The sequence below is a fragment of the Paenibacillus sp. Cedars genome (genome assembly GCF_003184205.1).
Taxonomy (GTDB): Bacteria; Bacillota; Bacilli; order Paenibacillales; family Paenibacillaceae; genus Paenibacillus_AQ; species Paenibacillus_AQ glucanolyticus.
The window spans coordinates 2,887,203-2,944,873 of sequence record NZ_CP020866.1; the positions used below are offsets into that span (position 1 = coordinate 2,887,203).

Below are 57,671 nucleotides of genomic sequence, written 5' to 3' on the forward strand. Positions count from 1 at the left end.
GAAAATAACCATGTGCCCCGAAACCGCGGGCATGCACGATCCGCTCCGGAATTCGTTCATGGTCAAAATGCGTCATTTTTTCCCTGAAGTGAAAGTCCTCCATCAATGTCGGACCGCGTTCACCAACTTTAAGCGAATGTTCATCCTCAGAGACGTTCAGTCCCTGATTGGTTGTCAAGTTCTTGCCGTCATTGTCTACCGTGAATTGCTCCAGCTGTTGGTCCTTGCTTGTCTTGTTCTGGTTGTTAGCATTCGGATTGGAATTTGAATTGTCCATTTGTCGGAACCTCCTGGTATGTAGTAGATGAGCATCTGACGAGTGCAGCGATTGGCAACAGATCCGCTCGTGAACCCGAGATTTAATTACCCTGCAAAATGGAATGCGAATCCAGTTTCATCATTCCTTCATAAAATGCTCATGGAATGAACGCCAGCGGTTCCAGCCCCACCGGTATTAACCAAAAAAGCAGCCCACTCCGAAGAGCTGGACTGCTTATAACCTGAGCCGCATGCCTTCCGGCATGAGTAGTTCATACCTCCGATGCTGGCGGCCCATCTCCTTTTTTATATGCGATTTGCACATAACACGAGCTTGGAGCATGTTTTGTACACCATACAGAAGAAAAAATGATCTCAATCCACTCAGTCCGGCTCAGCCGACTCTGCTGCCCTGTCACTTGATGGCAGATGCATTGATTCTGTGTATCTCTTATACCTTCACGCGATCCGCTATCTGAATCAGACGCCTGATACCTTCTTCCAGCTGGATCTCACTGATATACGAATAACTGAGCCTGATCCACGAATCCATCCTATCCAGAGGATCACAAATACGCCCGGGAACAAAGGCTATCGACTCAGCAAGACATTGCCGCAATAACTCATCCACGTTGACGTTGTTCGGGAGCTCTATCCACAGATTCAACCCTCCTCCTGGGCTGGTCCATCGCCAATCCGTAGCCTCCAGCAGCTTCTCCATTCTGGCTTTACGAAGCTCCAGCGCAATTCGAAGCTTAGCCACATGCTCCTGAAGCCTGCTGGAGAAGAAATAGTGCTGAAATATCTTCTGGGTCAGCAGCGGCGTTCCATTGTCCGACAGGGCCTTGATCGGAATAATGGCATTCATCAGCTCCGGACGGGCGGCCAGCACCGATATTCGCAAGCCGGGAGCCACATATTTGCTGAAGCTTCGAATGTGAATGACATATCCTTCGGTATCGTAATAAAAAAAGGGCAGCGGCGGCGGATCTCCGAAATAGATGTCGTGATATACCTCATCCTCCACCAAAATGCATTGATACCGTTCCGCCAATTCAACCAGCGCCTTGCGCTGTCTGACGGGAACCGTATATCCCGTGGGATTCTGAAATGTAGGGTTCATATAGAACAGCTTCGGCTGCTCTGTACGCATAAGAAATTCGATCTGTTCGAGATCATATCCTTGCGGCGCAATCTCGACGGGAAGCAGCTTCACATTCTGCTGCACAAACAAATCAATCGCCGGACTGTATGTCGGCCGTTCAATCAATACGCGATCTCCGTCTTTCACCAAGGAACGTGAAATCAAGTCAATTGCCTGTTGAGAGCCCGTTGTGATCAGCAGCTCTTCCGGATGTACCGTTATGCCTTGTTTCTCCATAAAATACCGGGCCAATTCCGCTCGCAGCTCTATATCTCCGGACACCGAGGAATAAGTGCTCAGCACCTTCGGATACATATCAAACACTTGTTTGACATGATTGGACAGGTAGGCATTGGGCAGCAAACCAGGATCAATCAGGGCTTCGGACATTTGGTAATCCACTTGCTGCCTGTGAATGTCCGATAACCGGCTGCGATGGACATACAGCGATCTGGCCTGATAATCCCATGATCGGCTGTCCCGATGCGATGCTCGCGATGCATCGGCGGCTGCCGATTCCGATGCCGATACGAAATATCCCGATTTGTATTTTACGTGAACAATCCCATCTTCCAGCAGCTGCTGATAAGCCTTCAGCACCGTCAATCGATGAACGTTCATTCTCTCGGCCATCACTCGCACGGAGGGCAGCTTGTCCAGTTCCTTCCACTCACCTTGGGTTATGCCATCCACGATAGCGTCATAGACAGATTGCTGCAGCTTCCGTTTTTCATGTTTAGCTCCCACCGTTGTGATTTCCATAGATGTTTCCCCCAATCTGTACCATTGGCGCATCTGTTCTATCTTCTAGCGATCTGGTCTACTAACTACCCATTATAGTATAGAAAAAGGAGGATGCTGCATGATTATTTTCAACTACTTGCTAATGTGCGCTATTTTCAGCACAACGTTTCTCGCCATCAAGGTTGGCGTTGAAGCCGGACTGCCGCCCTTTTTCTCGGCAGGGCTTCGATTCCTTCTGGCGGGCGCACTCATCTTCCTGTGGATGATATCACGGCGTAAAGTGAAGCTGAACCTGCTCCTGCGCAAGGAGTTCATTCTGATTGGAATGACCAGCACGTTTATGACATTTGCAACACTATACTGGGCTGAGCAGCATATTACTTCAGGAATCGCTGCCATTCTGTCGGCAACAGGTCCAATGATGATTCTGATACTTCAATCGGTTGTGATGAGGAAAAAAGCCCGGCGCAGCGATTATTGGGGATGCGCCGTCGGTTTTGCGGGGGTCTGCGTGCTCATCATGCCAAATCTGGTGCTGGGGAGCAATATGATTTGGATTCTGAGCTGTATTGTCATTCTAATCGGGGAGGTCGGATATAGCGTGGGCTCCCTGGCTACCCGCAAACTGTCATTTGACATGCCCGATATCTCGCCGATCACAATCAATGCGGTCCAGATGATGTATGGCGGAGCTGCGTTATTGCTTCTGTCGGTATTCAGTGAACAAGTTCGGTTGCATGATATTCTGACCCTGCCTGCTATAGGCTCTGTATTGTATTTGATGATCATCGGCTCGATGCTGGGCCATAGCCTGTATGCCTGGCTGCTGAAAGCAACGAATGCGTTTTTCCCTTCCACCTGGCTGTTTGTTTCTCCGATTATAGCACTGGGACTGGGCGTGCTCCTGTATGCTGAAGGCATTTCACTCTATTCAATCCTTGGCAGTCTGTTGATTATTGGCGGGATCGTCGTCATCAATCTTCCCGAACTTCGAGCACACATGAGCGCAAGACGCTTGGCGTCGAACACGCTTTAGAAATAGCACTTGGAGAAAAAAATTAAAACAGCTGCACCTCGTAACCTTCGTTACGAACGCGCAGCTGTTTATGTTTTAATATCCCAGATTATGGTTCAATTGTTAGTCCACTTTCGCACGATAAGATTCAGCAGTCAGCAGCTTCCCGAGAGCTTCCTCCAGCTCACCCTCCACCTCAACCTCAATAATCCATCCGCCATCGTACGGCTCTCCGTTTACAAGCTCCGGCTGGTCTTCCAGTGAATTATTCACTTTGGTAATGGTTCCGGATACAGGGGAATACAGCTCTGATACGGTTTTTACCGATTCAATTGTACCAATGCTATCGCCTGCGGAAACCGCAGCACCTGCCTCAGGCAGCTCAACGAATACGATATCGCCCAGCTGGCATTGCGCATGATCGGAAATGCCGACGCGCACCACGTTTCCTTCTACCTTCAATGCCCATTCATGATCGTCGCTGTACACCAAATTCTCTCTGATTTCACTCATTTACGGATACTCCTCTTTTCTTAAAGAAATGAAATTAAGGTGAATAAATGAAAAAAAAGAACACAAAAAAGGCATTCGCCTTCTCTCTGTCCTCGGTACCTGAGAGTTTGTGATCGACCACGTGTCGCCTTGGTCTTATCTTTCCCCTTGGGTGGCTTGCGCACTCTCCAGAGCTGCGTCAGATGGCGGTACTTTTACCTGAGAGATTACTCGTAAGCCCGGCAGGCACAACGGTTTGCTCCTTCGGTGCCGCCCGGCAGCAATACCCTTTCCGGCGGTCTCTCCCATCCATCGTCATCCGCATATTCGATTGGCTTATTCTCCCACAGAATAAAACAGGGACGAGGCGATGTCAAGATATCTAACAAAAATTTTAGCATTGAAAATATTTAAGTGAAATAAAGGTTGACACTTTATGGAGAAAGACGTTTATAATAATCACAAGAACATAGGAAGATCATTACAACTCAATATATTTTCACGCGGATGATGGTAGCGGGAGAGATTACCAACAGGATTGACAGGTAACGCCGAAGGAGTAAGCCGTAACACGGTGAATCTCTCAGGCAAAAGGACCTTTACCGGACGCACCTCTGGAGAGAATTCTAAATGCAGAATCACCCACGGGGAAACTCACACACGCTTTACACAATACTAACATGACATGTGGGGTAACTCTCAGGTACAAAGGACAGAGCAGAAGGATCATTTAATGAGCGGGCTTTTTTTTCGAGCGCCTCTTGTTATCCTTCTGCCTGTCCTTTTTTTGGTGTTCCCCCCTTTAATCATGCCAATTAGAAGAGGTGAAGAGATGAGTTCATTACAACGTACACCGCTCTACCCGCTTTATTCCGATTTTCCTTCGGCTCGCTGCATCGACTTCGGCGGCTGGGAGCTTCCCGTGCAATTTTCCGGCATTGTTCAAGAGCATGAAGCTGTGCGCAAGCAGGCTGGCCTGTTCGACGTTTCCCATATGGGCGAATTTATCGTCACAGGAGCAGACGCTGAAGCCTTTATCCAGAAGATGACTACGAATGATGTAACCCGATTATCAGCTGGTCAGGCCCAATACACCCTAATGTGTTACGACAACGGTGGTACGGTTGATGATCTGCTTGTCTATAAACTGTCGGCGGATCAATTCATGCTGGTTGTGAATGCCTCCAACATCGACAAGGATCTCCAGTGGCTTCAGGATCATCTTGCGGGTGATGTCATAATCCGGAATGTATCCGCAGAGACAGCGCTGATTGCAATTCAGGGGCCTGACGCTGTAAACATCATGGCGCAGGCTACCTCCGAGACACTAAGCGAGCTCCCTTCCTTCCATTTTATTCAGAACGCTCAAGTATTCGGCGCGACAGCGCTGCTGTCCCGGACCGGTTACACCGGGGAAGATGGCTTCGAAATCTACTGCTCCGCTGCAGATGCACCTGCCATTTGGAGTGGTCTGTTAGCCGCTGGACAATCTCATGGACTCATTCCAACTGGACTCGGTGCCCGTGATACGCTTCGCTTCGAGGCGAAATTGCCATTGTACGGGCAGGAACTTTCAAGCACGATTTCTCCACTTGAAGCCAGCCTGGGTTTCTTCGTGAAGCTGGACAGCGGTGATTTCATCGGTCGGGAAGCGCTTCAGCAGCAGAAAAATGCGGGTGTACCGCGTAAACTTGTCGGCATAGAACTCATCGACCGCGGCATTCCTCGCTCCCATTATCCTGTATTCAACAGTGAAGGTGAACCCATCGGCGAAGTGACAAGCGGTACTCAGTCCCCAACGCTCAAGAGAAATCTAGGCCTGGCCCTGATCGAAACCGCCTATACAAGCCTGGATTCCGAGGTATGGGTGGAAATCCGCGGTAAGAAGTTAAAAGCCAAAGTGGTTAAGACACCATTCTACAAAAGAGGAGCTGCCTTATCATGAAGCATCGTTACTTGCCTATGACCGATCAAGATCAGGCCGACATGCTTGCCGCAGTCGGTGCGGAGACGATCGAGGATCTGTTTGCCGATATCCCGAAAGCTGTCCGTTACAACGGAATCATCCCTATGTCGAAACGACTGGGTGAGCCGGAACTTCTGAAGCATATGCGCAGCCTGTCGGATCGCAACGCCGATTTTGATCGCTATACAAGCTTTCTGGGCGCCGGTTTATATGACCACCATATTCCCGTTGTGCTCAATCATGTCATCTCCCGCTCCGAATTCTATACCGCTTATACGCCTTACCAGCCGGAGATCAGTCAGGGCGAGCTTCAAGCAATCTTTGAATTTCAATCCTATATCTGCGAATTGACCGGCATGAAGGTCGCGAATGCCAGCATGTATGACGGATCTACGGCACTTGCCGAAGCTGCAGCGCTTGCCAGCGGGGCGACTAAACGCAAGAAAATCGTCATTTCCCGCGCTGTTCATCCAGAAGCACGGGAAATCGTTCTCACGTCGGCTCATGGCCTCGACCTGGAAGTCGTTGAAGTCGGCATTGTGAATGGGGTTACCGACCAGAAAGCTCTCGCTGCCGCGATTACAGAAGATACAGCGGCCGTACTTCTGCAATCGCCGAATTTCTTCGGCTGCATTGAAGATGTGAAGTCGATCGAACCGTTGGTGCATGAGAAAAAATCGCTCCTTGTGCTAAGCGTTAATCCGCTCTCCCTTGGTTTGCTGGAATCTCCAGGCGTCCTTGGGGCCGACATTGTGGTCGGCGATGCTCAGCCGCTTGGTATTCCTGCATCTCTTGGTGGACCCACCTGCGGTTTCTTTGCGGTATCCGAGCCGCTGATGCGCCGGATTCCCGGTCGTATTGTGGGTCAAACCGTTGACCAGGACGGCAAACGGGGCTTCGTGCTAACCCTGCAAGCGCGCGAACAGCATATCCGCCGCGAGAAGGCAACTTCGAATATCTGCTCGAACCAGGCCCTGCTCGCTTTGTGTGCGTCCGTTTATATGTCCACCCTGGGCAAAGCGGGCATGCAGGAGGCAGCTCTTCTCAATGTGCGCAAATCCCATTATGCTGCTGAGCGTGCATCCCATGGGTCCCTCTCCCTTCCATTCAGCTCTCCCTTCTTTAACGAATTCGTAGTGAAGCTGCCAGAAGGGACTAACATCAAGGAGCTCAACTCGAAGCTGCTGGGTGCAGGTTATATCGGCGGATATGATCTTGGTGTCTCCTATCCCGAGCTTCAAGGATGCATGCTGATTGCCGTAACCGAGCGGCGAACGAAGGAAGAAATCGACCAATTCATTGGCGAACTGGAGGCGATCATATGAAACCGGAAAAAGCATTGATATTCGAACTCAGCAAGCCGGGGCGTGTCGCCTATTCCCTTCCTGAGTGTGACGTTCCGGAAGTGGACGCTGCATCCCTCATCCCAGAAGATCTGCTTCGCAGCAATCCGGCTGAGCTGCCGGAAGTATACGAAGTAGATGTGATACGGCACTACACCGAGCTGTCGAGACGAAACTTCGGTATCGATAACGGCTTCTACCCGCTCGGTTCATGCACGATGAAATATAATCCGAAGATTAATGAGGATGTTGCCCGCTTTGCCGGGTTTGCCAAGATTCATCCGTACCAGCCTGAAGAAAGCATTCAGGGGGCTCTGGAGATGCTCTATACCCTTCAGAACGATCTGGCGGCACTTACCGGCATGGATCAGGTAACACTGCAGCCTGCTGCGGGTGCCCACGGTGAATGGACGGGTCTTATGCTTATCCGTGCTTACCATGAGAGCCGCGGCGAGAAGCGCACCAAGGTGATTGTTCCCGACTCCTCGCACGGTACGAATCCAGCCAGTGCGACAGTAGCCGGTTACGACACCATCACGATCAAATCCAACGAGCGCGGTATGGTGGATCTGGATGCTCTGCGCGCAGTTGTTGGTGACGACACGGCCGCCCTGATGCTGACGAATCCAAGCACACTGGGTCTGTTCGAGGAGCAGATCGTGGAAATTGCGGAAATCGTGCACGAGGCAGGCGGTCTCCTCTATTATGACGGAGCCAATTCCAATGCGATTATGGGTATTACCCGACCAGGCGACATGGGTTTTGACGTAGTCCATCTCAATCTGCATAAAACAATGAGCACCCCGCACGGCGGCGGCGGTCCGGGTGCTGGTCCTGTCGGTGTGAAGAGTTTGTTGATTCCGTTCCTGCCGAAACCGATTGTATCCAAACGCGAGGACGGCAGCTTCTATTGGGACTACGACAGGCCCCAGTCGATTGGCCGCGTAAAGGCATTCTATGGCAACTTCGGTATCCTGGTTCGTGCCTACACGTATATTCGCACCTACGGTCCAGACGGGCTCCGCCGCGTCTCTGAACTCGCCGTACTGAACGCCAACTATATGATGCATCGTCTGGCTCCATACTACGAGGTCGCTTACCCGGGGCTGTGCAAGCACGAATTCGTCCTGTCCGGCAGAAAGCTGAAAGAATACGGTGTACGTACTCTTGATGTTGCCAAGCGGCTGCTCGACTTTGGCTATCATCCGCCAACCATCTACTTCCCGCTGAACGTGGAAGAATGCATCATGATTGAGCCGACCGAGACAGAAAGCAAGGAAACACTTGACGGCTTCATCGACACGATGATCCAGATCGCCAAGGAAGCTGAAACCACGCCGGAGGTTGTCATCAACGCACCTTATACAACCGTGGTGAAGCGTCTTGACGAAACAACCGCTGCACGCAAACCGGTTCTGAACTGCACTTGCGGTTAATATAGAGTTTGAGCTGTAATACAAGAAAGGGTGTCCCTCGCCAGTTTCTGGCGATTGGGGCACCCTTCTTTTGTGATACGGCATAATATGAACATTTATAATACACTACATTTTCATCCACACAGGCTCTCCGTTCACGGCATCGATAAATTCCAGTATATGCTCTTCCGTTGTTCCTTCCAGCTCTGCTCTCCTCTTGTAGACGGGATCATAGATTAATTTGTAGCATGATGTGTTGTCGTCACCGTCAATGAACCACCTAAGCGATACTTCGAGATGGTCCGCATAACGGGCAAGCGCCTCCTCGGGCGAAACCATGGACTCAAACCGGCAGGCCTCCAGCTCTAGAATTCTCTCCTTCGACACACTGCGGTAGATAAGGACTTCACCTGTAATGGTACTTACGCTGATATGAACACGCTCGGTCCTGACCCTGTATTGATCAACAAATAACGGTAGATGGAAGTTCTCCCGCTTGCGCGGTTCAGCTGCGCCTTGCTCTTCCTCAAGCTCTTGATCCGCTTCCGACTCCTCTTCATCCCACTCCACTTCCAATTGCAAGTATGCCGCATATTCAGGGAAGAACCGCTGCAAGAATCGTTCTGCGACCCTCCAGCATTGCTCACGCGTTAACACCGCTTCACCCTCAGGGCTCCTTTGCTTATAATGCAGCCTTTCCAGATGGCCCGTCGATTTATCAATATGTACCATATAAGCCGCATCAAAGTTTCGAAGTGCGTCTCCCCATCGTCTTTCCATGTATCCGTCAACGGATAACGGGTCCGTTGTGGGACAACTCTCCTGATCCGCGCCAGCTTCATTGTTCGCGAGGTTTTTTTCAAAATAGTACAGAATTAGGTTCTCCTCGTCTCCTCTGGGCCGATCCAGAACGTACCTTGCGGTATCTATCCCAAGCTGTGCCTCCCAGAAGCGAATCAGGCTTGTGTATCCATCCAAGGACATATTCTCCGTTTCGGGGTTTGAATGAGCCATCGCCTCAAGCAATGCTCCTTCAGTCTCTTTGGACGGCTGCTGTATTTCATCATGGGCGGGGGGAATGGGAACCGTAGGCGGCAGCAGATCGTGCTGCAGAGCAAACAAGGGCTCACCCGTCACGGCATCGATCTTGCGACGTCCTTGAGCCGGTTCATAGACCAGACGATGCTGCTCCTCATTCCCTTCCAGTTCGTAAACTGACGGATATAATGTCGTAATGATTAACCCCATATGTATATCCTGAATGATCCGCTCCTTCGCTGCCTCAGGGGTGACGATTTCAGAAGGCCAACCGGGAAGTTCCACCCCCGTGTATTCGTCCGCCTGATATCGGACCACATTTAAATTTTGATCAAGTCTGACTTCACATCCGGTATTAGGCAGAGGCAATCCTCCTACTTCGGCCCTGATTTCGACATCATAGCGGTTTCTCTTAAACTCAGCGTGAAGGGAGGTCAACACTTTATAATCCGGATGAAACTTGCTCATGAACGCTTTCGCGGCCTTCTTCGCCTGTTCAATTGCAACAGCCTCCTCCATCGATTCATGTGACTCCTGTTCGATTTCCAGCCTCATCAGCTGTCCGGTTTTCAAACTTAAAGATACCTCGATTTTATGATCTTTAAGCTGAGGATCCTCCCAAATAAACGTTCTTGCTCTTTCATTAAAACCCTTAGGGGTATTGTCCTCCATAACAAGTCTATAATGCTCAGGTATGAATGTTATTTTTCTAGCTGCCGTCCGAAGGGCGGTCATATCCATCGGCATAATCTCCACTCCGTTTCCTTCTCTATTAGAAAGTTCTGATTTATGATATAAAGTATATAATTATATTTCGCTACGTTCTACCAAGCTGACCAAATACGAAAGTTGCGGTGATGAAATGAATAACAAGGTCAATACCCTGGACATAAACCAGTATCTGGATCGTATTGGATACACCGGCCCAATTGTAAATAGTGCCTATATGCTTGCCAGATTGCAAGAGCAGCATGTGCACACCGTACCCTATGAAAATCTCGATATCCTGGACCGAATTCCCCTTTCCCTAGATATCCCCCATCTTTACGATAAAATCGTGACGAGGCACCGCGGCGGTTACTGCTTCGAGCTGAATGCCCTGTTTGGCTGGCTGCTGCAGGAGCTGGGTTTTGAGGTCACTCATTACTTCGGCCGCTTCTGGCGGGATGAAACCGATACTCCAGCCAAACGCAGGCATCATATTCTGCAGATAAATATCGGGGAGCAGCGCTTTATTGCCGATGTTGGTGTGGGAGGGGCAGGTCCGCGTCAGCCGCTGGAGCTGGTGGATGGCCTGGAACAAACCCAGGGCAATGAAACCTACCGTCTCGTACAAACAGAAGCATACGGCTGGATGCTTGAGGAGTGGAAGAAGGAAGCCTGGGATCCCGTATTCTCCTTTACGGAGGAACCGAATCTCCCCCGAGATTTCATTACGACTTCATTCTGGTGCGAGCATGCTCCCGAATCGCCCTTTAACAAAACCGCCCGAGTATCCATCCGTACGGCAGAAGGCAGAAACACTGTTGACAATGACGAATTCAGAATCTACAAGCCCAGCGGCGTCCATTCCTTTAAGCCAGGCAACGAGCAGGAATATGCGAATGCGCTCAATACTTATTTTGGCATCAAAATTGCCAAGTCATAAACAAACCCGGGCTACCCTTACAGGAAACCCGGGTTCTTCATGTTAATATTCAATTTTGCGCTCGGCTGAGCTCCAGGCTTGAAAGGGCAGCAAATAATCATCGGTCTGAATCTGCTTCATGGGAATCGAACGCTGTTCCATGGGTGTTGCAATCTCGTCATATATAAAATGATCATCAAACCCGATCTCGGCTGCCTCTTTTTTGGTGCTTGCATAATAGACGGCGTCCGGTCTTGACCAATAGATAGCTCCCAGGCACATCGGGCAAGGCTCGCAGCTGGTATAAATCGTACAGCCCTTTAACTGAAAATCCTCCATATGCAGGCATGCTTCTCGTATCGCTTGCACTTCGGCATGAGCTGTAGGGTCATTCAGAGCAGTAACCAGATTCCGGCCTCTGCCTATCACTTTCCCCTCTTTAACGACAATCGCTCCAAAAGGTCCACCCTCCACATTCTGAACGTTTTGATGGGCTTCCTCGATGGCTATCTGCATCCAGTATTCATGATTAGGTTCGGTCATTGCGTTAAGCTCCCCTCTATGGTCTCTACTCTCTACGCTCCCGTGGTCACAATCCCTCTACATTCTCCTCGGGGCGATTATGTATAATCATAGCATATCTTCCCTCTGTCTCCTCGAATTTTCCAATATCCTAAATAAATGGATTGACGAAATTGTATACGAACGTATACAATCAAATTATGAGGTATACATACGTATACAATTAATTTTGAAGGAGGTCGTGCTGCATGCGAAAAGAGGATCAGGATATGCCGGGCCAGAACCGGGAGGAATTCCGCCATCGCGATAGCCACCGTCAGGGCGGGCGTCACGGAAGACGTCTTGAGGAACACCACGGCGGCAGAGAAGGCGGTAAGATGGCGCAGACGTTTCGCAGGGGGCGTGCGCTGTCTTTTTTAGACCATTTATATGTGAAACGGGATACCTTGAGGAAGCAGGTAAATGACCCCGACTTTCAAGCAATTAAAGACGTGGTCAGCGGAGAGCTGAAGGCCGTGGATCAGATCATTCACGAGTACATTCAAGCTTTTGAGCTGTATGATACGAAGCAGCCCAGTGACAGCCGATAATGGCTGTTAGACATTGTTTATTCGAACCCATAACCCTGACAGAGGTATAACTTGGAGTGTGATGATACTTGATCAGAAAGTTTTTTTCGTACTATCGTCCTTATAAGGGATTGTTCATTCTGGATTTTACGTGCGCGGTCATCGCCGGACTCCTTGAGCTTGCTTTTCCGCTGGCCGTTAGCAAATTTATTGATGATCTGCTGCCAAGCCAGGATTGGCCGTTGATCCTTATCGCCTGTATTGTCCTGCTGTCCATCTATGCGCTGAACACCGCGCTGCAATATATTGTGACCTACTGGGGACATATGCTGGGCATTAATATTGAAACGGATATGCGGGAGAACATGTTCTCTCATATTCAGAAGTTATCCTTCCGTTTCTTTGACAACAACAAAACCGGCCACCTCATGGGCCGCATCACGAATGATCTGAACGATGTCGGGGAAGTAGCTCACCATGGGCCGGAGGATGTGTTTATTGCCATCATGACATTGCTCGGATCGTTCTCCCTAATGGCTTACATTAATCTGGAGCTTGCACTGCTAACCTTCATCATCGTGCCATTCATGGCATGGCTGATCATCAAATTCGGCGGGAGGATGACAACAACGTATAGACAATTGTTCGGGAATGTAGGGAATTTCAATGCCCGCATCGAAGACAACGTTGGCGGTATCCGTGTCGTTCAGTCGTTTGCTAATGAAGAACATGAGAAGAAGCTGTTTGCCGAGGAGAATAAGCAGTTCCGTGCCACCAAGCTGCTGGCTTACAAAACCATGGCAAAGAGCATGTCGGTCAGCTATATGCTGATGAGATTAATCACGGTGTTTGTTATGATCTGCGGTGCCTGGTTCTTTATCCAGGGCAAGCTTGAAATGGGTGAGTTCATGGCATTCCTGCTGCTCTCCAACATCTTCTTCCGCCCGATCGAGAAGATCAATGCGGTTATTGAGAGTTATCCCAAAGGCATTGCCGGCTTTAAACGTTACCTGGAGATTATGGAAACCGATCCGGAAATCGCGGATGCCCCTGATGCCGTTTCCCTCTCCTCCGTCCGGGGAGATATCCGCTTTGAAGGGGTAACCTTTGGATATGAGTCGTCAAGAACCATTTTGAATAACATTCACCTGTCGGTTCGTGCCGGGGAAACCGTCGCGTTTGTCGGTCCTTCCGGTGCGGGCAAAACGACGATCTGCAGTCTGCTCCCCCGCTTCTATGAGGTGGAGCAAGGCAGCATTACGGTTGATGGAATCGATATCCGGGATGTCCAATTGCGAAGCCTGCGCAAGCATATCGGCATCGTGCAGCAGGATGTCTTCCTGTTCTCCGGCACGATCCGGGACAATATCGCGTATGGCGATTTACATGCAACCGATCATCAAATCTGGGAAGCCGCTCGGCGCGCATCGCTGGATGACCTGATACGCAGCCTGCCAGACGGCATGGAGACCATCATCGGGGAACGCGGAGTCAAGCTGTCCGGCGGTCAGAAGCAGCGATTATCCATTGCGAGAATGTTCCTTAAGAACCCGCCGATTCTGATCCTGGACGAAGCCACGTCCGCACTGGATACAGAGACGGAGGCCCAAATCCAGAAGTCGCTTGCAGAACTGTCGGTGGGCAGAACAACGCTGGTTATCGCTCACCGCCTGACCACGATTCAGAGTGCGGACCGGATTATCGTCGTGAATTCCGATGGCATTGCCGAACAGGGCACACATCAGGAATTGATTCATTCCGGCGGCGTGTACAGCCGGCTTCATCAAGTTCATTAAGCATATGAAAGAAGGATGGTTCCCGGTTGTAAGGGAGCCATCCTTTTTATGTTGCCAAGCACACTCTTCGCTTGCACCGAAGGCATTACAAAATTTCAGCAGGACTGCACAACAGCATTCGTTCAAATTGTCCATGGATAAAAAAGTTGTTGCGAGGAAACATTAATGGCGTACCGCAATGACTATGGTTATAGGAGGCGCTTTATGTTCTACATCTACAGTATCGGCTTGCTCTTCGGCGGTCTGTCGATCATCAATCTCGTATTTTCATACCAAACCAAGCATATCCAGCATCTGTTCTGGCCTACGCTGCAGTTTCAGTTGTTCATGCTCCCCTTGTTCCTCATTGCCAATATGTGCATAGGATACGGGATCCGCTATGGATACAAAGCTACCGATCAATTAGGCTACACCCTCATCTTCTCTAAATGCTTGGAAATCCTGATTTCATTAGGAGTGGCTTACTTGTTCCTGAAGGAAGTTCCGACTTGGAAGAACTGGGTCGGCATCGGAGTCATTGCGGTTGGCATCTTCCTTGTTAAACAGAAATGAACACACCATGCACCGGTTTCTTTTGCTGGAATCTTAAATTTCGTGTCCTCTTCATCCCTTAAACCGATTGGAGATTGGTATCATCTGCGGCTATACTTACGATCTCTTTCCCATCCAGCCTTGCTCAAAGGCATAGCGGGTAAGCTGAACCCGATTCTCCAAATGCAGCTTTTGCAAAATATTTTTCAGATGATTCTTGACCGTATTCTCGGATATGCACAAGGCGACAGAGATATCGCGATTGGACAAACCTTCGGCCACGCGGCCCAGAATTTCTCTTTCCCGTGCGGTTAGCGGACTGTTGCCTGGATCCGGTTTCTCTTGCTGCGAGAACTCCTTTAGTATTCGAAAAGCGAGTTCACGGCTCATCGGCGCTTCGTCCACGGCTATAGCTTTCAGATATTCATGCCACGATTCAGGATTCAGGTTCTTTAACAGATACCCCTGCGCTCCGCGCTTCAAGGCATCAAACAGATGGGCGATATCATCGGATACCGTGACCATCACGATTTTAACGTAAGGAAACTTGTCCTTGACCTGCTTGGTCGCTTCTAGTCCGCCCATTCCAGGCATCTGAATATCCATCAGGATGATGTCAGGCATCCATTTCTCCGTGAGCTCCAGGGCTTCCTCGCCGCTCTGCCCCTCAGCTACCACCTCAAAGGTAGAATCACTGCTCAAGATGGTGCGGATTCCTTCTCTCGCAAGATCGCTGTCATCGATGATTAATACCCGAAAAGGCTGTTTATTCATTAGGTGATCTCCTTCCGAATGCTAATAATCGTTTTGTTATGCAGTCTTTCCATCATGAATTTCCAGCCCATGGCCTCTGCCCGGTCTCTCATAATTTTGATCCCGTATCGGTTGCTGCTGAGCGGCTTGTTCAACTCAAAGCCCCTTCCATCGTCGCTGACGGAACACTTCCAGCCTGAGTCCGTTTCTACCGCCGTTATGCATACATGCTTCGCTTCGGCGTGTTTGTGGATATTCAATAAGGATTCCCTTATTGAGGCCAGAAGCTCCACTTTTTCCTTGGCAGACAGCATCGTGTCCGGAATATCCCACTGTATATCAAATTGGAGGTTGGTCTCCTGCTTAATTTCAGTTATCAAACTGTTCATGCTCTGCATCCAGGAGACCGACTCCGGATCTATAGGGTATCTGAGATTGGCGATTGCCTCTCTCACATACGTATTGGCACGATGCACACTCTCTTTGACCTCCTGATACGGAAGTTCCCCGGAGTCTCCGATGGCCTCCATCCGATCGATCTGAGCATTCAGCAAAAACAGGGATTGTGCAATGCCATCATGAAGCTCGCGGGCAATTTTCTCCCGCTCCTGCAGGGATGCATGCAGCGCCCGGGCTTCATTCAGCTCCGCCTGGTTACGCTCTATCAACGAGAACAGCTGCGTCAGAAACAGAATGGATACCAAAAACACAATCACCGGCGCAAGCCAATTCCCTAAATCCATCGATATATAAGGCAGCAGGAACTCATGGCGAACATACTCCCAGATGCCAATCGTCAAGGTTGGAATGATTAAGATCAACCATTTCATTTGTTTATAGGACATGTTATTTCCCGCCTTCGTTAATTTCATGACTTATCTCGTGATGTCTGGTCAAGCTCGTTATTCCCTCATTGTAATCAATATCATTATATATCGGTATGGCTCCAAAGAGCTATTGGAGATCGGATTGGCTTGACTGAACCCGCTGCATAAGACCCAGGATACGGCTGTAATCATCCAGCTCGCCGACGACGCGATCAACCATGATGCCGTTCTTATCGATCAGAATTGTCGCTGGCAAACCTGTGATGCGGTACAGGCGTTTCACTTGATTGTCCTGATCCAGCAAGATCTTGAATTCCAGATCATAGCGTTCTGCAAACCGCTCTACGATGGCTGCGTCTTCTCCGACATTGACGGCCACCACCTCCACGCCATGCATTTTCTTGGAAGCCTCGTTCATAAGAGGGAGCTCGTTAACACAAGGGTTGCACCAGGAAGCCCAGAAATTGAGCAATACCCCCGATCCCCTGAAATCACTCAGTTGTATCTCCTTTCCGTCCATCGTGGTTAACGTAAAATCAGGGACTTCATGGCCGATTCGAACATCGGCTTCGTTAACGGTGTATGTAAGAACCGACTTCATTGTCAGAATGACAATGAGGATCAGTGCACCCCCTAACAACAGGTGCCGGATCACTCGAATATTTCCTGTGGAAATTTTGCGAATCATATTGACCTCCTTTAAGCATCCATCAAAATATTGTCAAAAACCGATGAAAATGACTACTTCGAGCCATAGGTGCTAGATAGAGTCGCATCTATAATAACAATTGTAAGAAAAATTCCAGTTTAACAGGGAGTAATGATTGATGAAAAGTATGTTAGAAAAGGATGCTGTCACCCCAGCAACAAGATCCAAAAAACCGCGTGTCCGTTGGACGACTTCCCTTTATCAGTCGGTATGGAGATGGCATTTTTATGCTGGTATTATTTTCGCACCGTTTCTGATTATTCTGGCGTTCAGCGGGTCCATGTATCTGTTCAAGCCGCAGATTGAAGGGTACTTGTACAAGGACATGCTCACTGTACGCGAAGTGGGCTCGCAGGCACTCCGTCCATCCGAGATCATTGCCAAGACAGAGGGTGCTTATCCGGGCACCAAGATATCCTCGATCACCCTGCCTGATCATCCGGAGTCCACGTTCAGAATGTCGGCCATACGCAATGAACAATCCGTTATCCTGTATGCCGATCCCTATTCAGGCACGATCCGCGGGATTCAGAACAGCGACCAAACCTTCTCCGCTTTCTTCAAAAAAATGCACAGCCAATTGCTGATGAGCGGAACATGGCCGAACCGGCTCGTCGAGCTATCGGCCTGCTGGGCCGTCATCCTTGTCATTACAGGTCTCTATTTATGGTGGCCGCGCAATAAATCAGCGATATGGGGTACGCTGCTCCCCCGATTAGGCAAACGAGGCAGCCGCACATTCTGGCGTGATCTCCATTCCGTCCCTGCTTTTTGGCTGTCCATCAGCATCGTGATTCTCATCCTCAGCGGACTTCCGTGGTCAGGCGTACTGGGTAAACAAATCGATCGGTTTGCCAATGCCACGCATACCAATTATCCCCCGTATGCATTAGGTTTTATGGACAAGCCCCAATCGGTTACGGTCGCAAAAGATGTTGCCGAAGACATTCCATGGGCCGCCGAGAACATTCCGGTACCTGCATCGATGAGCGGCAGCTATATCCGTTTGGATGTTAATGAAATGACCGGAATCGCAGACCAGAAAAACGTTCAGAAGCCTTACACCATCTCCATGCCGAATGGAAACAGCGGGGTGTACACCATCTCTACCGACCATAAGAAGCCCGGTCTTAATGCTACGCTGCATGTCGATCAGTATAGTGGAGCCATCCTGACCGATGTTCGGTTTCAGGATTATGGCATCATGGCCAAAGCGATCACGCTCGGCATTGCCTTCCATGAAGGACGATTGTTCGGGGTTGCCAATCAGATTCTTGGCCTCTTGACCTGCATCGGCATCATGCTTATCGCGATCAGCTCCTACTTCATGTGGCGTAAACGCAAGCCTTCAGGGAAGCTTGGAGCACCGGGCCGGGCGAAGGACAAACGACTGACCATAGGGGTGCTGGCGATTATGCTGTGCTTTGGGGTGATCATGCCGCTGGTCGGTGTATCCATTCTGGTTGTCTTGCTGCTCGATGTACTGATCATTCGTCATATTAAACCACTAAAACACTGGTTTACAGCCTAGGAGGAGTTGCGCAAATGCCATCTAAAATAAAAACAGCTGTATTCGGTTTGTTGCTCATGATGCTCTTGCTGTGCGGATGCACTTCCCATGATCCGTCCCCATCGGCAGACGGCCTTCTCCCTCACCTGTCGGTTGACTTACAGATCACAACAAGTGCGGATTCGGACAACAACAAAACCTTCTCCGTTGCCATCGAGGACAATGAACAACCGTTCCAGGATGCCGATCGGGTGCAATTTGAAATTTCCCCTGAGAACGATCCGGAAGCTGTACAAATGGTTGAGGGTCACCAAACGAAACCGGGACTCTATGAAGCCAGCCAGAAACTGGATAAGGGACTCTATGTTGTAACGTGCCGAGTCCACTCGAAGGATTATCAGGTGATGCCTTCCCGGTATTTTGCGATTGGCAATGAAGCAGTCGAGAAGCTAACTCTAATCGAACAGTCCCTTAAGGGCGACGCTGTCCAGACTCCTGACGGAGGAGGACACCACCATCATTAAGAACATACGATAAGCAAAAGAGCCGTCGTGAGCAGGTCAACTGTCACTTACGGCTCTTACTCATCTGGGAGCATCGGCTATACCGAATAAATAATCGAATGCTTTTTCCATGCCTGATGAACCCAACTGCTGCCGAATATCTTCACCGGACCCTTCGAAACGAATCGCGCCTTCCTTGAGAAATAATATTCGATCTGCCAAAGCCTCCGCGATGTGGAGCTGATGTGTTGAGAACAACACCGTCTGACCTCGGTACGCCGCTTCGCGAACCATTTCCACAAAGCTTTGCATCCAATAGGGATCCATACCGTTCGTGGGCTCATCCATGATGATAAGAGGGGACTGCCCCAACAATACTTGCGCAAACAAAACGCGCTGCCGCATCCCCTTAGAAAAGGAGGAGACCGTTTTTTTTTCGGTATGCTCCAATCCGACCCGGGCAAGCATATCATCGCCATGCTTTGCCGTCAGTCCCTTAAGTTTTGCCCAGAAGGCCATCGTCTCCCTTGCTGTCAGTCCAGGACTGAATCTGTAATCGTCAGGCATATAACCGATAAGTTCCGCATATCCTCTGCGGTTCTCCTTCCAGCTCCAATCCCCTACCCGGATGTCCCCGCTGGTGGGCTGGATGATTCCGGCCAGCATCCGGAGAATCGTACTCTTGCCGGCGCCGTTTCCTCCCAGGAGAGCCACAACCTGTCCCCTTGGAATCTTCAGGTTTAGCTGGTTGACGATGATCTGACCCTTGATCGTTTTGCCTACATCGGTCATTTGTACAAATGTTTCACTCATCGCGCTCTCCCCCTCTCCCACAGCCAGTGAGTCAAACCGGTTGATGCCCCTACCCAGACCAGAATGGCTATGATATAACCCGCCGAACCCATCGGCTGCCGAATCCATCGGACCCAATCGTAATACTGCGGTCCGAGAACGGAGCCGCCGCCTAGTTTCACCACAGCAAATATCCGCGACAATTCTGCAGGATTAAACAAGGTAAACACAGAAATGCTGGGTTTTATCCAACCGTAAGGCATCATGCCAAGCACCGCAATAAGCAGAGGTGACCATGCGATAATGGCGAAAAACCATACCGCAACAGCAACGGTCAATGCTTGCCAGCGATTGACAGCCACGGTGCCGATCAGAAAGGATACCGCCAGAAACATAAGCGCCAGACTGATCGAATAGCCATATAACAGAATGTAAGTATGTGCGTCCAGACCTCTGCCCGTGATCCACCCCATAACGGCCGACAGGCCAAAGCCGAAGGAAACAAGAACAAACAGAACGACAGCAAGCCCCGCAAACTTCCCTAATATAAAAGACAACGTGCGGAGCGGATAAGACGATAGAAGCTCCCAGCTTCCGTCCTCCTTATCGCCTGTCAGGGAGAACGCGCCCAGCATCAACGTCATCAGCGGAAGCAGGTACAATATCAAATTCAGCATGGTACCCGTTATGCTGGAGTATCCCTCCACATAGCCGCCGTTATTAATAAGCAGCAAACATAACATAAACAATCCAAACAGTCCCATGAATGAATAGGACCACGGATTGCGAAACCCCATCTTCATTTCTCTGACGGCAATATGCACCGCATCATTTACCATGATGTTCTTCTTCCTTGTGGGTCTCTTCCGCATCAGCTGTTTCTTCAGTGTGGGAATGGTCATGTGATCCCATATCCATCATGTCTCGGTTGACTTCCCAGGAATGGTCCTCCAATTGTTCGGCTGTCATGAGTTTGCCTGCGCCTTGTTCCTTCATGAACGCCTCGGCCTCCGTTTTTTGTTCAAACGAAACCAGACCGTATGCCATCGGTGTTTTGATGGAGGCATCATAAACGTAATAGGCTTTTTCGTATTTCAGCCATTGGCTGCTGTTATAATCCCTGACAAACGTAGCGCCTACCGTATCGGTACCATTTTGCGTGATCCATTCATTCATGCAGCCAATATCATCAAATTTTAGCGACTGACCGTCAGTCGTGATGATTTGAGTCGCAAATACGTCATCTTTTATCGCCATGTTACAAATAACGCAGCGATCGGTTTCTTCATTAATAGCCTGCGGTTTATAGTCCTTGCTCCCACAAGCGGTCATCAGCCAAACGGCCAATATACACAGCGCAGTTAGCGAAACCCGGTACGATTTGGAACTTCTTGTCCATTTCATCATTCTCTTCTCCTTGCCCATTGTAAAATAGATAACGTTAAGATCAATAAAGCTGCTCCGATAAGTCCGCTTGCGGTAGACGAAGCTTTTTGGCCGGAAGTTTGATCAGAGGTCAACGGAACCATGAGCGGTTCCTCATCGGTGGTCCAGGTATTCTGGTCAGCCTGGTACAGTCCTTCCAGAAATACCATGCTCGGTGATTGGAAGAAAAGCTGGAATGCCGGTCGTTTTTTAATAAGCCCCTGAAAAAAAGGATTGATCGCATACGCAATGTTGCTGATGCCGTCGCCGTCCGTGTCAATCCCTTGGAACGAATCCCAATAATTACGATCAAGTGAATTGTTGGCGCTGTCCTGGGCCAATGTTTCGGCAACATTCCCGGACAGGGTATTGCCCGTGATGAGGTTGTCCCGTGCACCCAAGAGCTGAATGCCGATAAAATTATCCGCAATCTCATTATTCTCCATCCGATTGTTCTCGGATTGTTCCAGATACAGACCTACCCGGTTTCCAATCACCTTATTGTCCTTAAATAGAGAGTCCTGTACCTGAAAGATCAGGATTCCTTGCGAGTTTACGTTCTCGCTTTGTTTTCTGAACACGTTCCCGGTTAACTCTACCTCACGGCTCGCCATGATCATCGCCCCGGTATAATTGAAATTCCCTTGGTTATTCTGAATAGCGGCTCCTTTTGAATACATGCTGTGAATCCCGTAACGGGAATGTTCAATCACATTAAAGGTCAGTCGATTGTCATCGCTATTCTCCATATAGATCCCATCATGCACTCGCTGAATCGTATTATCGCGAATGATGTTCCGATGCGAATTATACAAGTCGATCCCGTTTCCCTTATCAAACAGCATCACGGCCCGGCCTGCCGCCGAGTCACTCCACTGAATGATATTGCTCCTGAATTGCCCATCATTCGCATCCTCGAGGACTATGCCTTGTGATGCTGTCTGAATATTCATGTTCTCCACAACGGTGCGGTCCCCTGTTATGAGAAGCGCAGGAATTTTAGATGGAGACTCGTTAATGATCTGAATACCCGAAATTTCCACATCATCTGCTGCAATATGTATGACTGACCTCGTGTTAGGGTTGGCGTTTACGATGGATACGCTTCCTTCCGTCTCCGCTTCCAGCGTAATCTTCTTCGATAGTATTAATGACCCTTCATAAACCCCGGATGGAACCCGGATGCGCTCCCCTGGGTGCGCCTGATCTATCAGGGCTTGCAGCTCGCCGGTGCTCGAAGTTGTATTGGCCAGTTCTGCTTCGGCAGTTGAGACAGAGATGATTGCCTGTCCTATCAAGACGGCTGCAACCATTGTGAAACAGAGGATTGCGGTTTTATTTCGCCTTCTTGTCAACATATCGCATCGACACCATGAACTGGACTAATTCCAAAGACCATCACTCATTTCCCTCCCTGCTCGTATTGGAATGAACTGATTATATCAATGGAATTGAATTTGTCCTATGACCATATCGAGCTATATGCTAACGAAATCGTCTCTGATTTATGGACAGATTTTTCACAATTATAGGGTCATCTTCAGCCCTGAGATATTCCCTCACAGTTCTATGCACTGTAATAACCTATTTACAATCGGAGTACATATCGCTTATAAAGAGGTAAAGGTATCCATTCATTCCATTTCCGATGAAGGGGGCTGCCGTTGCATGGAGCAAAAAATTGCAGTGATCATTATACACGGATTGGGAACACAGAAAAAAGATTATGCGGATAAATTTATGCAGAAATTAAAAGAAACCTTCTCTCGAACATCCGGAATTCCGCATGATCAATTGGCAATGGAAGCCGTGCATTGGGCCGATGTTTTTGCGTCTCGTGAAGATGAGTTAATCCGCAGCAGCATAAAGCCTTATCGTTTGCGTTACCAGCAGCTCAGGCAGTACGTCATTCATAATCTGGCGGATGCGGTAGCTTATCAGCCCGTGGAATCCGAAGACCAGAACTACGAAGCCGTCCATCGGACCATCAGTGAAGCCCTCCACAGACTAACCTTATCCGCCGGTCCCCATGCTCCGTTATGTGTCATCTCGCATAGCCTGGGGAGCGTGATCGCAAGCAATTTCTTCTATGATCTGCAATTCTCCTCCCGCGGACATCGTCTGGTCATTGACCCGAAATCTCCCTTGGAGCGAGGCGAACTGCTGACGTTGTTCTACACTCTGGGTACTACCTTGCCCCTGTGGAGCATGCGCTACCGTGACTTTGACAGACCGATCGAGGTTCCTTCCGAGCAGTTGAAGAACTACCATCACCAGCTTCTCGGCGAATGGGTTAATTTCTATGATGCAGACGATATCCTCGCATACCCCCTCAAAAACGTAAATGAAGAATATGATCGCACCGTGCGTAAAGATGTGGCCGTTAATGTCGGAAACTGGTTGACAAGCTGGAATCCGCTCGCTCACAGCGGTTATTTCTACAGCAAACCGATACTGGAATATATCGCCTCTAATTTAGAAGCTACTTGGCGTGGAATCAATCAACTTTAACAAGATAAATAAGCAATGCCGCAAAGACGAAAGGTCTTTGCGGCATTGCTATGATGCGGGACAATGAACGCTACCCGTTATGAGCTTGCTCTTCTCACCCTGTTTCTTCACCGTACCACAGCTGACGGAAGCTCTCGCTTGAACGCAGCAGCTGCTCTGCTGTACCTTCAGCTTCGATTACTCCACCGTTTAATACTATGATATGGTCGGCATGATGAAGCGCCGCCTTCCGATGAGACACAACAAGACATGTCGCGCCGTCTCGATCGCGGAAGAGCCGCTCCCATAACTTCCGCTCTGTCTCCACATCGAGTGCGCTGGACAAGTCATCGAACACATACAACTGTGCGTCCCGCACCAGCATTCTGGCGGCAGCAGTCCGCTGCGCCTGACCGCCGGACAGCTTCACCCCGCGCGGACCGACCATCGTCTCCAGACCATATTCCAGATGCTTCATATCATCTTCCATAACGGCTGCATAAAGCGCGCGATCCAGGCTTTCCGGCTGTTCGGATATTCCAAGCAGGATGTTGTTGCGCAGTTTGTCACTATACAGCCTGGGTATCTGAGCGGTGTAAGCACTTTGAGGTGGAATGAAGAAATCCGCTGGCTCTGCCACCTTCTCGCCGTTCCACCGAATTTCGCCGGCTTCCGCCGGCAGCAAGCCCAGCAGTGTGCGAACCAGTGTCGTTTTGCCGCTGCCAATCATCCCCGTAACAACGGTAAAGGAACCACGTTTCAGCGTGAAGTCAATGTCCGAGATGCCGCGTCCGGTTTCAGGATATTGATAGGAGAGTCCCCGTACTTCCAATATCGAGAGGGGAGGTGCCTGAATATAAGTGCTCTCCCCTCCGTCTTCAGCCATGGAGATGGCTGAGTTCTCCATCATCCCCATAGCCTCTGAATCCCGTTCAGCCACACGACTTCCGGTTTCTTCGCCATGGCTCCTGCGTTTGCCCTTAACTCGACCGATACCGATATAGTTGGCTGCTGTAAGCAGTGACGCAGGCGCCCCTTGCAGCATCGTTTTAATCCGCTGAAAGCTGACCGCCATCTGTTTGTAATAGGTCATGAAGTTGCCTACGTTGGATATGAGCTGGGTAACAAAAGTTAAATAATATACAAAGAGAGACAGGTCACCGACCGTAAAATCGCCATTCCGCATCTTGAAGCTGGCAAGGACAAGAATCAGCCCTGTACCCAAATTGACAGAGTTGGTGAATATGGAGGACAAGGTTTCCGTTAACAGCTTATCCTTAACCATCGATTGACGCCGTTTCTCACTAAGACTTACGAACCGATCGACTACGCGTTTCTCGGCGCCAGCCACCTGAATGGCCTGGACATTGGCAAACATTTCACTGATCGCACCGGTTACCTTAGCCGTTGATTCCCGGCTTGCCGCCCTGTATTTCTGAATGCGTGCCGTTGCGATTTGTGCTGCGGTTACCACCAGAATTAACGGGACAAATACGAGAATCGTAAGCTGCAGATCAATGGAGATGAGAATCCAGCTGGCAACCATAACAAAACCGATCAGTCCCAGAGTATCCACCGACCAGCTGGTCGCTTCTTCGGCCTGATCAACATCATCTCGGAAATTGCTGATTGCTTCCCCGGGGGAACATGGAATTGCCCGTGCTCCCGGTTCTTTCATAACATGGGACAGCATATTGCGGCGCAGCAAGGTGCTGATACGGAACCGAAAATGCACGTCTGTCATAAATCCGCCGTAGATAAGTGCGATCCGGGCTAAAGCTGCACCAATCAGAAGCACCGCAATCGCCCAGACTCCGTAAGGGAAAGTATATGTACCCTCCAGATGATCGAAGAAGGCCTTGGTCAGCAGTCCGGGAACCAGCGGTGCCATATGAATGAGGGACCATGCCAGCAGGTTCAAAAGATATAGACCGGGGCGGTAAAGGATCAGCCGCCAGAAAAAATGTCTTGTTTTCATGCCAGCACCTCCTCCATTCCAACGGCAAGCATGCGGCTAAACCGCGACTGCGGATCTGAAGCAAGCTCATCCCGGCGTCCGCTCTCAAGCGTTCTTCCATTCTCCAGAATGAGAATGCGGTCGGCACGTTGGACGGTAGCCAGACGATGTGCAATGATGATGCACGTCTTCTCCTGCAGCAAACGCGTAATGGCTGCTTCAATCCGGTATTCGGTTAACGGATCGAGTCGCGATGATGCCTCATCAAGGATAACGAGGCCTGGATCCGTCAGGAACACGCGTGCGAATGCCAGCAGCTGGGCCTCGCCTGCAGACAGGCTGCCACCGCCTGAGGCGAGGTTCGTATCTAATCCATTCGGAAGGGAGGCATACCAATCCCCGAGACCGAGTTCTTCCAGAACGGACACGATATCGCTGTCAGCGATTCCCTCATCAAACAAAGTCAGATTGTCACGGACCGTCCCTTCAAGAATCTCAATATTTTGCGTGACCATGGCAACTTTTCGACGCAATTCATGCAGCTTGCAGCCCCGGATATCCGTTCCTGCAAGCTCGATGCTCCCCTCCTGGGGATCATAGAATCGCAGCAGCAGGCGTGCAATCGTTGTTTTACCGCTGCCTGTACGCCCTAACAATCCTAACGTCTGCCCAGGCTCCAGACGCAGCTGCAGATCTTCAAGCGTCGCTTTCCCACCTTCTTCATACGCAAACTTCAGATTGCGGAATTCCACTGACAACGGACCAGACGGAAGCTGAGCTCCCGGACCGTCTTTAATCAGTGATTCGGTCGCGAGCAGTTCCCGGACCCGCATCAAACTGGCATCTGCCTTTTGCAGATCCTCCAGCTGGGTACGGATCTTCTCGATCGGCTTCGCAAGGAGTTCCGTGTAATAGAAGACAAGATAAATAGAACCGATCGTCAAGCCGCTCTGCCCATTCTTCCACAGAATGAAGCACACAATAAAAGCGGCGGCATTTCCGAGCGCAAACACCAATATCGTTGTACTCCACATCAGAAAAAATCCAATGAACGCCCGAACGCGAACAGGCAGCATACGTCTGGCCATCTCATAGAATCGGTTCATGACATATCCTGCGGCTCCATTGGCACGCGTATCCTCCGTACCTTCGAGGTGCTCTCCAATGAATCCATAGAAGTCCGCATTCAGCTCGCGCCACCGCTTCCATACCGGTATGGCAAACTGCCGTATCCGTTGAATAACGTAGATGCTTCCGATAACAAACACCGTCATCACAAATCCGATCCAGAAGTTCTCCCGGTACAAAAGTGCCAATATCCCGATCATGAGGATCAGATTGCCGAACAAATGGATAATGAAACTGGAGAAAAAATTAGCAAGTGCGTTGACGTCGCCGTCCACCCGCTCGATTAACGAGCCTGACGTTTGCGTTTTGTGAAAACTCATATCCAAAGAGAGACAATGCTCCGCCAATTCAGCACGCAGCTTGTTGGTTGTCGTCCAGCCCAGGTTCTCGCTGTAGTAGGCCGCCGCAATGGATACGCCTTGCTGAAGCAATGAAAATACGATAAAAAAACCGGCCGCGTAATAAAGGGAGGCCATGCTGCCCTCTCCTTGTGCCGTATCGATAAAATACCGGATGATCTGCGGATTAATCAGCTGCAGTCCAATGGAAAATAACAGCAGCCCCGTTAAAGCTGCCAGCAGCCTTTTGTGAGGGAATACATATCGGACAAGCATGTCCCGGTAGACACCAACACCCGCGTCCTTCGCTTGCTTTTTAACATTTGATTGCTTTGCATTCGTTCATAATCCCTCCCGCTTCGAGTAACACGTCGTAGGAAGCTGCTTCACAGCTATCCCGTTCAAACTATTCGGATTACACAGCGACAGAAGATTGAATAAGATCATGCCATTACCTTCCGTAATCCATCAGGAACATCGCTATGCTGCCTTTTCTAATAGCTGGTTCATTTCCGATCCCTATCGTTCATTCCCCCGCCCCCATCACTTGAAGTCAACGTTTAAACAACCCTATTGATAATAATAAGCTTACTGGGAAGATATGACAAGAACGTGGGTTCCCGTTTTTCAAAAAAATCACAGCAATTTTGAATTCATCTAATTAATATTTAATGATGTAAATTAAATTGCAATTGAAAGCCCCCCTCCCCCAGCCTTTATCCAATCATATAAAAAAGCCCTGGCTCCGAATGGCGGAACCAGGACTGCTGACGCTTTAATTGCTATTGGAATACATTGAACTCGCGAATCGACCACCAGTTTGATGCGGTGCCCGTCTGTACAACTTTGATGTAGCGTGCATTTTGACTCGCAAAATTCACCGTAATCACAGGTCCGTTTCCACTGCCGCTGGAAACTGCATTTCCCCAACTCGTTCCGTCATTGGATACATAGACTTCATAACCGCGGGCATAATCCTCATCGCTGCCCGTGGAATCCGTCACAATCTTGCTAAAGCTCTTCGCGCTTTTCATATCAACGACAAAGTATTGGCCCGGCGCCATGGCTGCACCCGTGCTCCAGCGTGTCGACATATTGCCATCCAGGAGGTTGGCCGGTATATCTCCACTGGAAGGTGTAGACGCTGCGGTCCAAGTGGTACGGTCAAGCGCAGCGCCTCCCCCCGTATTCTCCGAACCGTACACATTCAACTCGGTAATCGACCACCAGCTGGAGGCCGTACCGGTCTGTACTATCTTAATATACCGTGCATTTTGATTCGCAAAATTCATCGTAATCACAGGTCCGTTTCCGCTGCCGCTGGAAACCGCATTGCCCCAATTCGTGCCGTCATTGGATACATAGACTTCATACCCGCGGGCATAATCCTCATTGCTGCCCGTGGAATCCATCACGATTTTGCCAAAGCTTTTTGCGGCCTTCATATCCATGACAATGTATTGTCCAGGTGCCATCGCAGCTCCAGTGCTCCAGCGTGTCGACATATTGCCATCGAGCATATACTCAGGCACATCCCCGCTCGCTGGAGAGGAGATGACGGTCCAGCCGCTTCGGTTCAGCGGCAAGCTGCCACCGCCACTGTCTGGAGCCGTTACGGCTGTTACCGTGCTGCTGTAATCCGATAGATTGCCTGCTGCGTCCTTAGCCCTTACAGCATATTGATATGTCGTTGCGGCAGCTAATCCGTTATCGGCGTAAGAGGTTTGTGCTGCGCTGCCAACCAGTACTCCATTACGGTAAATGTCATACCCGGTTACACCCATATTATCCGTCGCAGCGGTCCAGCTCAGATTGATTTGGCTGCTGCTGACAGCCGCTGCCGCTAAGTTCCCGGGTACCGTTGGCGCTGTTGTATCACCGGAACCGCTGCCAGCGTATTCGACTACCGTTTGCCGCATGGCTTCAGCAGGCGAGTTCGCATACACTTTTCCGCCTGTATTATTAATGACATGCGTGATTTCACTGCCTGGTACTCCGTTAAGCCAGATGGTGGTGGCATGGTGAATTTTGACGCCGGGCACATTCGGTACTTCAATGGCGCTTTGAAGTTTCACAGCTGCGTCTCTGAAATACGAGTACACGCCAAGCCCCCACGCTTCATGGCTGGTGACGTGATCAGCCACCTTATACGAGGCAAACCCGTTAACGCTTCCGTTCTTGCTCATCCAAGAGGGTTGGTTAGGAACATCGTAAGGGATTTCCGACTGATAGAAATATAGTCGACCCCCGTTTCCGTTCCATACCGTCTGATATTCGTTATGGTGTTCGTTAAACAGTCCGTACAACGTCACGTTGTTGCCGTTAACGACAAGACCATTCTTGGACACATTGGTGTTCCAGGCTGCCCCGGCACCGTGGTCTGCGCGCCAGATCCAGAAGTGATCGCCAATCACGTTGTGGCTGTTGATGACAATGCCCTTATCGTATTTCCCGCTAGTGGCTCCTCCGGTTCTTACTGTAATATCATGGAGCGATGTCGGATTAGCAGCATGCGATCCCGAGCTTCCATTCGGGCCCATTTCGAGCATGACGGGAGATTCCTGAGGCCCTGCATCAAGGACTAGACCCGCTATTTTTACACCGTCCACGTCCGCAACCGACATCGCCGCTTTTCCATTGTCCGGGATGAGCGTAGGGAGTCCAATCCCCAGTACAACCGTGTTCGGGTTATTGACCCGAATCGTATCGTTCAGATGATAATTTCCCGGTGTAAACAGCAGATGTTTGCCTTGGCTTAGCGCACTGTTAATGCTGGCTGCTGTTGCTGTTCCAGGCTGCGCAATATAGAATTGATCGATGGATATCGATTGGCCCGGTGTCGAACCATTCGCCCAGCTGACCCCTTTGCTGTTAGTTTGAAGCGATGGAACAAACACCTGATACTGTCCGGCCTGATTAACGTAGAGGTATGGTTTCTCGCGAATTACCGGCGTTCTGTCAACCACGGTATACGGAGGATCAGGAAATTGCCCGGTCGGTGTATTGTTGCTGCCCACGAACACCATATTCCAGACTCCATTGTTCCAGTTGGCCCACTGACTGTTCCGCGAGAACCATTGCTGCTGGGAGGCGGGTACCACAATGCCGTCAACCATGGAATCTGCCAAGAATCCCCCGCTGGCCCAGCCTGCATTCCAATTGTTATCAAAATCAAACAGATCCAGTTCGCCCTTAATGTGGAGACGCCGCAGGGGAGCTGCCTGAGAGACCGCAATTTGCGTTTTGCCACTAGATGGGGTAATGCTCAGATTCTCGATGGCACGCCAGAAGTTACGCGTTGCATTCCCGTTGTCCCAGTCCGCATTGACATTCAATCCCCCGGTAATATTAACGTCCGATGGATTCTGTCCCAAACCGGCTACATGCGTATAAAATCCGACATTAAAATTAACGTTATACGATCCCGGCTTAAACAGGAAAGCGTACCGGTTGCTGCTGAACTCATTCGATTCCATCTGACTGAACACGGTGTTTGTGATATTGCTTATTTCGGCGACAGGAGTTGAAGGATCAAATACATATACATTCGGTCCAAAAATACTTGAATTCGCAGCGGTTACTTCGACATCTGCCGCTTCCGTGGCGGCGGGGTTCACTGAATATAAACCGAGTACGATAGCCAGAATGGATATCGATGAAACGAACCGTTTCATGTTCAAGATTTGCTACCTCCTTGTTTGACCTTAAAATATTCCTGATTCCCACGGTGTCTTTAACAGCTAGCTGTTATATTCTTAATCACAGGCTCCTCTCCAAGGTAAGCGCTTGCATAACGGGCGTTCGTTTCACCTTCTTTCTCTGAGGTACTTCCACCAGACACTCATTGTTTACGTATTTCTCTACGTCGTCCATGAGAATGTCCCCCCAGTGCATTTGAAACAATTATCGGGCCAAATAACATTTTATGGAATGTATTGAATTTTAGATGTGAGGTATTATTTTTATGATCGTGATCCGGAACTGCACAGCAACGTGTCAAAAAGACCAGCCCCTTACATCGGGACTGGTCTTCATAAAGGTTACGTATTGGGACGCAAGGCGTACTTACTTATGTCTCTGCTACGATTTTTAAGAATTGATCGATCATTTCTGTTGTAATCTGTTGGTCTTCATGCGATTGGGCTGTCGAATTCTTATTTACGGATTGAATGGCCACGTTGGGTCTGACTGCGCTTGAAGCCATGCCGGATTGGGCTTGTCCGTCCTGGACATGATCATTGCTGGCAAGCATCATCATCAGGAAAGCACTTCCCAGCCCAATAGACCACATATTCATTTTATTCTTCTTGTTCATCTGCGTTGCTCCTTCCATCACTCTTAGTGACATACTTAGTATAAGGTCCGAACCTTAGCGAGAGATGAAGACAACCTAAAAACAAATTAATTTTAAAGATTAATGATGATTTATCCGTCAAACCAACCCACCCAAACAATTAGTTTACATAATATAATTTATGTTTCTTTTGCAAAAATTTATTCCCAAACTTGATTTAGTTTGTCGGAATAGAAGACAATAGCTCTCTGGTAACGATGGATTCCCTCATCGCTGCTCGTTTCGCCAAGCTCCTTCAGCAGAAACTCCATCGCTTTATCGTATTGACCGAGATTATGTAATGTCATGGCATAAAATACGTTAAACTCCCTCGCCTGAGGGTAATCCTGCCTTCCCCGTTCAAAAATCTCCTTGGATTTATTGTACAAGCCTAGTGTACGGTAAGTACTTCCAAGACCAAGCAAAGCGCCGCGCCGCTCGGGATCTTTCAACCCGGACGAAATCGCCTTCTCATAATAAGGTACTGCTTCACCTTCGAGCCCCATTAGATCATGTACCCAGGCCAGTTGATACAGAATGTCGGGATCTTCGGGCGATTGCTCCAACAGACCCAGAAGAATTTGCTTGGCTTCCTCCGGCTTGCCTGCTGACCGAAGCTCGATTGCCGTTTGTATCGTCGACATAGGTCACATCCCTCTCGATTCCTTTTTCAAAACATTCTCTTCCTTATCTTACCAGCGCTCCTCCGTACAAGTCAAAACAGAAGACAGCCACCCTCGATTCCCTAGTCCATCCTAAGAAATATTGGCGGCTGCCTACTGAAATGTTGTATTTGTCTAATCATCACGACACAAATCTGTTCGATTACTAACGGCTAATCCCTTCGCTTCTACTTGACCAGACAGAAGTTGCATTCCTATGCGATGCGCTGCATCTAACTTATGCGTTGTTCTCGACTTGCAGTGGTTGTTTCTCTTCTGTTGCCATGTGAGATTTACTTGGCCAGAACGCCCACTTGCCCAATAGCGTTGTTATTGCAGGCACCAGGAATGGTCTGACGATAAACGTATCCAGCATGACTCCGATTGCCGTGATAATCCCAAACTGCACCAATACCTGAATCGGAAGAGTTGCCAATACGGCAAACGTTCCTGCCAGGATTAATCCGGCTGATGTAATCACCGAGCTGGTCTCGCCAACGCCTTCCTTAATCGCTTGCTTCAGCGGCATCTGCTTCCTCTTTTGCCATATGCTTGAGATCATAAATATGTTGTAATCCTCCCCCAGAGCAACCAGGAATACGAAGGAGTACAGCGGTATCGCTCCCTGGATGGCTTCCGCTCCGAGGCCGTAGTGAATAATGATCCAGCCAAGGCCCAGTGCCGAGAAGTACGATAAAATTACGGTGGCTATCAGATACACAGTCGCAACAACGGATCTCAAGTAGACCAGCAGCAGCAATGTGATCAGTCCAATGACAACCGGAATAATCAATTTGGCATCATGTTCTCCCGCAATTTCCGTGTCATACTGCGTAGCCGTTTGACCACTAATCCACACCGCTTCACCGGGGTTTGAAACGCCTGCCTCCCGAAGAGAAGCTTCTGCGACTTCACGCAAATCCGGAATATGCTGCATCGCTTCCATAGAGTATGGATTCATGGCAAGCTCAATGTCATAACCGATAATGTTGTTATTCTCCGCACCGTTCTGCGGTTCCGACACCCGATCCACGTATTCGAGTGACTGCAGCCGTTCCCCCAAATCCAAAGTTTGCCCGCTGCTGTTAACCATCAATCGAACGGGTGCAAGCTCTCCTTCCGAGAATTGTTCCCCCATGATAGCGAAGCCCTCACGCGAAGGAACATCTTCCGGGAAAGACGAGAGCAGATCATAGGTAAACTTGATATGGGATGAGAATGTCGCAAGCCCGCCAAGTAATACCAATGCAACCAAAACAACGGTCCATGGTTTCGTTGTCACCACGCGACCGATCCAGCTCTCCTTCTCTTTATGCGGAGCTTTGACGGGTTTTCCTTTTTTCTGAGCGTGTTCGGCTTGCATCTCCGGGGTTCTCGGGATGAACGGATAAAACGATCCTCTGCCGAAAATGGCCAATAATGCCGGAACCAATGTCAGACTGGCTATGAACATAATTAGAATCGATAAGCTGAAGGGTACGGCAAAACGCTGATAGGCCCCGTACTGGGCCAGAAGAAGTGCAAACAGCGAGAGCACCACCGTGAAGCCGCTCATGGCAATGGCGCCCGATGAACTTGTAATTGCCTGGAACAAGGCTTTGCGTTTATCAGGTTCATGCCATAACAGCTGACGGAAGCGTGAGATCAGGAACAGGCAGTAATCCGTCCCCGCCCCAAAGAGCAGCACCGTCATAATCGCAATGGATTGGGAATCCACTGTTATCACTCCTTGATCGGCCATAAAGCCGAGGATCGGGCTTGTTACCATATAAGCAAAACCAACTGCGACCAGCGGGATCAAGGCGAGTATTGGTGAACGGTAAATGAGCAGCAGTAATATAAGAACCAGCAGCACGGTAGCGATCATCAGTGACACGTCTGCGTCTGCAAACAATCCCGTTGCATCGATGGAGATTCCAACAGGCCCTGTTATTCGTGCACTGATTCCGTCCCCGCTCTGAATAGGTGCCTGAAACGGATTGCTGCCAAGCAGCTGTTCCGTCCGGAGCTCGAGCTCTCCCGTCCCTTCCTTGAGCTGATCCGTTTCCTGATCCTCATCAAACAACACCGGCATTACCAGTGTGCTCTGATCCTCTGACAGCTGCGCGGTCAACGCTTGCGGCGGAAGTTTATGAAAGGGAACAACGAACCTCTGATAAGGCAGCGGGTCTGACTCAAGACTCGCTGTCAGCTCTTGGAGCTGGGCCAGATCGCCTTCATTCAAGCCATTCTCCTTGTGCCATACGATTAACGCCGGAATTCCCCCATTGCTGGGAAATTCTTGATCTGCAATCGCCTCTGCCATTACGGAAGGGACAGTCTCCTTCAGATTGGCTGCATGGTTATCCTCTTTATCTCCTACAGCAGGCCATAACAAATTCAAAGCCAATGCGATGAGCACCCATACCAAGAGCGTGACCCATTTGCTTCTCTTTCCAGCAACCCATTTCCCATAGCTCGGTCCTGTTCCGTGCATATGTAGATCCTCTCCAATCGGTGTTATTCCTCATACATATCATGATTCTCTCTTAATAAATCTGGGAACATAACAGCGCAAAATTAATTATATATACCGGAAGGTTAATTATCAATATTTATTTTGAAAAAGCACTCCGCATGTCTTACACTATAGACAGGAGGTCATCATGACAAAAATACGCAACCCCCGAAATCCCGGACGTCCCAAAGCTGCTGCCGATCAGGCGCCAGTCCAGGATACTATTCTTTGGACTGCCTCCAAGCTATTTATGGAGAACGGGTACGAGTCCGTATCCTTGCAACAAATCGCGAAGGCTTGCCAAGTGACCAAGGCTTCCATCTATTATCATTTCACAAGTAAACCTGAGCTGTTTAAAATAGCGGTAACCACGATCCTTAATAAAGCATATGCTTCAACACGCAGGTTCCTGGATGAAGCGGATACCCTGGAATCCGGATTAATCCGGGTGGCTGAAGCGAAGATTGCAAAGCCCCACGCTGAGATGGAGACCATGATGCGGGAAGCAGAACCCTTCTTATCCAAGGAGCAAATGGCTGCGATCCGTGAAGCAGAACAGCGTATTCATGAGGTTCTCTCTGAGCGCTTCAATCAAGCGATGCTCGCCGGCGAACTTCGGAAAGGCAACACAATGCTGATGGCGCAGGCTTTCTCAGCTATGCTGATGCTCGGTAATCGCGAAGATACCCGCAGTGGTTATGCTGGCCCCCGTGAGATGGCTATTGAGATTGTGGATCTGTTCATGCATGGAGCCGTGGAACTTTCCCATTGATTCTTCACTTTTCAGGCCATATACAAAAAAGAAGGAGATCATCATGATGATCCCCTTCTTTTTTGTATAACGATTTATATTTCATTCCAGAAAGCAACGTCTTCGAGCGGTAGTCTTACCGTCTGCCGTCCCGGAGCGGCTGCTTTTCCGATTGCAATCAACATCACACTGCGGTAGTGGGAAGGAATATGGAACTCTTCCACAAATTTGACTTTGTTATATCCGCCCATCGGCACGGTGTCATACCCTCTGGAGCGTGCACTCAGCATTAGCTGCATGGAGATCAGTCCCGCATCCACGTCGATAATGCTTTCTTTCACGTCATTATCCATACCGGCGTAGATATTCTCCGCTGCATAGATAAAGCGCTGCTTCACCTCTTCGGTCATATAACCTGCTTCTTCAGACATTGAATAGATTTTCTCGCCCTTCTCATACCATTTCAAGTCTCCCAAAACAGCAATGACTGCGGACGCTTGAAGTACATGCTCCTGATTGTTGGCAATCGGGTGCAGCTTCTTCAACAGCTCAGCATCATCAATCACCAGAAAGCGCCAAGGCTGCAGGTTGCTTGAAGAAGGTGCCAATGTAGCATCCTTCAGAATCGCTTCCATCTCTTCTCTCGGAATTTTCACCGACGGATCGTATTGACGAACAGAATGACGTTCCTGAATTACAGTTTGGAAATCAGGTTTGGTTACAGTAGACATGGTTTATTCCCTCCACATTTTATATTGTGCATTTTTCTGCACAGTTTATATCGCGAGTTAACTGTGTTGTTTAATGCACAGTATATAGCAGACATAAATTCGTTGTCAACACATTTTATATCGTCTGTTCTACCATGTCGGCAATGGTACGGGATTCCAATATTTTCAGCGTGCTTTCCTCAATCTCGGATAAAATTCCGGCAAAGGACTCCCTGATTTCCGCTGCAAAGCAATGCCCGGTCGTGGCATCCAGCATGCCGTCGCTTATGGAGTTATGAACCTGGAGTATCGAATATACTTCAGCCAGTGTGATATCGCTGGCATTCTTCTTCAGGCGGTAACCGCCGTCCCTGCCTTCACGCGACTCAATCATATCAGCATGGGCGAGTGTTTTCAGAATACGACGAATCAAGGTGGATTCCAAGTGCAAATACGAAGCAATATCACCGCTTGAGCATTTGCCGGAGTGACGTTCGAGAGCTACCAATGCTTGTACTGCGAGACTGAATGTTTTGAAGGTGGACGGGCAGGCCGTTGCAGGTTTCTTGGAGGCCGCTTCTTTATGGATGCTCATGTTCCTCCCCCTCGTTAAGAATTAACTGTTCCTGATGGCAAGTGGGCAGCAAAAGATGCTGACCCCATGCTTCTCATTATTGTAACGTAAACCTGTCACTCCATCAAGCAGAACGAGGGCTCTCCCTTAATGACCCTCGTTCTCAACCAGTTCTTGAGACTCGAATAAGTTCGCCTCGCGATAATTTACATCCATCCTCAGATGGTTTGCCAGCGCACGATCCACCTCTCCCTGTTCAAACATTCGCTGAATCTCGTTACGCTCCGCTTGAATTGCTTTAAGCTCAAGCTCTCTGCGCTCGCTGCTCAGCTCGGGTTCCATTCGGCTCCATATTCGATCGTTCTCGATGTGATGCTCCATCGCGCGATAATCTGCGATAACGGCATGGGCAATTTCCAGGTTCTCTATAGGCTGCATGGCTTCGATCTCATGTATCGCTGCGCGGATCGCCTCCAGCTTCAGATCTTTATACATCTCCCAATCCGGATGACCGGGAGACATGGGGGTCTCTTTATGCTCCGGTTTTTGCAGCAGACCTCTCAGATGCCGCCATGATGCTTTCAACAGAAGTTTAAACTTATAACGGCTGCTAAGCAGCATTTCTACCCTGTTGAGCGAAGATTGGAATAGCTCCGCTATGTCAGGGGATACTCTTTTTTCCTTAAGCCAAACCTCCGCAACGTTACGTTCTGCTTCCAACGCCTTCTGCCGAATCGCAATCGCAGCTTCCCAAAACTCCCGCATGTCGGCCTTATCCGAAATTTGAGATTGCTGAAGACGCTTGGTATATACGTAGATGAGCTGAAGGGCCTGCTCTTTGTTCTCATCCGTCATTTCTTCCCGCACAGCCCGAAGACCCGCTTGCAGCATATGCATCCGCGCTTCACGCTCATGATCTTTTGTTGAAACCGTCTCGGTATTCTTCTCACGGGTAAGCAGCGGCAGCAGAACACTGGCGATAATCAAAGTTAACAGAATGACACCCGCACAGATAAACAGCATTAAACTCCGCTCTGGAAAAGGGCTGTGATCCGCAAGTGTCAAGGGAATGGAGAAAGCCGCCGCCAATGTTAAGGCACCTCGAACTCCCGACAGGGCTGTCAACAGAGAAGTTTTAAACTGCCGGTTCGTTGAAGCCCACACCCAACCGAAACGCAGCAGGATCAGCACCGCCGTTATCAGTACAATGTAGCCGACCACTTGTCCGTTGTTATAGGCCGGGTCACTCCATATCTGATTAATAACTCCCGGAATTTCATGCCCCAGCAGGATAAACACCAACCCGTTTAGCGTATAGAGAATGACGGACCAGGTGCTGTCCGATACGACGCGGAGCTTAATGGAAGCCGATCGCATGCGATCCCTCTCCACCGCATGGGTGACACCCGCTGCAACAACAGCCAGGATTCCGGATACATGGAATTCCTCTGCGATCAGGTAAATGATGAAGGGTGTCAGGATGATAATCAGCATATGCAGCGTAACGTCCTCCATACCAAGACGACGCAGCAGCATTCTGAACCATATCACAAGAAATCCTAACAGAGCGCCAACCACGATTCCTCCAACCGCAATGACAAAGAAGCTTCCGATCGCATTGGTTAAGGAGAAGTACCCCGTTACCGTAGCTGCGATGGCAAAATTGAACGCAACAAGTCCGGATGCATCATTCATAAGCGCTTCGCCTTCAAGCAAATGCATGATTTTCCCAGGCAGCTTGACTCTTCCCGATAAGGAGCCCACCGCAACCGCGTCGGTAGGAGAAAGTATCGCGGCCAGCGCAAAGGCTGCCGATAACGGTATGGCAGGAATAAGCCAGTGAATGAAAGGCCCCGCAATCAGGACGGTAGCAAACACAAGCCCAAGAGCAAGCAGCAGGATATAGGATCGCAGCTTCCATAACTCGTCACGCGGTGTAAGCTTACCATCGTTGAACAAGAGCGGTGCGATAAACAGCACCATGAACAATTCCGGATTTAACGGAACATGATGAAATCCGCGGATATAGGCGGCAACGATACCCAGTGCAATCTGGATCAGCGGAACGGGGATGAATGGCAGAAAACGATGAATGATGTTGGAAATGCCGACCAGGACCAGAAATGTTAGCACCATCAGAAATATTTCCATAGTCCGCCTGCTCCTCTCTATTTGGATCCTCTATGTATCTTCATCATGTACAGCCATGAACTCATCAATAGGTTGCGTAGAAGAATAGCGGTTTATTTATCCGATGATAAGTTTAGTTACATCCGTCGCATTAGATAAAAAATAAACAGGGCTCCCTAAAGGAGTTATCCTTTAGAAAGCCCGTGGGGAACAATAATTTATTAATAGGCTGTCCAGCCTGCGTCGGCGGTCACGACAGTACCATTTACAAAGCTGGCTTCATCCGATGCGAGGAACAATACAACTTTTGCAATCTCTTCCGGTTCGCCTGCCCGGGGATTCAAGTTCATACCGGCCATTGCTCTTTCCATGCCGAACGGATTCGGATCGTTGATGGTTGTGTTGATATTCGTGCTAACCCCGCCTGGAGCAACCGCGTTACAGCGAATGCCCTTCGTGGCGTACTGGAATCCAACATTCTTGGTCAAGCCGACAACAGCATGTTTAGCGGCTGTATAGGCTGCACCGGCTCTGGAACCCATAAGTCCGCCAGCCGATGCGATGTTCACGATAACACCGCTATTCTTCTCCAGGAAAATCGGCAACGATTTTCGGATGGTTCTCATCGGTCCGGTTGTATTGATGGCAAATACGCGGTCCCACAATTCATCGGTCACATCCGCGGCCGGAACAAAGTTGTCCATAATTCCCGCATTGTTGATCAAGATATCCAGTGTTCCATATTCATTCACGGTAGCGTCAACCAATTGCTGTACCTCTTCCTCCTTGGCAACATTTGCTGCCTGAGCAAGAGCTGTGCCTCCCTTGGCTACAATGCCGTCAACAACAACTTGTGCCGTTTCCAGACGGAGGTCAGACACAACAACCTTTGCCCCTTCGGCAGCAAACAGTTCAGCTATTGCTTTTCCCATACCGGAAGCAGCACCTGTAACAATTGCAACTTTACCAGATAATCTCATGTTTCATACCTCCATTAGTGGTTGTGAAATCGATGGAAATGACGAACATCATTCAACAACTGTTCAATGTACGACATATGTCAATTCTAGTATAACTATAGTATGATATAACTCACAATCATTAAAAAAAGCGAAACTGTGCGATAATGAACAAAAAGAATGGAATTGTTTATTTTTTATATATTTAAATTCGTTTTATATTTAACCGAAAGGAGTCGAATCTATGCAAACCTCGAAAAACATGACGGATCGGCGGATCATCCGCAGTAAAGAAGCATTGAAACAAGCGCTGCTATCCCTGCTGTCCCAGAAAAGCTTCTCCAGTATTTCTATCACGGAGATTGTTGAGCTGGCCAATTATAATCGTGGAACCTTCTACACCCACTATGACAACAAAGAAGCTCTGCTGGATGATATTCTCACCCCGCTAATGAAAGAACTGGTCGCTTCCTACAGGGCTCCTTACGGTGAAGTCGATGTGTTTCATATCGATGAGCTGCCCGCCAACGCAGTGAAAATATTCGACCATATCCATCTATATGCAGATGTGTATACCGCCCTGTTCAAAAGCGATGTTTTACCGCTTGTGCGGGATAAAATGTTCTCGGCATTAAAGCATATCGCCATGGAGGATCTGGATTATCCCAGCGGTGAGCTCAACCATGAGCTTCTGGTTATCTACAACATGCATGCCTTGATTGGCCTTGTGTCTCACTGGATTGAGAGCGGCTTCCAATATCCGGTCACTCACATGAGAGATCAGCTGATTCTTATGATCAACTGGCGTCCGAGAAGCGTAAAAACCCAAATCAAACGCACAGACAAACCGTGAAATATTGGAGCAGGGCTGCCACTGAAAAAAACCATCTACCGTTCAGGGATTTAACGAACGATTGGATGGTTTTTTAACGTGCTAGATCCTGCAAACCAGTTAAAGAGCTCCCATACCGCCATCAATCCGATATTGAGCACCTGTAATAAAGGTGCTTTCGTCAGATGCCAGGAACAGAACCAGATTTGCGATATCGCTGGTTTCTCCGTAACGCCCGAGCGGAATGGTTTTGGCAAGCGTGTGCTCATCCACTTTCATGCCGCTTTCGAGTGAACGCATCATTCTGGTATTCACCGGGGATGGATGAATCGAGTTTACCCGTACGTTCGATCCCGCTACCTCAATCGCCGCCGTTTTGGTCAAACCGACGACGGCATGCTTGGAAGCGATATAGGGAGCTACGCCAGGGCTGCCGTCAAGTCCTGCAACCGATGAAGTATTGATTACACTGCCGCTGCCTTGTTGGATCAGGTGTGGAAGCACATATTTCAACCCCAGAAACACGCCGCGAACATTGACGCTGAGGACTTGATCGAAATCCTCTACTTTCTGATCGACAAGCGGAGCCACTTTCCCTTCAATGCCCGCATTGTTGAAGAATACATCAATCCGGCCAAAGTGCTCGATGGCCCTCTTCACATAACTCTCGACCTCGGAAGCGTTCGTAACATCCGCTTTAATGGCGATAACCTCGCCATGACCATCAAGCTCACTCTTCGCCTTATCGAGGGCATCCTGCATGAGGTCTACAATGACAACCTTGGCTCCCTCTTTCAGGAATTTCTCGGCTGTAATCTTGCCGATCCCACCCGCTCCGCCCGTAATGACGGCTACTTTTCCAGCTAATCTGCTCATGCTTCATATCCTCCACAAGGTTCATAAGTAGTTCTATCTTAGTTCTATCGTGAACTATTCTTATCCCCCGGATGAAATCTTATTCCTGTTTCTCTATTGGCGAGGACTTCGGTTCATCCAAGAAGTGCTGGGAGCCATCCGTGCCGAAGTGGGAATCGACTACCCGGTGCAGTTGCGGGTATCCGCCTCCGATTTTTCCGATGGCGGTTTGACCCCTGCCGAGGTTGCGCTAGCCTTGACCTACCTGGAAGCTGAGCTTGATGCGGTGCATGTATCCTCTGGCGGCCTAGTCCCCGCTGCTCCGCTAGCCACACCGGAAGGCTACCAAACCCCTTATGCTGCCATGATCAAACAATATGTACAAATCCCCGTCATTGCAGTGGGCAATATCCGCACCCAAGCGCTCGCCAATTTCATTCTAGCAGATCAAATGGCGGATTTAATAGCCATTGGCCGACCGCTGCTGGAAGATGCAAATTACGGGGAAAAGTTGTTGGCGCTGGCTTAAATGTTTTACCGATAGGGAATTAGTGAGGGACTTGCGGCGCCTGCACGAGAGGGATTCCTCACTGCAAGAGGTGCGCTTTGGTATACTCCTGCAACTGGCTGTCCCCCAAAATCAGAAGCAATCTTGGGGGACAGCCATAATCTTATATAGAAATCCGCATCCAACGCATGTTCGACTATCAGCCCGGCCATCACGCAATATAATCAGACGCCTTCAAAACCCCTCGTGCTGAACATTTTCCCTGGCGTATCCATCACAGGCTGTTTTCCTATAGCATCGGTAGAAGTTGCGCTTTAATGTGCCGCTTCACCTAACATCATCGTCCCCGAAAATATCGCTTAACGGTTTCATAGGCCAGCTTGGGACGTCGATATTCATCCACAATGCCTTTACTGTTACGTGTACATGAACGGGCCAGCAGCCAGCCAAGGCCTTCCGTCACACGACAATCGCTGAATTGCCATATGAAAATGCCGGATATATAATCCCGTTCCAGGTAAGCCCTTAAATTGCTGTCGATAATATCGGCCTGCCTCTCCTCCGAGCCCTTCTCCCGATTCGGACTGCGGAATCCGTAAAACCCGTCCCCCCCGAACTCGCTCATGATCATGGGTTTCCCCTTTCCGCCTAACGCATCTGCCCAAAGCCTTGCCTGATCCGCCAGTTCTCCCGGATCCTCATCGGTATACCAACCGGGGTAAAGATTGAAAGACACAATCTCCGCCAAGTCAAAACACTTCTCTTGATCCCTGTGATGGGAAGCGAAGGAACGGGGCCTGCTTGGATCAAGCTCGCCGATGATCGTCAGCTGTTTCTCATAATGGGCTCTCCCCTCTTCGGTATGACTTGCACATTCATTAAGAATGGCCCATATAAGAATGGACGGATGGTTATAATGCTGCTGCACCATTTCACGTGTCACCTGCTCGCTCTGCCAGCCAAAATTCGGATTCAGCATTTGCTCCAGACTCAAGCCTCTGGCATGATTCTCTTCCCACACCGCAATACCGCGTTCATCACATAAATCGAGAAAACGCTCATCGTAGGGATAATGGCTCGTCCGAACGGCGTTACATCCCAGATCCGTGATAAGTTCCAAGTCTCTCACCATCAGATGAAGAGGAAGCGCTGATCCGGCCATGGGATGATCCTCATGCCGATTGACTCCTTGAAGAACGACATCCTTGCCGTTCAACTGGATTTTTCCGTTATCCGTCGTAATCGTCCGGAAACCTACGCGATCCAGCCAATCATCGCAATCGTAGCCTTCCTCTGTCGTAAGGATGGCTGTCAGTGCATAGAGGTTGGGATTTTCCAATGACCATTCCTTCACATCCGGATATGCCACCCACGAAGAAATCTCCACAGTTTCTCCCGACTTCACCAGGGACCTGCCCAGCTCCGCGTCTATTCCTGCAAGTATTCCTCGGATCGATACCATTCTCTCTGCCTGACCCATGTTTCGGACGACCGCTTTCCATGAACCATGCCAACCAAGACCCTGCCTGACGGGTGTAAACATGACATTTTGAATGTATAAATCGCTTATTTCTTCTACGGCAACCGGCCGTATAATCCCTCCATAGGTGTAATAATCATTGGGTACATGGAGAGCGGAATCCTCATGAAATGAATTATCAACGTAGACCACCAAATCATGAGTACCAGCTTCTACCTGAGGGATGACACACTCAAAAGCAGTATATGCGTTATAATGACAGGCTTTCATTACGCCATCGAAATAAACATGAGCCGTATGGCTAACGCCTTTGAATTCCAAGCGGAGATTACTTCGTTGATGAAGGGTTACCTTCTGCCTATAGACGCCAATCCCCCGGTAGTTACCAAACTCGGGATGCATCTCCCAACAGCCCGGTACCGGTAATCGATATCGATACGCTCCTACCTTTTCCCCCATATAAGCAGCAGGCGTGAAATCCCAAAGTCCCTCAAGTTCCGTGCTCTTACGAATCTGGTGCGTGCTGAATAGTCGAATCATAGTAGGCCTCCTTTTAATCGTCCTTTTTAATAAACATAAAAGAACCCCTTCCCGAACACCATAGCCAAGAAGGGCATTTACATGTCAAAATCGCTCTTTTGAAAATTGGAATTCAACCCGTGGTTAGGATAAACTTAAGAAAGAACCACGTTCTAATCACTTTACCAAAAAAATCGACTTCAGAAGGTGAGTTGCTATGTATCAGATGCAGGACTTGGTTGTGCGAATTAATTGGTGTTTCCAAAAGATGACCTCCTCCAACTGGTCGGACATACGAAACAACACCACGCTGCACAGTTTTTATTGGATTCACGAAGGCAGCGGTGTTTTTCATACGGATCAAACGTATCAAGTCGAACCAGGTATGCTGTTTTACATGGAGCCTGGGCTGCGTATGCGCATGGCAAGCTCTACCGAATCCCCCCTGCTCATGAGCATGGTGTTGTTTGAATGCTGCGCTGTGCATTTTTCCACGGGTCAATGGCAGATGCCGGCAGCTGTTCCTCGACTGGATTTGCCGTTCGTCAAGAAATTCAATGGGGATATTGCTCTAAAACTGGATTCTACTTTCAGGGACGTTACGCATACGTGGGTACCGACTAATCCCGACAGTGAGCTGGAGAGCAGCGCCATTCTTCTCCGATTGATCGCAAAGCTGCATCAGCAGGAACAGACTCCTGTGCAAGAAGAGCAGGCTTTTGAACGATACGCTCGCATTAAGAAGGAGATCGAGAATCATTTCGCGGAGCCTCTTCATATCGAGCAGATGGCTCGGGAGCACGCCATTTCGGTCTCGTATCTGCGAAAACTATTCCTGAAGCACATCCACCTCCCGCCCAAAGACTATTTGACCGCCATCCGGATGCAGCACGCCGAACGCTACCTGACCTATACAAATCATACGTTGCGCGTAATCGCTCACGCCTGCGGCTACAGCGACGAATTTCATTTCAGCAAAGCCTTTCGTAAGTGGAAAGGAGTCGCACCAACGGAATTTCGAAACGGTGTTGCGCAGGTGTTGGGCAAATGTTGACAATGAACCGCTCTCTACCCTAGCACCACACTCGTTTATAAGAGCAATATCTAAAAAGTTGATGGTGTGCAGCTGCAGCATCAAGCACGAAAAAACGGCAGCCGATGTTAACCGACTGCCGTTTTTTTACACTTGTTATGCTAGCGTCTCCCCATGAACGATCTTCTGTAAAATATGGTTGTTCGGATAATGATCCTGTGGGCGGGCAATGTACTGAATCATAACTTCGGCCGCTTCCCGGTAAGCGTCAGCATCAAAAACAACGGTCTCCGCCCTCCCGGAGATTAGTTCTGGGCAACCGCTTGTACACAAAGCGGCGAGCCTGCCTGCGGTGTCAAAACGGAGTGCCTGTTCGCACAAGAATTCATTGATGACAACGCCCGGTAGACCTGAGTATTGAGCGAGAAACTTTTCAAGCTCCGAAGCGCTGGAATAAACATGCATCCGCTTCTCGTCCATGCCGGCCATTTCCCTAATCTGCTCCGTCATGCCGTGATCGACATAATGGTCGATCAGAAGAAATTGCGGCTCGGCTCCAAGTCGCCTTGCAGCTTCCTCGATGCCCGCCTCAAAATCCGGGACAACCGTATGGAAGAGAGGGTCATCAAGCGATGTATCGATCCCGATGATGGGAATCCCGACACCGTAATGCTTGGAGATCCGATGAAAAATGGAGGAAGAAGCATTCAGAATGAAGACCCCGTCCAGCTCCCTCTCCAACAGAATCGGAAGTTTGGAGAATTGCGGGTCGATATAAGAAACGACCAGCTGGTATCCAGCGTCGTTCAAATGCTTCCCTAGATGATACAATGCCTGTGAATACCGATAACGTGCCCAGTAAGGTTCACCCGTCTGATCGGGTAACAGAACGCCGATCAGCTCCGACTTGCCGCTTTTCAGCGCCAGTGCTGTTAAGTTTCGTTTATAATTGAGCCTTTGGGCAGCTTTCATTACTCTTTCCCGTGTTTCGGCAGAGATCGATTGATTATTCACGTTGTTCAGAATATAGGAAACGGTCGCCACCGATACGCCCGCTTCCTCGGCAATCACCTTCATAGTTACTTTTTTCATGTGTTTCAGCATCCTTTACTCAATCTCAATCGGCGGCTTTCGCATCAGAAGCCGTGTTTGCTAGGTTAATCATAAAGAATGCTCATTCGTACGTCAACGAACGAAGCGGACAAGGTTTATGCTCATGTAAACATCAATCAAGCGGTGCTACCTTAGGATTAGAATGCCTGTCCCCGCGTCCATTGGATTACCTCGTATTGTAATTTTAAATCACCGTTCACAACGAAGTGTCGTTGTACAGAAACTTTTCCCTCATGATCCGCTTCCATAAGGCCTGATTCCTCGGTGATATGAAAAGAGAATCCTGCATTTAACGGAAGCTCGGCCTCGGCTTCATAAATGCCAACCCCCTTCTTCACCAGCGGAATCCCCGCATGAATTCTGGCGTCTTCTGGCGTATCCGTCGGCACGCGCACTCGGATCGCAACGTTCGCCTTCTCCCGCAGATGAGGCAGCACGGTCAACGGATGGAGGGCGCTGCCGAGTCGGCCCTTCTCATACCGCACACAGCAATCACCTATTGACCGTGGTACGATCAAACCATGCTCATCGATATGCGCACTGTCTTCTGGATGCAATACGAGTTCGGCTTCTCCGTCCACGATGGTCAGGCCTCCTGCGTACCGGAGCAACGGGTGCACATAGGTCGGCTTACCCTCCATCCCCGCCACCCGGCTGCCTGTGAGCTCCACTCCGTCTGGTTCCCCCAGATGACCGAACAAGAATAGCAGCGGTCCATGAACCCGATCCGCCCAAGCCTCTTCGTTATGTACTGCTTCCGGAAAATACCCGAAAGCCAGCTCCTCCCCATAACGATAGCCTAGACGCAAGAGGCGTGCGGCCATCTCCCGGACGTGGTCCGCCAGCACTGTCATCCCCTCCATGCCCCCGGTATCGATCCAGAGCTTAAGAGGTCCTTTCTCCTCATATTGATTGAATATGGGTTCATGGCTTAAAGAACTCTCATGATATTGATAGAAATAGGGCGACAACATAGCCACCTTGCCGAAAACGTCGGGTCGATTGAAACCAAGATGATACGTGACCAGCCCTCCTCTGGAGGAACCCATCAGTCCCGTATCACGGCTTTCACGTTTCGTTCGGAAGGATCGGTCTACGAATGGCTTCAGCTCTCTGATTAAAAAGCGTTCGTATGCTTCTCCACGGCATGGATATGGCAACCGCTCTGCAAATGGGCCTCCATGCGCGTATTCCTCGTTTCGGAGCAAGCCCGCATTGCCTATGGCAACAATGATAATCTCCTCCATCCGGCCTTCCGAAATCAGCCGGTTGCACACATGGTCCAGACGCCAGGACTGACCATTAAAGCCAGAATGAAATACATTCTGCCCGTCATGGACATATAGAACCGGGTACCGCGTCTGTGTATCGCGGTCGTAACTTGGCGGCAAATAAATGTGAATGTCGCGGACGTTATTCATGACCGTTGAATAGAACGATTGAAACGTAATGATTCTGGCACAACTCATTACGATAGCTCCCCTTTCGTATGTTCTCCTGCAGGCAAATCAATCCAATTGTCCACTATATACGAAACTTTCTGATCTCTGTCAGCGTTTAATCTTCGGTACGGTACCGGGCGGTTCTGATCATCCGCTTCTTCCTTCTCATACCCCCGTGAAACCTTGAATCGGAAACAGACTCCCCTCGGAAGGCGGGCAGTACCCCTGTAGAGACCCTTTCGGACCTTCGATAGCTTAAATACCGCATGAATGGATGCATCCTCAGGTGTCGTGTCCGGTACACTCACCTCTACTTCCACCGTGACGGTAGCCGAGAGTTTCTCTACGACCGCGATTTTCATGCTTGCCTGTAAATTGCGGTTCTGATATCGAACGATCGTTTCTCCCGGCTTCCTAGGATGCAGCCTTCCTTCAGGCGTCACCTCCAGAATTGCGGGATGATCGACGGTATAGCCTCCTTCTAAGTCGGTGTACATCAACCCGTTGTCCAGCGTTACGACTGCGTTTAGCGTTGCGGAAGCCCCCTCCATTCCGACCGTATCAGGTCCGAACAAGTCAACTCGTTGGGAGACGCCCTCCCTGCCAAAAAAGAATCGCAGCGGAAGCTGCGCACGTCTTCCCCAATCGGTCTCAGCATGCGCGGCGTCAGGTTCCTCGTAGAAATACAACGTCTCCCCTTGTACGCAACCGCTGCTTAACAGTTCTTCCGCCACCGAACGAACGTGAATCGGCATGAAGAAACCTTCGGCTCCACCGATGTCGAGCCATAGCTTTTGACCGGGATTTGGCTTATGCGGCCGATACTGCTTCTGTTCGACAAACGTCTCTTCATCCAGATGGACAAAGAACGGGGACAGCATCCCGAGCAAACCGAATACATCAGGATTCCGCATACCGATGTTGTAAGTCGCAAGTCCTGCGGCTGAGGAACCCATCAGTGCTGTATGGGAAGCGTCCGACAGCGTCCGAAACATTCGATCGATGATCGGCTTCAACTCGTAAATCAGGAAAAATTCATATTGCTCACCCAGCATTTGAATCGGATACGCACATTGATCGTGGAAATACTCACTCGCTCCCTCGTTTTGCTTATGTTCAACCGCAACCACTATAATCTCCTGGATCTCACCGTTTCGAATCAAACCGTCCAGCGTCTCCCGAAGCCCCCAGGTTTCTCCCGATCGCTTGCGGGATTGAAATACATGCTGTCCAACATGCATGTAAAGCACGGGGTACCTTAGGCTTTGCAAGTCATCGTAGCTTGGAGGCAAATAGATCCAGGCATCTCTTTCGTTGTTCAATCGACTTGCATTAAGACCAGATAAGCTAAGAATCCGGGATTCCATTCGTTCTATTCCACCTTTCATTTCAATATTTACAACTTAATCGATTAAGTGAAAGTGATATATAGTCCTTTTTCTTGTCTCATCGATGATGTGTAAATCCTTACTAAAATAACGTTTATGATGGCCGCTCAAGTTTAACTTAAACGATTAAGTTTATTCAGAGTATAATTGCTTTTCTCTTGAACTGTCAATCCTATTTGACCCGAATTTTGAATCCCTCATCCGAAATCTCGCTCCTGTAATTGCTTCGGAGATGTCATTATAATACTGATTGTAAGCGCATTTATTGGTTTATATATATTATTTTTGATGAAGAGGGTGATATGTGTAAAATGGGTCGCTGAGCCCCCCTGCCCAGCAGATGCATCTTGTAATCTAATTTCATACTTAGGAGGAACAATGATGAGAAAATGCTTGTCTTCCCTGCTAGTCTTGTTCATGCTGGTTACATCCTTTTCCTTGTTTAATTCCAGAGCAGAGGCTGCTGACTACACCCAAGGGGTTGAACTATCCGGGGCTGTGGCGACGGTCTGGTTTAAATCAACCGTGAATACGAGCTGGGTGGATGTTCATTATCAAATTAATGGCGGCCCCCAGCAAAATTATCGAATGGCCAATAATAGCGGCAAATCCCGATATGAGCAGGCCATCTCAGGCATAAACAGTGGCTCCGTTATTACTTATTTCTTCACTTACAACAATGGAACTCCCGCTTACGATACCGGCACATTCACATATACTGCTGGCAATACTCCTCCACCATCCAATTCTTCCGGTTCCATCTACGACATCAATCCGTCCACCATTCCCGTTGCACCAGGCGGCTCCATATCCATGAAAATATTAAACGGCACAGGAGGCGCATACGCCGACAACCAAGTATACTGGGGCGTTCTCGGCATAAACCCTGCCAACAATAAGTGGAGTTATCTGGATTTAAGCGGAAATTTGGTGCCGATTTCTACGGCTCTGAATGATGCGCCCGGACATCTGACTAAAAATGGGATCAATTATGCCAATATCTATCATACCGTGAGTGACGCATCGTGGGTGAATCTGCCCAAAATTACATCCGGCCGAATGTTTCTAAGCGTAGGCACACCGCTCTATATTAAGACTTACAACGATGGATTTGCCGGACCTGATATCAACAATCCCACCGATCCGAACCGGAACATTTACTTCGATTTTGTCGAATTTACGATTGACAACGCAGGGTATCATGGAAATACGACCCGTGTTGATGGTTTTGGTTTCCCCATTCAACATCGTCTCGTAAACCAATCGGGCTCCTACGATAAGACCGTTGGCGAGCTTGAATCGGAAACCCGTGCCGGGATATTCACCAAATATCAGAATGAGGTGCCTGCCGCTTTCAAATCACTTGCAACGATACAGGCTCCGTACCGGATTGTAGCACCGATTCATGGCTCCTTTGCTCCAGGCGGAGCCAATGCCAATTATTTTAGCGGATACTCAAGCTACAGCACGCAGGACATTCTAAGATGTGATGGTGCGCTTACAGATGCTGCCACTTGCGCAGCCATTAACCGTCATGTATACACAACGAGCGACTGGAATACGGTATCCAACTATTATAAAGCTGCACCAGCGAATTTTTATGCGAAATTCTGGCATGATCATAGCATCGACCGTTTGGCATACGGTTTTGCCTATGATGATGTCAACGGTCAAGCCGCTTATTTAGAGGTAGGTGATCCAAAAGGACTCATTATCCGCGTTGGCTGGTAACCAGCTTGCCGCTTTATAGCCAACATGTATGAATAAAAATCCAGACACCCTCTTGTTTAAAGAGGGTGTTTGAACATTCAAGACAAACCAACCGTATAGTTTAACAATCCGCAGATTATGAGGATGGAATGTACGTGAACGTATGGGTACGGTTGAGCTGATCATTATCTACGAGTAAGACGTCCATCTATACCAAGTACTTGTTTTTAAGTACCGTTCTTTCTTCCTCAGTAACGCCAAGCCCTTCATGAAGATACCGATCAAAGGATCCGTAATTCTCATCAATTGCTTCGAGCGAAGCCTGTATAAAGTTAGCTTTCATCATTTCCGGGATCTCTCCTGTCTTTCCCATTAACTCAGGCATATGGTCCATGTAATCCTTGCTGTCTGCCAGGAAACGCTTCATGAGTTCATCCACCGCCAGATTGGTCAATTCGTAATCCTCGATGACCACATCGCGCGGCACACCCAGCGTGAGAAGAATAAGCGCGCATACCACCCCTGTACGGTCCTTGCCGGCAGCACAGTGGAACAAAGACGTGTACCGACCTTCCTGTAACAGCTCATGAAGAATGAGCGAACACTTCTCCGTATTCATCATCATGGCTTTGTAACCTGCGTTCAGGTCAAGTCCGATCTTCTCCATATCCTCCGGATTAGCTTCCGCCATAAAGGGGATATTCGTATTGATTGCCTTGCCCATTGCGGGGCTCGGACGTTTCGCTACCTCGAAATCGCTGCGCAAGTCGCATATCCAGTCAATGTCGAGTGTACCTGCTATATGCAGATCCTGCTCACTCAGTTCATGCAGATCGGCGGAGCGAAGCAGTGCTCCCCAGCGAGTGGTCCGTCCATCCTCTGTAAGGTATCCGCCCATATCACGGAAATTGATCACTCCGTCTGTATTGATCATACGGTCATATATTGTTGAGACAGAGCCATCGTTGAACTTTACGTGATAGTAATTGCGACCCAGGGACAGTGTTCTTGTTACAGAAGCAGCCTCCAGATCAATATGAGCTTCAAGCCGCGCGCTTTGGGACTCGTCAAATTCCAGTTGATTTGAAAGGTAGATGCCCTCGACCTCAACATGTGCAGCCGTATTCCAGGACATCGTAATCCGGTTGCTAACGCTGTATTTGGCTTGAACTAAGGGGCCCTGCTTTACTAGGTTGTTTGATATTGATATAGACATGATCAGAACTCCTCATTTCCTATTTTTATTTAACAAGTGGTTAGTGTTTACGAACTTTCAGATTCATTTTATATCGATTCGCCACAAGCTCTACGCTGAATACCATGATAAAGATAACGAGACCGACAAACAAAGCCCCGGCAAAATTATACGATTTCATCGCATGGGTCAGCTCATATCCGATACCGCCTGCACCGACTGCGCCAAGAATCGTAGATTCTCCAAGGTCCCCCTCGAACCGCAGTACGCACCAGGCAATAAAGGCCGTCTTTACCGTTGGCAAAATACCCTGCATGACGATGGCAAGCCAGCTGGCGCCGGTGGCCTGCATCGCTTCCAGCACGCCTTTATCAACCTCTTCCAGCGATTGCGCGAATACTTTAATGAGCATGCCTGCCGCAGACACGGTAATGGCCAGCACGCCTGGAAGCGATCCAAGCCCGACAGACACGATAAAAATAAGCGCCCACACGACAGTCGGTATCGCACGCAGCAGCGAAGCGGCACTTTGGATGATCCACGCAATGAACGGATGGGGCGTCAGATTGCTTGCTGCCAAAAAGGAGAGAAAAAAAGCAATCAGGATACCCAGCACGGTTCCCAGAATGGCGACCTGCAACGATTCCATCGCTGCCAGAAGCACATGCCGCCACGCCGTAAAGTCGGGAGGAAACATGACTTGGACAATGCCCATGAGCTTCATGAAACCTGCGGCGATCCGGGAATAGTCGAATTGCAGCTGAATTAAGCTGAACACAAACAGCAAGGCAACAAGAGGCATTCCCACCACAAGAAGGTGGTTCTTTTTGGGTTTTTTGGGCTCCGCCATAGACGTAAGCACCGTCAGGGATGGTTTTGGCTCATTCCATTGCGCCCTCATATGATCCGCTCCCTTACACGATTGGTGATCGTTTCAACTACAAGAACAATGACAAGCACGAGAAGTACAGCCATGCTGGCTTTCTGGTACTGAAACAATTTCAGATTGGATTGTAGAATAAAACCGAGGCCTCCCCCGCCAACCATCCCGACAATCGTCGAAGCGCGCACATTAATTTCGAAATTGTACAGGCTCCAGCCGATAAATCCAGGCATGAATTGCGGGATGACCGCTTGAGACAATACTTGAAAATAACTACCTCCAGCCGCGCGAACCGCTTCTACCTGACCCATATCGATCTCCTCAAGCACCTCCGCAAAGGATCGGGTCAGCATGCCTATCGAGATCAATATGAGCGACATCGTGCCAACGATAGTGCCAAGCCCGAAAGCTGCGACCAGCAGGATAGTCCAGATGACAACCGGAATGTTCCGGAACAACGACGTAGCCGCTCGGACAAACACCTGCAGATAAGGATGCGGACTTGTCGTGGCTGCCGCTAAGAAGGACAGGAGTCCGGCTACAATCGAACCGATAACCATCGCCACGACGCTCATGTATATGGTCTGCATCGCAGGCTCGAGGAGCTTCGGCAGTGAAGAGAAATCCGGCGGCAGAAAATCGAGAAAGATAAAGCGAAAGCTTTCCCCCACCCCTGCAAACAGCGCGGGAAGCGAAAATTCGGCGCCGATTGAAGACCAGATAACAAGAGCCAGCAGCACGATGAGGAACAGTATCGTCTGGGTCCGTTTCATTTTACGAGCGGATTGCATTTGTGCCGCATTCATGTCAGGCGGTCTCCTTCACTTTAGCATGGCTCTGGTTGTAGATGAGCTGGATCATATCATCTGTGAGCTCCTCGGGGGACCCGTCAAACACTTTGGAACCTTTGTGGATGCCAATGATGCGGGTGGCATACTTCTTGGCGATTTCAACCTGATGAAGATTGCACAGGCAGGCGATGCCCTCCTCCTTGCAGATCGTGTACAGATAATGCATGATCGTCTCGGAGGAAGCCGGATCCAGGCTCGCAATCGGTTCATCCGCCAAAATCAAGTCCGGCTTCTGGGATAAGGCTCGCGCAATCCCTACTCGCTGCTGCTGGCCTCCACTAAGCTCATCGGCGCGTTTGTACATTTGCTCATATAACCCGACACGCTGCAGCATGCTCTTGGCAGCTTCCGTATCCGATTTGGAGTAGAGGCCAAGCGCGCCCTTGAACGGACTCATATAACCGAGGCGGCCATGAAGCACATTTTTGATTACCGTTACGCGGGTGACAAGATTATATCCCTGAAAAATCATGCCCATATGGCGGCGCATTTCGCGCAGCTTTTTCCCCTTGATCCCCATTGTCTCCTCGCCTTTAAAACGTATCTTCCCGTTTGTCGGCTCGATCATACGGTTCAAGCTGCGCAGCAATGTGCTCTTGCCGGCACCACTGGGTCCGATAACAACAACGAACTCTCCCGGACGAATCTCTAAATTCAGGTTGTCAAGTGCTTTGGTTCCATCCGGATATATTTTAGACAGGCCTTCCACTTGCAATAGTGTCATGTTTAAATCCTCCCTTGTTTATCTCTATTTGCTCAGCAATTCCTCAGGGGACATTTCAAGCGCTTTAGCGACTTTACGAATCGGATCAAAATCACTGTCGCTCCCCTCTACAAATGAAGAAGCGCCTACGCTTTCCATAAACTCAGGATTTTTAGTGTGATAATCCAGCATAAGCTCTCGAAGCTTGGTTACCAGCTCTTCAGGCAGATCTTGCCGATACAGCAGCGGAGCACCGCCAACGATGGGCTCGGACTCGGCGATCACGCGGAAATCTTCTTCTTTAACAAGACCCGATTCTGCCAGCATCGGCAGCATCAAACTGGACGTTCCGATTGCGTCGGCATTGTTATTTGCCAGGGCAAGGAGCGATTTGTCATGTCCGCCCGAGAAGGCGACGCTGCCGAAAAAGGATTCCAGCTCATTGTTTGCCAGGCCGAGTTCATTCATCAGCGTGGCACGGGGATACAAGTTACCTGAAGTCGATGCCGGATCGACGAATAGAAAATCTTTGCCTTTCAAATCTTTTACACTTTGATAAGGGGAGTCTTCACGAACGAGAATGACGGTGTTGGATGATTGTCCACTTTCAGAACGGACAAGCAGCTTGGCGTTCGCCCGCTCCGTTGCGATGATGTAGCCAAACGGACCAATGAGTCCAATCTCGATTTTACCTGCACGAAGCGCTTCAATAACCATATTGTAATCCTCAGCTACAAATATTTCGGCAGGAATGCCTGTTGCATCTGTAATGTCTTTGGCCAGCTGCTCCTGGGAACGATTCATCTCCCCCTCTTCACTTGGCATCATGCCCACACGGATGACTTCCGGAATTCCTTCGTTCCCGGATTCGGAACTTGCGGCAGTTCCGCAGCCAGAGAGAATAACCATCATCATGACAAGCGTTAGAATCAAACTTTGGCGACCTGTGTGTCTTTTGTTTTTTAGCATCCTATATCCTCCTGAAATAGATCTCATATTCTGTGGTACACAAGTAGGATACAAGTTGAATGTAAGAAGGATATCTTCGCAGATGAACAGGTTTGTTAAATTTCCGAATTGGTTGCGCACCTTCTTAGAAGACTGTTAATATAGGGTAAAATGTTAAAATAACGTGGAGTGTCGAAAGAGACCATCTCAAGAAACACTGGTCGTGGGCAGAAAGGAACTACTTATATGAACAAAATATCGCTTGTCGACACAGCATACCTGCTGCTGCGTGAGCGGATGGTTCTCGGAGAACTCATGCCGGGCACCCTGCTATCGGAGAATGAATTAGCCGAGGAGTATCAAATGAGCCGTACACCGGTCCGCCATGCGATTGCCCGTCTGGAGTCGGAAGGCTATGTTACCTCTCTCAAAAATCGCGGCGTGTTGGTCAAGGAAGTGAGCAGCAAGGAGTTTCTCGATTTAATTGAACAAATTCAGTCCATGCTCTTCTATTGTTTCGAAATCATGAAAGACCCGAAGCGGGAGATTCGCCTAAACCTGGAGTCGCTTGCAGCTCATGTTGAGGCACAGCGAATCGCCGAGCAGATGGATGATTATCCGTTATACACCAAGCATCATTTCCTATTAATGCGAGAAATTGTAGAATCCTTGGGCAACGGCGTGATGCTGAGCACGTTTGACTCTTTTCGAGATAAATTATGCATGTATGCGATCGTCCGCTTCAAGCAAACTCCACATATCAAGCATTACAGCGCGATCGGAATCAACCGGGATACACTTCAAGCTCTATCAAGCCATGATTATGGAGCAGCGCAGGCGGTCGTCCTCTCTCTCAGCCGCATATCCAGAGAACGTATGCTGGCTACAGGGCGGTTTTAAAAGACCGTCCTGGAACAAAACAGGCTTGAAAAGAATATAAAGAGAACGCCTGAATCAGGCGTTCTCTTCTTGTGATAACTTGAGTTATCGTCCACATGAAGTTCTATCTTGATTTTTGTTCAGCTGCTTATCTAAATGCAATTCATCCTTAAGAAAATCGGCGTTTATTATGCCCATTATATTGTTCACAAGCGTGTAATCCCATCCACTTCGTATGGCATTGATGTAGACGGATAGATCATACAGGGTGACAGATTCACCCCGAGTAGAGGTGTTTTGTCCACAAGCATCTCCACGGAGCTTCTTGAAGCGTTACAATGTCATGGCGTTACCATACCTTGCGAGGAATGCTTCCTTTTCCTTGTAATCCTTCATTACACTTCCGACAAGCCGCCAAAAGGATCGATCGTGGTTCATATGCAAGAGATGACAAAGCTCATGAATGACCACGTAGTCAATGACCTCGATGGGCGCCATCGCAAGACGATAGTTGAAGGTGAGATGTTTAGCCGAGCTGCAGCTGCCCCATTTTGTTCGGGACTCCTCGATGATGAAGGATTTAGGCGTGACTTTCAGCAGCTTCTGATAGATTTTGATGCGTTCACCGACTACCTTCTTGCAGCTTGCGAAATAGAACTTCTTCAAATCGTTCTGAAGCTCTTCTTCCGTACGCCCCTTCGTCTCGATTAACTCATGAAGCGAACAATATCGGCCGAGATGAAGGAACTTGCCTTCCTCTTCGTATTCCCTGACCTTCGGTGAGGTACGTGCTGCTTCGATGGCTTGCAATTGCTTCAATATCTTGTTCTCATGCTGCCTTACGGTATGTATCACCACATCATCACTTGTATAATTCGGTGCCTTCACCGTAACCAGCCCTGAGGGATGGATATGGATCGAGAGTTTTTTCCGTGGACCGTATTCCACATGAATTTCGATTTGTTGGTGTCCCAGTTCAATTTTCATGATCAACATCATTTCTATAAGATAGTATATCTATTGTAACAGAATCAAGCTGAATTAAGCTGCTTCATTATCGCTCTCTAGCTCTGAATCTACCCACTTCAAAACTTCATTGCCGGAACACCCTGTCCTTTCCATCAGATCATCATAGAATATCATATGCTTTACAAGGAGGAGGGAATGAGCCATGGGAGAAGTAGTAGAAGGTGGATATGGTGGATATGGTGGATATGGTAACGGTGTAGGAGCAATCTTGGTATTGTTCATCTTGCTGGTTATCATCACAAGTGCTTTTATCTAATAAGAACCAATCATCAGCCTAGCTCAGTAAAAGGCCATGAAAGGAATCATCCTTCATGGCCTTCTTCTCTAAGAAAATTGAATTCTCTATACATACATGTTCCTGTCATTTATCCTAATGCAACATCAAGAATCATCATCAATGTGAAGCCGAACATTAAACTCATTGACGCTAGATCCTTATTGCCTTTTTCTTGCGAACTGGGTATAACCTCTTCGGCTACTACAAAGATCATAGCTCCAGCTGCAAAGCTTAATGCGTAAGGTAATAAAGGTTCAATAAATGAGACAGCCACTGCACCGATTACGGCAGCGATGGGCTCGACCATACCCGAAAACTGTCCATAGAAAAAGCTCTTTCTTCGAGACATCCCTTCTCCTCTTAGAGGCATGGAAACCGCCACGCCTTCCGGGAAGTTTTGTATGCCAATGCCGAGGGCCAGCGTCAGAGCACCAGCCAGGGAAGCTTCGGTTCCCCCATTGGCGAGCGCACCAAAGGCTATCCCTACTGCCAAGCCTTCCGGAATATTATGAAGCGTA

General features: G+C 49.2%; 52 protein-coding genes and 2 riboswitches (2 of these 54 cut by a window edge). Of the genes, 18 read left to right on the forward strand and 34 right to left on the reverse strand.

The window, feature by feature from the left end; all coding sequences use genetic code 11:
- Both B9D94_RS14900 and B9D94_RS14905 read right to left on the reverse strand, forming a co-directional pair.
- Positions 1–277 carry the start of a catalase gene (locus B9D94_RS14900; protein WP_148247371.1) on the reverse strand. 1,790 nt of this gene lie to the left of the window's left edge, so the window shows 277 of its 2,067 coding nt (coding positions 1–277); its start codon is at positions 275–277; the stop codon falls past the left edge of the window.
- A 432-nt stretch (positions 278–709) separates the two neighbouring features.
- The gene (locus B9D94_RS14905) at positions 710–2,164 is read right to left on the reverse strand and encodes an aminotransferase-like domain-containing protein (RefSeq protein WP_076151988.1); all 1,455 of its coding nucleotides are present in this window, start codon (positions 2,162–2,164) and stop codon (positions 710–712) included.
- 100 nt (positions 2,165–2,264) lie between these two features.
- Between B9D94_RS14905 and B9D94_RS14910 the strand changes: the two genes are divergently transcribed.
- Complete coding sequence (locus B9D94_RS14910; RefSeq protein WP_148247372.1) at positions 2,265–3,182, forward strand: DMT family transporter; 918 nt, start codon at positions 2,265–2,267, stop codon at positions 3,180–3,182.
- Positions 3,183–3,284: 102 nt separating this feature from the next.
- Here the strand turns inward: B9D94_RS14910 and gcvH are convergent, their stop codons facing one another.
- Positions 3,285–3,674 carry a glycine cleavage system protein GcvH gene (gcvH, locus tag B9D94_RS14915; protein ID WP_006210786.1) on the reverse strand — a complete coding sequence of 130 codons (390 nt, stop codon included), beginning with the start codon at positions 3,672–3,674 and terminating at the stop codon, positions 3,285–3,287.
- Between the two features lie 177 nt (positions 3,675–3,851).
- Positions 3,852–3,971: riboswitch (glycine riboswitch) on the reverse strand.
- 189 nt (positions 3,972–4,160) lie between these two features.
- Positions 4,161–4,262: riboswitch (glycine riboswitch) on the forward strand.
- A 223-nt stretch (positions 4,263–4,485) separates the two neighbouring features.
- On the opposite strand from gcvH, the gene gcvT reads away from it, so the two are divergent.
- From gcvT to gcvPB, 3 genes are read left to right on the forward strand one after another with little or no spacing between them, the layout of a single operon-like run.
- Positions 4,486–5,598 carry a glycine cleavage system aminomethyltransferase GcvT gene (gcvT, locus tag B9D94_RS14920; RefSeq protein ID WP_148247373.1) on the forward strand — a complete coding sequence of 371 codons (1,113 nt, stop codon included), beginning with the start codon at positions 4,486–4,488 and terminating at the stop codon, positions 5,596–5,598.
- On the forward strand, positions 5,595–6,944 hold the full coding sequence (gene gcvPA, locus B9D94_RS14925; RefSeq protein WP_148247374.1) for an aminomethyl-transferring glycine dehydrogenase subunit GcvPA: 1,350 nt from the start codon (positions 5,595–5,597) through the stop codon (positions 6,942–6,944). Before gcvT ends, gcvPA begins: the two co-directional genes overlap by 4 nt.
- On the forward strand, positions 6,941–8,398 hold the full coding sequence (gene gcvPB, locus B9D94_RS14930) for an aminomethyl-transferring glycine dehydrogenase subunit GcvPB (RefSeq protein WP_076151993.1): 1,458 nt from the start codon (positions 6,941–6,943) through the stop codon (positions 8,396–8,398). Before gcvPA ends, gcvPB begins: the two co-directional genes overlap by 4 nt.
- 105 nt (positions 8,399–8,503) lie before the next feature.
- Here the strand turns inward: gcvPB and B9D94_RS14935 are convergent, their stop codons facing one another.
- Positions 8,504–10,162, reverse strand: a complete 1,659-nt coding sequence (locus B9D94_RS14935; RefSeq protein WP_172964052.1) for a YcdB/YcdC domain-containing protein — start codon at positions 10,160–10,162, stop codon at positions 8,504–8,506.
- A gap of 115 nt (positions 10,163–10,277) precedes the next feature.
- Here B9D94_RS14935 and B9D94_RS14940 point away from each other — a divergent pair, with 115 nt between their 5' ends.
- Positions 10,278–11,063, forward strand: coding sequence for an arylamine N-acetyltransferase family protein (locus tag B9D94_RS14940; RefSeq protein ID WP_006210795.1), 786 nt, complete (start codon positions 10,278–10,280; stop codon positions 11,061–11,063).
- Between the two features lie 42 nt (positions 11,064–11,105).
- Here B9D94_RS14940 and B9D94_RS14945 read toward each other — a convergent pair whose 3' ends face one another.
- Positions 11,106–11,585, reverse strand: coding sequence for a nucleoside deaminase (locus B9D94_RS14945; protein WP_006210796.1), 480 nt, complete (start codon positions 11,583–11,585; stop codon positions 11,106–11,108).
- Between the two features lie 227 nt (positions 11,586–11,812).
- Between B9D94_RS14945 and B9D94_RS14950 the strand changes: the two genes are divergently transcribed.
- From B9D94_RS14950 to B9D94_RS14960, 3 genes are all read left to right on the forward strand, one after another.
- Positions 11,813–12,154 carry a hypothetical protein gene (locus B9D94_RS14950; protein ID WP_076151995.1) on the forward strand — a complete coding sequence of 114 codons (342 nt, stop codon included), beginning with the start codon at positions 11,813–11,815 and terminating at the stop codon, positions 12,152–12,154.
- A 68-nt stretch (positions 12,155–12,222) separates the two neighbouring features.
- Positions 12,223–13,929 carry an ABC transporter ATP-binding protein gene (locus tag B9D94_RS14955; RefSeq protein WP_148247376.1) on the forward strand — a complete coding sequence of 569 codons (1,707 nt, stop codon included), beginning with the start codon at positions 12,223–12,225 and terminating at the stop codon, positions 13,927–13,929.
- Between the two features lie 204 nt (positions 13,930–14,133).
- Complete coding sequence (locus B9D94_RS14960; RefSeq protein ID WP_006210800.1) at positions 14,134–14,481, forward strand: hypothetical protein; 348 nt, start codon at positions 14,134–14,136, stop codon at positions 14,479–14,481.
- A gap of 96 nt (positions 14,482–14,577) precedes the next feature.
- On the opposite strand, the gene B9D94_RS14965 is transcribed toward B9D94_RS14960, so the two are convergent.
- The 3 genes from B9D94_RS14965 to B9D94_RS14975 form a co-directional block, all read right to left on the reverse strand.
- Positions 14,578–15,234 carry a response regulator gene (locus tag B9D94_RS14965; protein WP_006210801.1) on the reverse strand — a complete coding sequence of 219 codons (657 nt, stop codon included), beginning with the start codon at positions 15,232–15,234 and terminating at the stop codon, positions 14,578–14,580.
- Positions 15,234–16,058: a sensor histidine kinase gene (locus tag B9D94_RS14970; protein WP_006210802.1), complete on the reverse strand. Its 825-nt coding sequence runs from the start codon at positions 16,056–16,058 to the stop codon at positions 15,234–15,236. The genes B9D94_RS14965 and B9D94_RS14970 overlap by 1 nt, the downstream gene beginning before the upstream one ends.
- Positions 16,059–16,167: 109 nt before the next feature.
- Complete coding sequence (locus tag B9D94_RS14975; RefSeq protein ID WP_148247377.1) at positions 16,168–16,728, reverse strand: redoxin domain-containing protein; 561 nt, start codon at positions 16,726–16,728, stop codon at positions 16,168–16,170.
- A gap of 139 nt (positions 16,729–16,867) precedes the next feature.
- Here B9D94_RS14975 and B9D94_RS14980 point away from each other — a divergent pair, with 139 nt between their 5' ends.
- Together B9D94_RS14980 and B9D94_RS14985 are read left to right on the forward strand one after the other, a co-directional pair.
- Positions 16,868–18,280 carry a PepSY-associated TM helix domain-containing protein gene (locus tag B9D94_RS14980; protein WP_148247378.1) on the forward strand — a complete coding sequence of 471 codons (1,413 nt, stop codon included), beginning with the start codon at positions 16,868–16,870 and terminating at the stop codon, positions 18,278–18,280.
- Between the two features lie 14 nt (positions 18,281–18,294).
- Positions 18,295–18,783, forward strand: coding sequence for a FixH family protein (locus tag B9D94_RS14985; RefSeq protein WP_148247379.1), 489 nt, complete (start codon positions 18,295–18,297; stop codon positions 18,781–18,783).
- 60 nt (positions 18,784–18,843) lie between these two features.
- Here the strand turns inward: B9D94_RS14985 and B9D94_RS14990 are convergent, their stop codons facing one another.
- From B9D94_RS14990 to B9D94_RS15005, 4 genes are read right to left on the reverse strand one after another with little or no spacing between them, the layout of a single operon-like run.
- Positions 18,844–19,575, reverse strand: a complete 732-nt coding sequence (locus tag B9D94_RS14990; RefSeq protein ID WP_148247380.1) for an ABC transporter ATP-binding protein — start codon at positions 19,573–19,575, stop codon at positions 18,844–18,846.
- Positions 19,572–20,393 (reverse strand): ABC transporter permease, encoded by an 822-nt coding sequence (locus tag B9D94_RS14995; protein WP_006210807.1) that lies wholly within the window; start codon positions 20,391–20,393, stop codon positions 19,572–19,574. Before B9D94_RS14995 ends, B9D94_RS14990 begins: the two co-directional genes overlap by 4 nt.
- Positions 20,383–20,961: a nitrous oxide reductase accessory protein NosL gene (locus tag B9D94_RS15000; protein WP_228029969.1), complete on the reverse strand. Its 579-nt coding sequence runs from the start codon at positions 20,959–20,961 to the stop codon at positions 20,383–20,385. The genes B9D94_RS14995 and B9D94_RS15000 overlap by 11 nt, the downstream gene beginning before the upstream one ends.
- Positions 20,958–22,337, reverse strand: a complete 1,380-nt coding sequence (locus B9D94_RS15005; RefSeq protein WP_148247381.1) for a right-handed parallel beta-helix repeat-containing protein — start codon at positions 22,335–22,337, stop codon at positions 20,958–20,960. The genes B9D94_RS15000 and B9D94_RS15005 overlap by 4 nt, the downstream gene beginning before the upstream one ends.
- Positions 22,338–22,647: 310 nt before the next feature.
- Here B9D94_RS15005 and B9D94_RS15010 point away from each other — a divergent pair, with 310 nt between their 5' ends.
- Positions 22,648–23,490 (forward strand): hypothetical protein, encoded by an 843-nt coding sequence (locus tag B9D94_RS15010; RefSeq protein WP_036639372.1) that lies wholly within the window; start codon positions 22,648–22,650, stop codon positions 23,488–23,490.
- 94 nt (positions 23,491–23,584) lie between these two features.
- Here B9D94_RS15010 and B9D94_RS15015 read toward each other — a convergent pair whose 3' ends face one another.
- From B9D94_RS15015 to B9D94_RS15040, 6 genes are all read right to left on the reverse strand, one after another.
- Positions 23,585–25,447: an ABC transporter ATP-binding protein gene (locus B9D94_RS15015; RefSeq protein ID WP_148247382.1), complete on the reverse strand. Its 1,863-nt coding sequence runs from the start codon at positions 25,445–25,447 to the stop codon at positions 23,585–23,587.
- The gene (locus B9D94_RS15020) at positions 25,444–27,168 is read right to left on the reverse strand and encodes an ABC transporter ATP-binding protein (protein WP_148247383.1); all 1,725 of its coding nucleotides are present in this window, start codon (positions 27,166–27,168) and stop codon (positions 25,444–25,446) included. The genes B9D94_RS15015 and B9D94_RS15020 overlap by 4 nt, the downstream gene beginning before the upstream one ends.
- Before the next feature lie 506 nt (positions 27,169–27,674).
- Positions 27,675–30,566 carry a discoidin domain-containing protein gene (locus tag B9D94_RS15025; RefSeq protein WP_253806187.1) on the reverse strand — a complete coding sequence of 964 codons (2,892 nt, stop codon included), beginning with the start codon at positions 30,564–30,566 and terminating at the stop codon, positions 27,675–27,677.
- 395 nt (positions 30,567–30,961) lie between these two features.
- The gene (locus tag B9D94_RS15030) at positions 30,962–31,207 is read right to left on the reverse strand and encodes a hypothetical protein (RefSeq protein WP_006210815.1); all 246 of its coding nucleotides are present in this window, start codon (positions 31,205–31,207) and stop codon (positions 30,962–30,964) included.
- Between the two features lie 179 nt (positions 31,208–31,386).
- The gene (locus B9D94_RS15035) at positions 31,387–31,869 is read right to left on the reverse strand and encodes a tetratricopeptide repeat protein (protein ID WP_148247385.1); all 483 of its coding nucleotides are present in this window, start codon (positions 31,867–31,869) and stop codon (positions 31,387–31,389) included.
- 256 nt (positions 31,870–32,125) lie between these two features.
- Positions 32,126–34,363: an MMPL family transporter gene (locus B9D94_RS15040; protein ID WP_148247386.1), complete on the reverse strand. Its 2,238-nt coding sequence runs from the start codon at positions 34,361–34,363 to the stop codon at positions 32,126–32,128.
- A 169-nt stretch (positions 34,364–34,532) separates the two neighbouring features.
- Between B9D94_RS15040 and B9D94_RS15045 the strand changes: the two genes are divergently transcribed.
- Positions 34,533–35,156, forward strand: coding sequence for a TetR/AcrR family transcriptional regulator (locus B9D94_RS15045; RefSeq protein WP_148247387.1), 624 nt, complete (start codon positions 34,533–34,535; stop codon positions 35,154–35,156).
- A 74-nt stretch (positions 35,157–35,230) separates the two neighbouring features.
- Here the strand turns inward: B9D94_RS15045 and B9D94_RS15050 are convergent, their stop codons facing one another.
- From B9D94_RS15050 to B9D94_RS15065, 4 genes are all read right to left on the reverse strand, one after another.
- Positions 35,231–35,866, reverse strand: a complete 636-nt coding sequence (locus B9D94_RS15050; protein ID WP_036639381.1) for a nitroreductase family protein — start codon at positions 35,864–35,866, stop codon at positions 35,231–35,233.
- A 115-nt stretch (positions 35,867–35,981) separates the two neighbouring features.
- Complete coding sequence (locus B9D94_RS15055) at positions 35,982–36,440, reverse strand: RrF2 family transcriptional regulator (protein ID WP_036639384.1); 459 nt, start codon at positions 36,438–36,440, stop codon at positions 35,982–35,984.
- Between the two features lie 126 nt (positions 36,441–36,566).
- Positions 36,567–38,570, reverse strand: a complete 2,004-nt coding sequence (locus B9D94_RS15060) for a Na+/H+ antiporter (protein WP_148247388.1) — start codon at positions 38,568–38,570, stop codon at positions 36,567–36,569.
- A gap of 200 nt (positions 38,571–38,770) precedes the next feature.
- Entirely contained in the window at positions 38,771–39,529 is a 759-nt protein-coding gene (locus B9D94_RS15065) for an SDR family oxidoreductase (protein WP_036639390.1), read from the reverse strand.
- Positions 39,530–39,752: 223 nt separating this feature from the next.
- Between B9D94_RS15065 and B9D94_RS15070 the strand changes: the two genes are divergently transcribed.
- Entirely contained in the window at positions 39,753–40,361 is a 609-nt protein-coding gene (locus B9D94_RS15070) for a TetR/AcrR family transcriptional regulator (protein ID WP_006210823.1), read from the forward strand.
- A 99-nt stretch (positions 40,362–40,460) separates the two neighbouring features.
- On the opposite strand, the gene B9D94_RS15075 is transcribed toward B9D94_RS15070, so the two are convergent.
- Positions 40,461–41,216, reverse strand: a complete 756-nt coding sequence (locus B9D94_RS15075; RefSeq protein WP_006210824.1) for an SDR family NAD(P)-dependent oxidoreductase — start codon at positions 41,214–41,216, stop codon at positions 40,461–40,463.
- 49 nt (positions 41,217–41,265) lie between these two features.
- Between B9D94_RS15075 and B9D94_RS15080 the strand changes: the two genes are divergently transcribed.
- Complete coding sequence (locus B9D94_RS15080) at positions 41,266–41,724, forward strand: oxidoreductase (protein WP_006210825.1); 459 nt, start codon at positions 41,266–41,268, stop codon at positions 41,722–41,724.
- A 316-nt stretch (positions 41,725–42,040) separates the two neighbouring features.
- Here the strand turns inward: B9D94_RS15080 and B9D94_RS15085 are convergent, their stop codons facing one another.
- Positions 42,041–43,723: a glycoside hydrolase family 2 protein gene (locus tag B9D94_RS15085; protein WP_148247389.1), complete on the reverse strand. Its 1,683-nt coding sequence runs from the start codon at positions 43,721–43,723 to the stop codon at positions 42,041–42,043.
- Between the two features lie 196 nt (positions 43,724–43,919).
- Here B9D94_RS15085 and B9D94_RS15090 point away from each other — a divergent pair, with 196 nt between their 5' ends.
- A complete protein-coding gene (locus tag B9D94_RS15090) occupies positions 43,920–44,756 on the forward strand; it encodes an AraC family transcriptional regulator (RefSeq protein WP_063479468.1) in 837 nt (278 codons plus the stop codon).
- A 135-nt stretch (positions 44,757–44,891) separates the two neighbouring features.
- On the opposite strand, the gene B9D94_RS15095 is transcribed toward B9D94_RS15090, so the two are convergent.
- The 3 genes from B9D94_RS15095 to B9D94_RS15105 all read right to left on the reverse strand — a co-directional run bounded on the left by B9D94_RS15095 (position 44,892) and on the right by B9D94_RS15105 (position 48,657).
- Complete coding sequence (locus B9D94_RS15095; protein ID WP_172963951.1) at positions 44,892–45,827, reverse strand: LacI family DNA-binding transcriptional regulator; 936 nt, start codon at positions 45,825–45,827, stop codon at positions 44,892–44,894.
- A gap of 158 nt (positions 45,828–45,985) precedes the next feature.
- Positions 45,986–47,317, reverse strand: a complete 1,332-nt coding sequence (locus B9D94_RS15100) for an alpha/beta hydrolase (protein WP_063479466.1) — start codon at positions 47,315–47,317, stop codon at positions 45,986–45,988.
- Positions 47,317–48,657 carry an alpha/beta hydrolase-fold protein gene (locus B9D94_RS15105; RefSeq protein ID WP_063479465.1) on the reverse strand — a complete coding sequence of 447 codons (1,341 nt, stop codon included), beginning with the start codon at positions 48,655–48,657 and terminating at the stop codon, positions 47,317–47,319. The genes B9D94_RS15100 and B9D94_RS15105 overlap by 1 nt, the downstream gene beginning before the upstream one ends.
- Before the next feature lie 402 nt (positions 48,658–49,059).
- Between B9D94_RS15105 and B9D94_RS15110 the strand changes: the two genes are divergently transcribed.
- Positions 49,060–50,409 (forward strand): glycoside hydrolase family 64 protein, encoded by a 1,350-nt coding sequence (locus tag B9D94_RS15110; protein WP_148248797.1) that lies wholly within the window; start codon positions 49,060–49,062, stop codon positions 50,407–50,409.
- Positions 50,410–50,596: 187 nt separating this feature from the next.
- Here B9D94_RS15110 and B9D94_RS15115 read toward each other — a convergent pair whose 3' ends face one another.
- The 5 genes from B9D94_RS15115 to B9D94_RS15135 are packed head-to-tail and all read right to left on the reverse strand — an operon-like array spanning position 50,597 to position 54,989.
- Positions 50,597–51,604 (reverse strand): tyrosine-protein phosphatase, encoded by a 1,008-nt coding sequence (locus tag B9D94_RS15115; RefSeq protein ID WP_148247391.1) that lies wholly within the window; start codon positions 51,602–51,604, stop codon positions 50,597–50,599.
- A 40-nt stretch (positions 51,605–51,644) separates the two neighbouring features.
- Positions 51,645–52,484, reverse strand: a complete 840-nt coding sequence (gene phnE, locus B9D94_RS15120; RefSeq protein ID WP_148247392.1) for a phosphonate ABC transporter, permease protein PhnE — start codon at positions 52,482–52,484, stop codon at positions 51,645–51,647.
- Positions 52,481–53,272 (reverse strand): phosphonate ABC transporter, permease protein PhnE, encoded by a 792-nt coding sequence (phnE, locus tag B9D94_RS15125; RefSeq protein WP_006210835.1) that lies wholly within the window; start codon positions 53,270–53,272, stop codon positions 52,481–52,483. The genes phnE (B9D94_RS15120) and phnE (B9D94_RS15125) overlap by 4 nt, the downstream gene beginning before the upstream one ends.
- A 1-nt stretch (position 53,273) precedes the next feature.
- Positions 53,274–54,041, reverse strand: coding sequence for a phosphonate ABC transporter ATP-binding protein (gene phnC / locus B9D94_RS15130; RefSeq protein ID WP_148247393.1), 768 nt, complete (start codon positions 54,039–54,041; stop codon positions 53,274–53,276).
- 24 nt (positions 54,042–54,065) lie between these two features.
- Entirely contained in the window at positions 54,066–54,989 is a 924-nt protein-coding gene (locus B9D94_RS15135; protein ID WP_076152018.1) for a phosphate/phosphite/phosphonate ABC transporter substrate-binding protein, read from the reverse strand.
- Positions 54,990–55,214: 225 nt separating this feature from the next.
- On the opposite strand from B9D94_RS15135, the gene B9D94_RS15140 reads away from it, so the two are divergent.
- A complete protein-coding gene (locus tag B9D94_RS15140; protein WP_006210838.1) occupies positions 55,215–55,868 on the forward strand; it encodes a GntR family transcriptional regulator in 654 nt (217 codons plus the stop codon).
- A 312-nt stretch (positions 55,869–56,180) separates the two neighbouring features.
- On the opposite strand, the gene B9D94_RS15145 is transcribed toward B9D94_RS15140, so the two are convergent.
- A complete protein-coding gene (locus tag B9D94_RS15145; protein WP_063479459.1) occupies positions 56,181–56,834 on the reverse strand; it encodes a M48 family metallopeptidase in 654 nt (217 codons plus the stop codon).
- A 184-nt stretch (positions 56,835–57,018) separates the two neighbouring features.
- Here B9D94_RS15145 and B9D94_RS15150 point away from each other — a divergent pair, with 184 nt between their 5' ends.
- A complete protein-coding gene (locus tag B9D94_RS15150) occupies positions 57,019–57,132 on the forward strand; it encodes a hypothetical protein (protein ID WP_006210840.1) in 114 nt (37 codons plus the stop codon).
- Positions 57,133–57,241: 109 nt separating this feature from the next.
- Here the strand turns inward: B9D94_RS15150 and B9D94_RS15155 are convergent, their stop codons facing one another.
- On the reverse strand, positions 57,242–57,671 hold the 3' portion of the coding sequence (locus tag B9D94_RS15155; protein WP_148248798.1) for a ZIP family metal transporter. It continues 386 nt past the right edge of the window; the window shows 430 of its 816 coding nt (coding positions 387–816); the start codon falls outside the window, past its right edge; it ends in the stop codon at positions 57,242–57,244.

Bases quoted from the DNA above. Each gene is read 5' to 3' on its own strand.
- B9D94_RS14905 (WP_076151988.1), bottom strand. From the start codon at position 2,164: ATGGAAATCACAACGGTGGGAGCTAAACATGAAAAACGGAAGCTGCAG.
- B9D94_RS14910 (WP_148247372.1), top strand. From the start codon at position 2,265: ATGATTATTTTCAACTACTTGCTAATGTGCGCTATTTTCAGCACAACG.
- gcvH (WP_006210786.1), bottom strand. From the start codon at position 3,674: ATGAGTGAAATCAGAGAGAATTTGGTGTACAGCGACGATCATGAATGG.
- gcvT (WP_148247373.1), top strand. From the start codon at position 4,486: ATGAGTTCATTACAACGTACACCGCTCTACCCGCTTTATTCCGATTTT.
- gcvPA (WP_148247374.1), top strand. From the start codon at position 5,595: ATGAAGCATCGTTACTTGCCTATGACCGATCAAGATCAGGCCGACATG.
- gcvPB (WP_076151993.1), top strand. From the start codon at position 6,941: ATGAAACCGGAAAAAGCATTGATATTCGAACTCAGCAAGCCGGGGCGT.
- B9D94_RS14935 (WP_172964052.1), bottom strand. From the start codon at position 10,162: ATGCCGATGGATATGACCGCCCTTCGGACGGCAGCTAGAAAAATAACA.
- B9D94_RS14940 (WP_006210795.1), top strand. From the start codon at position 10,278: ATGAATAACAAGGTCAATACCCTGGACATAAACCAGTATCTGGATCGT.
- B9D94_RS14945 (WP_006210796.1), bottom strand. From the start codon at position 11,585: ATGACCGAACCTAATCATGAATACTGGATGCAGATAGCCATCGAGGAA.
- B9D94_RS14950 (WP_076151995.1), top strand. From the start codon at position 11,813: ATGCGAAAAGAGGATCAGGATATGCCGGGCCAGAACCGGGAGGAATTC.
- B9D94_RS14960 (WP_006210800.1), top strand. From the start codon at position 14,134: ATGTTCTACATCTACAGTATCGGCTTGCTCTTCGGCGGTCTGTCGATC.
- B9D94_RS14965 (WP_006210801.1), bottom strand. From the start codon at position 15,234: ATGAATAAACAGCCTTTTCGGGTATTAATCATCGATGACAGCGATCTT.
- B9D94_RS14970 (WP_006210802.1), bottom strand. From the start codon at position 16,058: ATGTCCTATAAACAAATGAAATGGTTGATCTTAATCATTCCAACCTTG.
- B9D94_RS14975 (WP_148247377.1), bottom strand. From the start codon at position 16,728: ATGATTCGCAAAATTTCCACAGGAAATATTCGAGTGATCCGGCACCTG.
- B9D94_RS14980 (WP_148247378.1), top strand. From the start codon at position 16,868: ATGAAAAGTATGTTAGAAAAGGATGCTGTCACCCCAGCAACAAGATCC.
- B9D94_RS14985 (WP_148247379.1), top strand. From the start codon at position 18,295: ATGCCATCTAAAATAAAAACAGCTGTATTCGGTTTGTTGCTCATGATG.
- B9D94_RS14990 (WP_148247380.1), bottom strand. From the start codon at position 19,575: ATGAGTGAAACATTTGTACAAATGACCGATGTAGGCAAAACGATCAAG.
- B9D94_RS14995 (WP_006210807.1), bottom strand. From the start codon at position 20,393: ATGGTAAATGATGCGGTGCATATTGCCGTCAGAGAAATGAAGATGGGG.
- B9D94_RS15000 (WP_228029969.1), bottom strand. From the start codon at position 20,961: ATGATGAAATGGACAAGAAGTTCCAAATCGTACCGGGTTTCGCTAACT.
- B9D94_RS15005 (WP_148247381.1), bottom strand. From the start codon at position 22,337: ATGTTGACAAGAAGGCGAAATAAAACCGCAATCCTCTGTTTCACAATG.
- B9D94_RS15010 (WP_036639372.1), top strand. From the start codon at position 22,648: ATGGAGCAAAAAATTGCAGTGATCATTATACACGGATTGGGAACACAG.
- B9D94_RS15015 (WP_148247382.1), bottom strand. From the start codon at position 25,447: ATGAAAACAAGACATTTTTTCTGGCGGCTGATCCTTTACCGCCCCGGT.
- B9D94_RS15020 (WP_148247383.1), bottom strand. From the start codon at position 27,168: ATGCTTGTCCGATATGTATTCCCTCACAAAAGGCTGCTGGCAGCTTTA.
- B9D94_RS15025 (WP_253806187.1), bottom strand. From the start codon at position 30,566: ATGAAACGGTTCGTTTCATCGATATCCATTCTGGCTATCGTACTCGGT.
- B9D94_RS15030 (WP_006210815.1), bottom strand. From the start codon at position 31,207: ATGAACAAGAAGAATAAAATGAATATGTGGTCTATTGGGCTGGGAAGT.
- B9D94_RS15035 (WP_148247385.1), bottom strand. From the start codon at position 31,869: ATGTCGACGATACAAACGGCAATCGAGCTTCGGTCAGCAGGCAAGCCG.
- B9D94_RS15040 (WP_148247386.1), bottom strand. From the start codon at position 34,363: ATGCACGGAACAGGACCGAGCTATGGGAAATGGGTTGCTGGAAAGAGA.
- B9D94_RS15045 (WP_148247387.1), top strand. From the start codon at position 34,533: ATGACAAAAATACGCAACCCCCGAAATCCCGGACGTCCCAAAGCTGCT.
- B9D94_RS15050 (WP_036639381.1), bottom strand. From the start codon at position 35,866: ATGTCTACTGTAACCAAACCTGATTTCCAAACTGTAATTCAGGAACGT.
- B9D94_RS15055 (WP_036639384.1), bottom strand. From the start codon at position 36,440: ATGAGCATCCATAAAGAAGCGGCCTCCAAGAAACCTGCAACGGCCTGC.
- B9D94_RS15060 (WP_148247388.1), bottom strand. From the start codon at position 38,570: ATGGAAATATTTCTGATGGTGCTAACATTTCTGGTCCTGGTCGGCATT.
- B9D94_RS15065 (WP_036639390.1), bottom strand. From the start codon at position 39,529: ATGAGATTATCTGGTAAAGTTGCAATTGTTACAGGTGCTGCTTCCGGT.
- B9D94_RS15070 (WP_006210823.1), top strand. From the start codon at position 39,753: ATGCAAACCTCGAAAAACATGACGGATCGGCGGATCATCCGCAGTAAA.
- B9D94_RS15075 (WP_006210824.1), bottom strand. From the start codon at position 41,216: ATGAGCAGATTAGCTGGAAAAGTAGCCGTCATTACGGGCGGAGCGGGT.
- B9D94_RS15085 (WP_148247389.1), bottom strand. From the start codon at position 43,723: ATGATTCGACTATTCAGCACGCACCAGATTCGTAAGAGCACGGAACTT.
- B9D94_RS15090 (WP_063479468.1), top strand. From the start codon at position 43,920: ATGTATCAGATGCAGGACTTGGTTGTGCGAATTAATTGGTGTTTCCAA.
- B9D94_RS15095 (WP_172963951.1), bottom strand. From the start codon at position 45,827: ATGAAAAAAGTAACTATGAAGGTGATTGCCGAGGAAGCGGGCGTATCG.
- B9D94_RS15100 (WP_063479466.1), bottom strand. From the start codon at position 47,317: ATGAGTTGTGCCAGAATCATTACGTTTCAATCGTTCTATTCAACGGTC.
- B9D94_RS15105 (WP_063479465.1), bottom strand. From the start codon at position 48,657: ATGGAATCCCGGATTCTTAGCTTATCTGGTCTTAATGCAAGTCGATTG.
- B9D94_RS15110 (WP_148248797.1), top strand. From the start codon at position 49,060: ATGAGAAAATGCTTGTCTTCCCTGCTAGTCTTGTTCATGCTGGTTACA.
- B9D94_RS15115 (WP_148247391.1), bottom strand. From the start codon at position 51,604: ATGTCTATATCAATATCAAACAACCTAGTAAAGCAGGGCCCCTTAGTT.
- phnE (WP_148247392.1), bottom strand. From the start codon at position 52,484: ATGAGGGCGCAATGGAATGAGCCAAAACCATCCCTGACGGTGCTTACG.
- phnE (WP_006210835.1), bottom strand. From the start codon at position 53,272: ATGAATGCGGCACAAATGCAATCCGCTCGTAAAATGAAACGGACCCAG.
- phnC (WP_148247393.1), bottom strand. From the start codon at position 54,041: ATGACACTATTGCAAGTGGAAGGCCTGTCTAAAATATATCCGGATGGA.
- B9D94_RS15135 (WP_076152018.1), bottom strand. From the start codon at position 54,989: ATGCTAAAAAACAAAAGACACACAGGTCGCCAAAGTTTGATTCTAACG.
- B9D94_RS15140 (WP_006210838.1), top strand. From the start codon at position 55,215: ATGAACAAAATATCGCTTGTCGACACAGCATACCTGCTGCTGCGTGAG.
- B9D94_RS15145 (WP_063479459.1), bottom strand. From the start codon at position 56,834: ATGAAAATTGAACTGGGACACCAACAAATCGAAATTCATGTGGAATAC.
- B9D94_RS15150 (WP_006210840.1), top strand. From the start codon at position 57,019: ATGGGAGAAGTAGTAGAAGGTGGATATGGTGGATATGGTGGATATGGT.